Origin of the sequence: Roseateles asaccharophilus, from assembly GCF_004362405.1 — a bacterium.
GTDB lineage: Bacteria > Pseudomonadota > Gammaproteobacteria > Burkholderiales > Burkholderiaceae_C > Kinneretia > Kinneretia asaccharophila.
In genome coordinates this window covers 1-56,401 of the sequence record NZ_SNXE01000007.1, presented here as the reverse complement: position 1 = coordinate 56,401, position 56,401 = coordinate 1, and the positions used below count along the sequence as shown (strand labels likewise).

General features: G+C 66.2%; 52 protein-coding genes (1 of these 52 cut by a window edge). 29 read left to right on the top strand and 23 right to left on the bottom strand.

The window, feature by feature from the left end; translation table 11 throughout:
- The 3 genes from DFR39_RS14615 to hemP all read right to left on the bottom strand — a co-directional run.
- On the bottom strand, window positions 1-67 hold the beginning of the coding sequence (locus tag DFR39_RS14615) for a heme/hemin ABC transporter substrate-binding protein (protein ID WP_133604319.1). It extends 815 nt beyond the left edge of the window; the window shows 67 of its 882 coding nt (coding positions 1-67); it begins with the start codon at window positions 65-67; its stop codon lies beyond the left edge, outside the window.
- Window positions 61-1,179: a hemin-degrading factor gene (locus tag DFR39_RS14610; protein WP_133604318.1), complete on the bottom strand. Its 1,119-nt coding sequence runs from the start codon at window positions 1,177-1,179 to the stop codon at window positions 61-63. The genes DFR39_RS14615 and DFR39_RS14610 overlap by 7 nt, the downstream gene beginning before the upstream one ends.
- Before the next feature lie 181 nt (window positions 1,180-1,360).
- Window positions 1,361-1,579 carry a hemin uptake protein HemP gene (hemP, locus tag DFR39_RS14605; protein WP_133604317.1) on the bottom strand — a complete coding sequence of 73 codons (219 nt, stop codon included), beginning with the start codon at window positions 1,577-1,579 and terminating at the stop codon, window positions 1,361-1,363.
- A 187-nt stretch (window positions 1,580-1,766) separates the two neighbouring features.
- On the opposite strand from hemP, the gene bfr reads away from it, so the two are divergent.
- A complete protein-coding gene (gene bfr, locus DFR39_RS14600; protein ID WP_133604316.1) occupies window positions 1,767-2,246 on the top strand; it encodes a bacterioferritin in 480 nt (159 codons plus the stop codon).
- A gap of 225 nt (window positions 2,247-2,471) precedes the next feature.
- Window positions 2,472-2,717, top strand: coding sequence for a (2Fe-2S)-binding protein (locus DFR39_RS14595; protein WP_133604315.1), 246 nt, complete (start codon window positions 2,472-2,474; stop codon window positions 2,715-2,717).
- 40 nt (window positions 2,718-2,757) lie between these two features.
- On the opposite strand, the gene ureG is transcribed toward DFR39_RS14595, so the two are convergent.
- Complete coding sequence (ureG, locus tag DFR39_RS14590) at window positions 2,758-3,414, bottom strand: urease accessory protein UreG (RefSeq protein ID WP_133604314.1); 657 nt, start codon at window positions 3,412-3,414, stop codon at window positions 2,758-2,760.
- Window positions 3,415-3,461: 47 nt separating this feature from the next.
- On the opposite strand from ureG, the gene DFR39_RS14585 reads away from it, so the two are divergent.
- A complete protein-coding gene (locus tag DFR39_RS14585; protein ID WP_133604313.1) occupies window positions 3,462-3,944 on the top strand; it encodes a GNAT family N-acetyltransferase in 483 nt (160 codons plus the stop codon).
- Window positions 3,945-4,123: 179 nt separating this feature from the next.
- On the opposite strand, the gene DFR39_RS14580 is transcribed toward DFR39_RS14585, so the two are convergent.
- Window positions 4,124-4,441, bottom strand: coding sequence for a hypothetical protein (locus tag DFR39_RS14580; RefSeq protein ID WP_133604312.1), 318 nt, complete (start codon window positions 4,439-4,441; stop codon window positions 4,124-4,126).
- 88 nt (window positions 4,442-4,529) lie between these two features.
- Window positions 4,530-5,423: a LysR family transcriptional regulator gene (locus DFR39_RS14575; RefSeq protein WP_133604311.1), complete on the bottom strand. Its 894-nt coding sequence runs from the start codon at window positions 5,421-5,423 to the stop codon at window positions 4,530-4,532.
- Window positions 5,424-5,538: 115 nt separating this feature from the next.
- Here DFR39_RS14575 and DFR39_RS14570 point away from each other — a divergent pair, with 115 nt between their 5' ends.
- From DFR39_RS14570 to DFR39_RS14550, 5 genes are all read left to right on the top strand, one after another.
- On the top strand, window positions 5,539-7,167 hold the full coding sequence (locus tag DFR39_RS14570; RefSeq protein ID WP_133604310.1) for a gamma-glutamyltransferase family protein: 1,629 nt from the start codon (window positions 5,539-5,541) through the stop codon (window positions 7,165-7,167).
- Window positions 7,168-7,251: 84 nt separating this feature from the next.
- The gene (locus tag DFR39_RS14565) at window positions 7,252-8,127 is read left to right on the top strand and encodes a GNAT family N-acetyltransferase (protein WP_133604309.1); all 876 of its coding nucleotides are present in this window, start codon (window positions 7,252-7,254) and stop codon (window positions 8,125-8,127) included.
- A 274-nt stretch (window positions 8,128-8,401) separates the two neighbouring features.
- Window positions 8,402-9,751 (top strand): MFS transporter, encoded by a 1,350-nt coding sequence (locus DFR39_RS14560; protein WP_133604308.1) that lies wholly within the window; start codon window positions 8,402-8,404, stop codon window positions 9,749-9,751.
- Between the two features lie 31 nt (window positions 9,752-9,782).
- Window positions 9,783-10,367 (top strand): GNAT family N-acetyltransferase, encoded by a 585-nt coding sequence (locus DFR39_RS14555; RefSeq protein ID WP_133604307.1) that lies wholly within the window; start codon window positions 9,783-9,785, stop codon window positions 10,365-10,367.
- 179 nt (window positions 10,368-10,546) lie between these two features.
- Entirely contained in the window at window positions 10,547-11,707 is a 1,161-nt protein-coding gene (locus DFR39_RS14550) for a Fic family protein (RefSeq protein ID WP_133604306.1), read from the top strand.
- Window positions 11,708-11,828: 121 nt separating this feature from the next.
- On the opposite strand, the gene ugpQ is transcribed toward DFR39_RS14550, so the two are convergent.
- From ugpQ to ugpB, 5 genes are all read right to left on the bottom strand, one after another.
- The gene (gene ugpQ / locus DFR39_RS14545) at window positions 11,829-12,566 is read right to left on the bottom strand and encodes a glycerophosphodiester phosphodiesterase (RefSeq protein ID WP_133604305.1); all 738 of its coding nucleotides are present in this window, start codon (window positions 12,564-12,566) and stop codon (window positions 11,829-11,831) included.
- A 5-nt stretch (window positions 12,567-12,571) separates the two neighbouring features.
- On the bottom strand, window positions 12,572-13,639 hold the full coding sequence (locus DFR39_RS14540; protein WP_133604304.1) for a sn-glycerol-3-phosphate import ATP-binding protein UgpC: 1,068 nt from the start codon (window positions 13,637-13,639) through the stop codon (window positions 12,572-12,574).
- A 9-nt stretch (window positions 13,640-13,648) separates the two neighbouring features.
- Window positions 13,649-14,503 carry a sn-glycerol-3-phosphate ABC transporter permease UgpE gene (gene ugpE, locus DFR39_RS14535; RefSeq protein ID WP_133604303.1) on the bottom strand — a complete coding sequence of 285 codons (855 nt, stop codon included), beginning with the start codon at window positions 14,501-14,503 and terminating at the stop codon, window positions 13,649-13,651.
- A gap of 1 nt (window position 14,504) precedes the next feature.
- A complete protein-coding gene (gene ugpA / locus DFR39_RS14530) occupies window positions 14,505-15,392 on the bottom strand; it encodes a sn-glycerol-3-phosphate ABC transporter permease UgpA (protein WP_133604302.1) in 888 nt (295 codons plus the stop codon).
- 105 nt (window positions 15,393-15,497) lie between these two features.
- Window positions 15,498-16,811 (bottom strand): sn-glycerol-3-phosphate ABC transporter substrate-binding protein UgpB, encoded by a 1,314-nt coding sequence (gene ugpB, locus DFR39_RS14525; protein WP_133604301.1) that lies wholly within the window; start codon window positions 16,809-16,811, stop codon window positions 15,498-15,500.
- 420 nt (window positions 16,812-17,231) lie between these two features.
- Here ugpB and DFR39_RS14520 point away from each other — a divergent pair, with 420 nt between their 5' ends.
- A complete protein-coding gene (locus tag DFR39_RS14520; protein ID WP_246030846.1) occupies window positions 17,232-21,128 on the top strand; it encodes a DUF3683 domain-containing protein in 3,897 nt (1,298 codons plus the stop codon).
- Window positions 21,129-21,215: 87 nt separating this feature from the next.
- Here the strand turns inward: DFR39_RS14520 and DFR39_RS14515 are convergent, their stop codons facing one another.
- Window positions 21,216-21,662, bottom strand: coding sequence for a hypothetical protein (locus DFR39_RS14515; RefSeq protein WP_133604299.1), 447 nt, complete (start codon window positions 21,660-21,662; stop codon window positions 21,216-21,218).
- Window positions 21,663-21,945: 283 nt separating this feature from the next.
- On the opposite strand from DFR39_RS14515, the gene DFR39_RS14510 reads away from it, so the two are divergent.
- Together DFR39_RS14510 and DFR39_RS14505 are read left to right on the top strand one after the other, a co-directional pair.
- On the top strand, window positions 21,946-22,911 hold the full coding sequence (locus DFR39_RS14510) for a substrate-binding domain-containing protein (protein WP_162849538.1): 966 nt from the start codon (window positions 21,946-21,948) through the stop codon (window positions 22,909-22,911).
- Window positions 22,908-23,702 (top strand): type 2 periplasmic-binding domain-containing protein, encoded by a 795-nt coding sequence (locus DFR39_RS14505; protein WP_133604297.1) that lies wholly within the window; start codon window positions 22,908-22,910, stop codon window positions 23,700-23,702. The genes DFR39_RS14510 and DFR39_RS14505 overlap by 4 nt, the downstream gene beginning before the upstream one ends.
- Before the next feature lie 26 nt (window positions 23,703-23,728).
- Here the strand turns inward: DFR39_RS14505 and DFR39_RS14500 are convergent, their stop codons facing one another.
- On the bottom strand, window positions 23,729-24,742 hold the full coding sequence (locus DFR39_RS14500; protein ID WP_133604296.1) for a Bug family tripartite tricarboxylate transporter substrate binding protein: 1,014 nt from the start codon (window positions 24,740-24,742) through the stop codon (window positions 23,729-23,731).
- A gap of 76 nt (window positions 24,743-24,818) precedes the next feature.
- Here DFR39_RS14500 and DFR39_RS14495 point away from each other — a divergent pair, with 76 nt between their 5' ends.
- The 16 genes from DFR39_RS14495 to DFR39_RS14420 all read left to right on the top strand — a co-directional run bounded on the left by DFR39_RS14495 (window position 24,819) and on the right by DFR39_RS14420 (window position 43,192).
- Window positions 24,819-25,241 carry an HIT family protein gene (locus tag DFR39_RS14495; protein WP_133604295.1) on the top strand — a complete coding sequence of 141 codons (423 nt, stop codon included), beginning with the start codon at window positions 24,819-24,821 and terminating at the stop codon, window positions 25,239-25,241.
- A gap of 208 nt (window positions 25,242-25,449) precedes the next feature.
- Window positions 25,450-27,264: a S8 family peptidase gene (locus tag DFR39_RS14490; RefSeq protein ID WP_246030845.1), complete on the top strand. Its 1,815-nt coding sequence runs from the start codon at window positions 25,450-25,452 to the stop codon at window positions 27,262-27,264.
- Between the two features lie 119 nt (window positions 27,265-27,383).
- A complete protein-coding gene (locus DFR39_RS14485) occupies window positions 27,384-27,809 on the top strand; it encodes a gamma-butyrobetaine hydroxylase family protein (protein ID WP_133604294.1) in 426 nt (141 codons plus the stop codon).
- 21 nt (window positions 27,810-27,830) lie between these two features.
- Complete coding sequence (gene ubiE, locus DFR39_RS14480; protein WP_133604293.1) at window positions 27,831-28,562, top strand: bifunctional demethylmenaquinone methyltransferase/2-methoxy-6-polyprenyl-1,4-benzoquinol methylase UbiE; 732 nt, start codon at window positions 27,831-27,833, stop codon at window positions 28,560-28,562.
- 342 nt (window positions 28,563-28,904) lie between these two features.
- Window positions 28,905-29,915 carry an EpsD family peptidyl-prolyl cis-trans isomerase gene (locus DFR39_RS14475; protein ID WP_246030844.1) on the top strand — a complete coding sequence of 337 codons (1,011 nt, stop codon included), beginning with the start codon at window positions 28,905-28,907 and terminating at the stop codon, window positions 29,913-29,915.
- 41 nt (window positions 29,916-29,956) lie between these two features.
- Entirely contained in the window at window positions 29,957-30,850 is an 894-nt protein-coding gene (gene epsE / locus DFR39_RS14470; RefSeq protein WP_133604292.1) for a polysaccharide export protein EpsE, read from the top strand.
- Window positions 30,851-30,868: 18 nt separating this feature from the next.
- On the top strand, window positions 30,869-32,296 hold the full coding sequence (epsF, locus tag DFR39_RS14465; RefSeq protein WP_133604291.1) for a chain length determinant protein EpsF: 1,428 nt from the start codon (window positions 30,869-30,871) through the stop codon (window positions 32,294-32,296).
- Window positions 32,297-32,329: 33 nt separating this feature from the next.
- Window positions 32,330-33,214: a polysaccharide biosynthesis tyrosine autokinase gene (locus tag DFR39_RS14460; protein ID WP_133604290.1), complete on the top strand. Its 885-nt coding sequence runs from the start codon at window positions 32,330-32,332 to the stop codon at window positions 33,212-33,214.
- 13 nt (window positions 33,215-33,227) lie between these two features.
- Window positions 33,228-34,130 carry an exosortase B gene (gene xrtB / locus DFR39_RS14455; RefSeq protein ID WP_246030843.1) on the top strand — a complete coding sequence of 301 codons (903 nt, stop codon included), beginning with the start codon at window positions 33,228-33,230 and terminating at the stop codon, window positions 34,128-34,130.
- 23 nt (window positions 34,131-34,153) lie between these two features.
- Window positions 34,154-34,879: an exosortase-associated protein EpsI, B-type gene (epsI, locus tag DFR39_RS14450; RefSeq protein ID WP_246030842.1), complete on the top strand. Its 726-nt coding sequence runs from the start codon at window positions 34,154-34,156 to the stop codon at window positions 34,877-34,879.
- Window positions 34,880-34,925: 46 nt separating this feature from the next.
- A complete protein-coding gene (locus DFR39_RS14445; protein ID WP_162849537.1) occupies window positions 34,926-36,440 on the top strand; it encodes a lipopolysaccharide biosynthesis protein in 1,515 nt (504 codons plus the stop codon).
- A gap of 6 nt (window positions 36,441-36,446) precedes the next feature.
- Window positions 36,447-37,871: an O-antigen ligase family protein gene (locus DFR39_RS14440; RefSeq protein ID WP_133604288.1), complete on the top strand. Its 1,425-nt coding sequence runs from the start codon at window positions 36,447-36,449 to the stop codon at window positions 37,869-37,871.
- Window positions 37,868-38,818 (top strand): glycosyltransferase family 2 protein, encoded by a 951-nt coding sequence (locus tag DFR39_RS14435; RefSeq protein WP_162849536.1) that lies wholly within the window; start codon window positions 37,868-37,870, stop codon window positions 38,816-38,818. The genes DFR39_RS14440 and DFR39_RS14435 overlap by 4 nt, the downstream gene beginning before the upstream one ends.
- 187 nt (window positions 38,819-39,005) lie before the next feature.
- Window positions 39,006-40,019, top strand: coding sequence for a glycosyltransferase family 2 protein (locus tag DFR39_RS14430; protein WP_211343878.1), 1,014 nt, complete (start codon window positions 39,006-39,008; stop codon window positions 40,017-40,019).
- A 48-nt stretch (window positions 40,020-40,067) separates the two neighbouring features.
- Window positions 40,068-41,168, top strand: coding sequence for a glycosyltransferase family 4 protein (locus DFR39_RS14425; RefSeq protein ID WP_133604285.1), 1,101 nt, complete (start codon window positions 40,068-40,070; stop codon window positions 41,166-41,168).
- Window positions 41,165-43,192 (top strand): alginate lyase family protein, encoded by a 2,028-nt coding sequence (locus tag DFR39_RS14420; protein WP_133604284.1) that lies wholly within the window; start codon window positions 41,165-41,167, stop codon window positions 43,190-43,192. The genes DFR39_RS14425 and DFR39_RS14420 overlap by 4 nt, the downstream gene beginning before the upstream one ends.
- A gap of 24 nt (window positions 43,193-43,216) precedes the next feature.
- Here DFR39_RS14420 and DFR39_RS14415 read toward each other — a convergent pair whose 3' ends face one another.
- From DFR39_RS14415 to wecB, 5 genes are all read right to left on the bottom strand, one after another.
- The gene (locus DFR39_RS14415) at window positions 43,217-44,215 is read right to left on the bottom strand and encodes a polysaccharide deacetylase family protein (RefSeq protein WP_133604283.1); all 999 of its coding nucleotides are present in this window, start codon (window positions 44,213-44,215) and stop codon (window positions 43,217-43,219) included.
- Window positions 44,212-45,171, bottom strand: coding sequence for an AAC(3) family N-acetyltransferase (locus tag DFR39_RS14410; protein WP_162849535.1), 960 nt, complete (start codon window positions 45,169-45,171; stop codon window positions 44,212-44,214). Before DFR39_RS14410 ends, DFR39_RS14415 begins: the two co-directional genes overlap by 4 nt.
- Before the next feature lie 146 nt (window positions 45,172-45,317).
- Complete coding sequence (locus DFR39_RS14405; protein WP_133604281.1) at window positions 45,318-47,816, bottom strand: heparinase II/III domain-containing protein; 2,499 nt, start codon at window positions 47,814-47,816, stop codon at window positions 45,318-45,320.
- Between the two features lie 151 nt (window positions 47,817-47,967).
- The gene (locus tag DFR39_RS14400; protein ID WP_246030841.1) at window positions 47,968-48,738 is read right to left on the bottom strand and encodes a WecB/TagA/CpsF family glycosyltransferase; all 771 of its coding nucleotides are present in this window, start codon (window positions 48,736-48,738) and stop codon (window positions 47,968-47,970) included.
- A complete protein-coding gene (gene wecB, locus DFR39_RS14395; protein WP_133604280.1) occupies window positions 48,735-49,853 on the bottom strand; it encodes a non-hydrolyzing UDP-N-acetylglucosamine 2-epimerase in 1,119 nt (372 codons plus the stop codon). Before wecB ends, DFR39_RS14400 begins: the two co-directional genes overlap by 4 nt.
- A gap of 210 nt (window positions 49,854-50,063) precedes the next feature.
- Here wecB and DFR39_RS14390 point away from each other — a divergent pair, with 210 nt between their 5' ends.
- Window positions 50,064-51,071, top strand: a complete 1,008-nt coding sequence (locus tag DFR39_RS14390; RefSeq protein ID WP_133604279.1) for an NAD-dependent epimerase — start codon at window positions 50,064-50,066, stop codon at window positions 51,069-51,071.
- Window positions 51,072-51,121: 50 nt separating this feature from the next.
- Complete coding sequence (locus tag DFR39_RS14385; protein ID WP_133604278.1) at window positions 51,122-52,453, top strand: UDP-glucose dehydrogenase family protein; 1,332 nt, start codon at window positions 51,122-51,124, stop codon at window positions 52,451-52,453.
- 98 nt (window positions 52,454-52,551) lie between these two features.
- On the opposite strand, the gene rfbC is transcribed toward DFR39_RS14385, so the two are convergent.
- From rfbC to DFR39_RS14360, 5 genes are all read right to left on the bottom strand, one after another.
- A complete protein-coding gene (gene rfbC, locus DFR39_RS14380; protein WP_133604277.1) occupies window positions 52,552-53,106 on the bottom strand; it encodes a dTDP-4-dehydrorhamnose 3,5-epimerase in 555 nt (184 codons plus the stop codon).
- Between the two features lie 14 nt (window positions 53,107-53,120).
- Window positions 53,121-54,005: a glucose-1-phosphate thymidylyltransferase RfbA gene (gene rfbA / locus DFR39_RS14375; protein WP_133604276.1), complete on the bottom strand. Its 885-nt coding sequence runs from the start codon at window positions 54,003-54,005 to the stop codon at window positions 53,121-53,123.
- Between the two features lie 20 nt (window positions 54,006-54,025).
- Window positions 54,026-54,913, bottom strand: a complete 888-nt coding sequence (gene rfbD, locus DFR39_RS14370; RefSeq protein WP_133604275.1) for a dTDP-4-dehydrorhamnose reductase — start codon at window positions 54,911-54,913, stop codon at window positions 54,026-54,028.
- A gap of 12 nt (window positions 54,914-54,925) precedes the next feature.
- Window positions 54,926-56,011, bottom strand: a complete 1,086-nt coding sequence (rfbB, locus tag DFR39_RS14365) for a dTDP-glucose 4,6-dehydratase (RefSeq protein ID WP_133604274.1) — start codon at window positions 56,009-56,011, stop codon at window positions 54,926-54,928.
- Between the two features lie 78 nt (window positions 56,012-56,089).
- A partial coding sequence (locus DFR39_RS14360; protein WP_246030840.1) for a UDP binding domain-containing protein occupies window positions 56,090-56,401 on the bottom strand: 312 nt, incomplete at its 5' end.

Sequence of the window (56,401 nt, the reverse complement as noted above, 5' to 3'; positions counted from 1 at the left end):
CGCGCAGGGCGGGCGTGCCCAGCAGGGCCAGGGTACCGAGGCCCAGGAGCGGGCGCCGCCTCAGCATGCCGCCACTCCTTGCGGGCGGGCGTCCGGGGCGGGGCGGGCCTCGACCAGGCTGTCCAGCAGGGCGCGCCAGTCGCAGCGCTCGGCCTGGCCGGGCTTGCGCTCGCCAAAGAGCATGGCGATGTTGCGGCCCTGGGCGTCGAAGAGCTCCAGGGCGCTGACCAGGCCATCCACCGTGGGCTTGCGCACCAGCCAGGCGCTGGCGATATGGTCCTCGCGCAGATGCAGATTGAAGCTGGGATCCAGCACATTGATCCAGGGCCCCATCACCGCGACGCGCTGCACCGGGCCGCTGTGGATCTGGATCATGCCGGGATTGCCGGTGAAGACCATGATGGACACGCCCTGCTGCGCGGCGCGCTGCAGCAGCTCCAGCGCGCTGGACGTGGCCAGGGGCAGGGCATAGGCTGGGTCGGCCAGGCGCAGGGCCTGGGTGCGGGAGACGCCGTGCTGGCGCAGCAGACCGAAGAAGTCGTGCGTGTCGCGCAGCGAAGCCCAGTCGCGGCGCAGGGCGGCGGCGTCGATCTCGGCGTCGGGACGCTCGGCGGGTTCCTGCCAGGCCGGCGCGGTCTGCAGGCCGGGCTGCTGGTCCGGGGCCGCGAAGCGCTCGCACAGGGCCTCATAGGCCAGCAAGTCGCTCTCGGGGCGCAGAAAGACCTTGTGGATGGCCGCACCTGCGGCGTCGAAGAATTGCAGGCTGCGCTGCAGGGCGCCATCGGCCAGGCGTTCCTGCACCGCGAAACCGTGGCACCAGTGGCCGTAGAAGAGGCGCAGATCGATGGCGCCGCCCAGCACCAGACCCACGGGACCCTGGCGGCTGCTGTGGCGGTAGACCCCCACCTTCTCGTGGACGCAGCTGTCGTTGCGGGTGAGGGCCATCAGCTCGCCCAGGGGCTCCAGGGCGGCGATGAGTTCGGCCCACTCGGGGCGCAGGCGGCGGGCCTGCAGCGGGGATTCCTGGGGGTCGAAGCCGCCCAGATGGGCGGCCAGCAGCTCGGCCTCGCTGAGCTGCAGCTGGGCGGCCAGCTCGCGGTGGCGGACTTGACGTTCCTGGCGGGCCAGGCGGAAGGCGTGGCGGACGGCGCCGTGGTCGGGCGCGGGGCTGGCGTGCATGGGTGAACGCTCCTGTTCAGGGTCGGCATGAGCGTCCCCCGGAGCGTCCGAAGCCGGTGGTCCCGGCCCAGGGCGCCCCGGTGGGGCGGCGTGGCGGGCTGGCACAAGGCTGGCGTGTTGAAGGATGGGGCGACCGAGGTCGCGCTGCGGGGCGCTCAGCCCCGTCGGCGTGGCCGCAGCCTCACTTGGTGAGGATGAGCTTGCCCAGCGAGGTCAGGCGCAGGCGATAGAGCTGTCCGGCATGCTCGATCTCGATCTCGCGCTCCTGACCCATCAGGGACTGGCTGCTGAGCCGGCGACGGCCCGGCTGCGGCGGGGGCAGGCCCAGGGAGGACGCGGCCGGCATGCCGGGCTCATGCGCCAGGGTCTGGCGCGGCAGGGTGTGGACGGTGGTGCTCATGCTCGCATCTTAAATGCGAACTATTCGCAATAGCAAGCACAAAGCGCATCCCACCAAGGAGGGGCTGCGCGGCGGTCTGGCCCGCAGCTGCAAACGCTTCGCATGCAATGCGCCGGGGTCGGGTCTTGTCCGCCCTCAAGCGCAGGCGGGCGCACAATGCTCGCCAGTCCGCAAGAAGGAGATGAAGATGAAGGGCGATGCCAAGGTTCTGGAATACCTCAATGCACAGCTCAAGAACGAGCTGACCGCGATCAACCAGTACTTCCTGCACTACCGCATGCTGAAGAACTGGGGCTTCGAGCGCATGGCCAAGCACGAGTACCAGGAGTCCATCGAGGAGATGAAGCATGCGGACCGCCTGATGGACCGCATCCTGCAGATTGAGGGCCTGCCCAATCTGCAGGACCTGGGCAAGCTCTATATCGGCGAGAGCGCCGTGGAGATCCTGAGCTGCGATCTGCGTGTGGAGATGGGCTCGCACGGCCTGCTCAAGGAAGCCATCGCCTACTGCGAGAGCGTGCGCGACTATGTCTCGCGCGAGCTGTTGGAAGACATCCTCAGCGACACCGAGGAGCATATCGACCACCTGGAAACCCAGATCGAACTGGTCAAGCAGGTGGGCGAGCAGAACTACCTGCAGTCCCAGATGGGCGGTGGCGAGTCCTGAACCCGCTTGATGAACCGGCCCGCGATGGGCCGGCGACATCAGCAAGGCCGCGGCTCAGCCGCGGCCTTTGTCATTCGTAGGGTTTGTTGATGACTTTTCTGCGCAAATCCCGGCGGCGGCGCGGGTCTTTGCTGCGAATATGATTGAGAAAGGTTCGCATTTGCTTTAGAGTGCGTGACGCCCGGACACCTGATCCGCCGGGCGTTCCAGCCCGCTCACGCCACCATGATCGTCTGCCTCTGCCACCGAGTTTCCGACCGCGACATCCGCCATGCCGTGGACGCCGGCATCCGGAACTTCGAGCTCCTGCAGGACGAAACCCGGGTGGCCTCGGCCTGTGGTTGCTGCCACGACTGCGCCCGCGAGGTCTTTGATGTGGCGGTGGGCAGCAAGCAGGGCTGTCCGGGTCTGTGTCATGTGGACGTGGCCGGCGGCAGCGAACGCAAGGTCGTGCCGCTCAGCCTGGCCTGATGTGGCGTGCCGTCGCGGGCTGTCGTAGCCCGCGCGGCACTCAGGCGGCCTTCAGCAGGCCCTTGGTCTCAATGAAATCAATCACCTGATCCAGGCCGGTGCCGGTCTTGAGATTGCTCATCACAAAGGGCTTGGTGGGGCGCATGCGCCGGGTGTCCGCCTCCATGATCTCCAGATTGGCGCCCACATGCGGCGCCAGATCGGTCTTGTTGATCACGAAAAGATCGCTCTTGGTGATGCCGGGGCCGCCCTTGCGTGGGATCTTCTCGCCCGCGGCCACATCGATCACATAGATGGTCAGGTCCGAGAGCTCGGGGCTGAAGGTGGCGGCCAGGTTGTCGCCCCCGCTCTCCACAAAGACGATGTCGGCGTTCGGGAACTTTTCCAGCAGGCGGTCCACCGCTTCGAGATTGATGGAGCAGTCCTCGCGAATGGCGGTGTGCGGGCAGCCGCCCGTTTCCACACCCATGATGCGCTCGGGCTCCAGCGCGCCGGCCACGGTGAGCAGGCGCTGGTCTTCCTTGGTGTAGATGTCATTGGTGACCACCACCAGGTCGTAGCGCTCGCGCAGGTTCTTGCACAGCACCTCGACCAGGGTGGTCTTGCCGGAACCCACCGGACCGCCCACACCCACGCGCAGCGGGGGCAGCTTCTTGGTACGGCCGGGAATGTGGTGCAGGGGAGTGGTCGTGCTCATGGCTTGTGTCAGTATGGCGGTCCAGCGATGCAAGCAAACATAGTGCCATGAGCCATGAAATCCGGCCGGCCAGCGCCCGGGATGCCGAGCCGATCGCCAGCCTCTATCTGGCGGCCCGCCGCATTTACCTGGCCTATGCACCTTTGTCCCACACCGAGGCCGAGGTGCGGAGCTGGGTGGCCGACATCCTGCTGCCAGCGGGACGTACCTGGGTCGTGAGCGAAACGATCAAGGGGCCAGTGCTGGGCTTTCTCAGCGAGGCACCGGAGCTTGCCGAGGAGGAGGGTGCATGGATCGATCAGCTGTATCTGCATCCCGACCATATGGGACGCGGCCTGGGCACGCGTTTGCTGATGCATGCCTTGGCACGCCTGCCACGGCCGCTCAAGCTCCATACCTTCGAGGCGAACGCGGGAGCGCGGCGCTTCTACGAGCGTCATGGCTTCGTTGTGCAGGCGCGGGGTGATGGTTCGGGCAATGAGGAAGGCTGCCCAGACTTGCTGATGGTGTTGCGCGACAAGGGGCTCTGAAACGGAGCACACCACGGAGAAGAAGAACAACAAGGTCGACAGAGCGATCCTTGCCGCGCAGCGCGCATTCCGGATTCACCAGAACGCGCAGCGCCGCAAGGGGTGAACCTTGCGGCGGGGGGCGGAGCCGCAGCTCCGCGGGGGTCAGGTCTTGCCGTTGAGGCGCGGACCCGATGTGATCAGGGCTTGGCGGCCGGCTTGGTCTCGGTCTTGGCTTCAGGCTTGACGGCCGCCGCGGCTGCGGGCTTGGCCGTGGCTTCCTTGGCGGTCTCGGCCTTGGCGGCGGGCTTGGCGGCAGCCTGCGAGGCTGCGGCCTGAGCCGGTGCGGCCACCTTGGCTTCGACCTTGGGCTCGGCCTTCGCGGCAGCCTTCACCTCGGCCTTGGCCTCGGTCTTGGGAGCCGGCGTGGCCGCCGGAGCCGCAGGGGCTTGTGCCAGGGCAACACCGGCAGACAGGGCCAGCAGGGCGGTGCTCAGGGTGGTCTTCAGGGTGCTCATCGTGACTCTCCGTGGAGTGGTGAAAGGTAGTGACACAACGAGGGCGGAAGACCCGCAGTTGACCCCCTGGCGAGCTGCTTGCAATGTCTTACAAGTGGCTGCCGAACTGCTTCACGATGGCATCGGTCAGCGGCCCGCGCACGCTGCGCCGACACAGCAGGCCCAGGCTGCGCCGCAGCGGCAGGCCCGGTAGCGGCAGCACGCGCAGTGCCGGGTCTTGCTCCCAGCCGGCCTTGCGCAGCAGGGGGAGCAGGGCCACGCCCACGCGCTGACGCACCAGCTCGGCCAGGGCCTCGATGGAGTTGAGTTCCAGGAACTCCTGCCGCTTGGGATACCCCAGGCGGCGCAGGGCCTGTTCCACCAGCACGCCGGTGCGCTCGCTGCGGTCAAAGCGCAGAAAGGGGCTGCGGCTCAGCAGCCGGGCGGGACTCTGGCGCGCCGCATCGGCCGGCGCCAGCAGCACCAGGGCCTCCTCATACAGAGGAATCCAGGCGAGCCCCGGCGCAATGCGACCCGGGCCCCGCACCAGCACGGCGGCATCGAGCTGGCCGGCCTGCACCTGGGCCGCCAGCTCGCCCGACTTGGCCGAGACCAACTTGAGCTCCAGACCCGCGTGCGCCTGCTTGAGCGCCACCACCGCGTGGGCCAGTGGCGCGACGGCCGAGACCACGGCGCCCACCCGGTAGGCACCCTGCATGGGATCGGCGCGCTGGGCAGCGTCCCGCAGCTCTTCGTGCAGCTGCGCATCCAGGGCCAGCATGCGCTCCGCCCAGGGCAGCAGGGCCTGACCCGCGGCATTGAGCTGGGCCGAGCGCCCGCCCTGGCCGCCGCGGTCGAAGAGCGTGCGCTTGAGCTCGACCTCCAGATTGCGCATCTGCAGGCTCACCGCGGCCTGGGTCAGGGCCACCTCGGCCGCGCCGGCGGCGAAGGAGCCCTGGCGCGCCACGGCGACAAAGCAGCGAAGGGTACGCAGGCTGGGCATGGCAAGAAAGTCTTGTGATAGAGGCAAGAAATATTAGCTTTTCTTGCGATGGGCCAGCTCTCACAATCGGGACTCGTCACTTCCGCCCCCACTGCTTCCGGAGTTCTTCATCACCATGAGCCAGCACGCCTTTGACTGGAACAGCGGCTACCCCAGCCAGCGCAGCCCGCTGTTCGCCCGCACTATCGTGTCCACCTCGCACCCGCTGGCGGCGCAGGCGGGCCTGCGCATCCTGGCCCAGGGCGGCAATGCGGTGGACGCCGCCATCGCCACTGCGGCCTGCATGACCCTGGTGGAGCCCTGCAGCAACGGCCTGGGCTCGGACGCCTTTGCCATCCTCTGGGACGGCCAGCAGCTGCATGGCCTCAACGCCTCGGGCCGCGCGCCCCAGGCCTGGGATGTGGGCTATTTCCGCAAGAAGTACGGCGCTGAGGCCAAGAGCCTGCCCAAGCGCGGCTGGGATGCCGTCACCGTGCCCGGCGCGGTGGCCGGCTGGGTGGCTCTGAGCCAGCGCTTTGGCAAGCTGCCCTTTGCCGATCTGATGGCGCCGGCCATCGAGATTGCCGAGCGCGGCTATGCGGTGCCGGTGATCGTGCAGCAGAAGTGGACCCTGGCCTCCAAGGTCGAGGAGCTGGTGGCCCAGCCCGGCTTTGCCGAGGCCTTTCTGCCCAAGGGCCGCGCGCCCCATGTGGGTGAGCTTTTTCAGTTCAAGGCGGCGGCACGCACCCTGCGCCTGATCGCCGAGACCCAGGGCGAGGCCTTCTACCGCGGCGAGGTGGCTGCGGCCGTGGAGGCCTTTGCCAAGCAGACCGGTGGCGCGATGACCGCGGCCGACTTCGCGGCCTACCAGCCCGAGTGGGTCACCCCCATTAGCCAGGACTATGCCGGCCACACCCTGCACGAGATTCCGCCCAACGGCCAGGGCATCGCGGCCCTGATGGCCCTGGGCATCCTCAAGCATCTGGATGTGGCCCAGCATGCGGTGGACAGCACCGCCTCCCAGCATCTGCAGATCGAGGCCATGAAGCTGGCCTTTGCCGATGTCTACAAATACGTGGCCGAGCCCGCCGCGATGGCGATGACGCCGGCCCAGATGCTGGACCCGGCCTATCTGGCCGAGCGTGCCAAGCTGATCGACCCCAGGAAGGCCCAGGACTTCAAGGCCGGCAACCCGGTCAAGGGCGGCACCATCTACCTGACCACGGCCGACGAGAGCGGCATGATGGTCAGCTTCATCCAGAGCAATTACATGGGCTTCGGCTCGGGCCTGGTGGTGCCGGGCTATGGTGTCTCGCTGCAGAACCGCGGCCATGGCTTCACGCTGGAAGACGGCTTCGCCAACCAGGTGGCGCCGGGCAAGCGCCCCTTCCACACCATCATCCCGGCCTTCCTGACCCAGAACGGCCAGCCGGTGATGAGCTATGGCGTGATGGGCGGCAATATGCAGCCCCAGGGCCATATGCAGACCCTGGTGCGCATGCTCGACTACAAGCAGCATCCCCAGGCCGCCTGCGACGCGCCGCGCTGGCGCTTCAACGAGGGCCTGTCCATCAATGTGGAGCCCAGCATGAAGCCCGAGACCATCGAGGGTCTGCGCGCCCTGGGGCACGAGATCGGCGACATCCACGACAGCTACCAGGACTTCGGCGCCGGCCAGTTCATCTGGCGCCTGGGCGACCCGGCAGTGGAGGGCTATGTGGCGGCCAGCGACCCGCGCCGCGATGGCGCGGCCGTGGGCTATTGAGGCTGCCCGGGGGCTGCAGGGGCCGGCCCTGCTCCGGGCACTGGGCACTGGGCGGGCAGCCGTGCTCGCGCTAGGCTTGCGGGCATGTGTCCCAGTCTCGAATCCGATGCCGTGCCGCTTTCGCCCGCCAGCTTCTCCCTGGGCTGGCAGACCGAGCTGATCTTCATCCGCTTCGACGGCCTGGTGCAGGCGCGGCCCGACTGCCTGGTGCTGCGCACGCCGGACAACCCGCTCTTCTACTGGGGCAACTGTCTGGTGCTGCCGCAGCCGCCGCGCGATGCCGATCTGGCGCATTGGCTGGCACGCTTCGAGGACGAGGTGGGCCGCCATATGCCGCAGTCCGGCCATGTGGCCATAGGCTTCGATGCCCGCGCTCCCCATGAGCCCCTGCTGAGCTGGCAGGCGGCCGGCTTCGAGATCTTTGCCACGGCCCAGCTCAGCGCCGGGGCCGCTCAGCTGCGGCCCCCGAGTCGCCCGCTGGCGTCGGACTTCGAGTTCCAGATGCTGGATCTGGGGCGGCCAGGGCGGCAGGTCGAGGTCGTGGACCTGCAATGCGCCAGCCGTCCCCCGGGGTTCGAGGGCGACCGCTACCGTGAGTTCCGTCTGAGGCAGATGCGGCGCTATGCCGCCATGCAGGCAGCGGGGCGGGGCCATTGGTTTGGCATCCGCCACCGCGCCAGCGGCGCCCTGGTGGCCGACTGCGGCCTGTTCCACGCAGGCCGGCTGGGGCGCTTCCAGTTTGTGGGCACGCACCCGGACTGGCGCCGCCGCGGCCTGTGCAGCGCCTTGATTGCCGCGACCAGCCTGCACGGTGTGGAGCGCATGGGCTTGGAGCGCCTGGTGATCTGCGCCGACCCCGAGGACGTGGCCATAGGCCTCTACGAGCGCCTGGGCTATCGCCGCGAGGGCCGTTTCTGGGGCGCGCAGCGCCGTCCGCTGCGCGATCAGCGCCCGGGCTGAGGCGGCCCGAACTTGTCCGGCGTCAAGCGAGCCTGTACGATGCTTGCTCACTCCCAAGCCGGCCATGACCAAGCTGCTCGATCGCACCAGATGCCGCACCACGGGCCTTGCCGTGGCGCCGGTGGTCGCGCGCGGCTTGTTTGCCTGAGCGCTCCGCGCTGCCTTTTCGGGGACACCGCGCTTCCCCGCCGCTCCCCGTCTTGTTTATCTTGGCGCCAGCCTTTGAGAGCTCCCGGTCTGGAGCTCGCTTGTGGCGCCGATTCTGGAGATTCCCATGTCGACCCGGCCCACGCCCTGGTTTGACCGGCTCAAGCAAAGCCTGACCCTGCCTCCCGGGGATCTGCTGCGCGACCGTATCTACCGCCGCCTCTGGAGTTCCATCCTGATCAGCTCCCTGGGTGGGCAGATCACCATGCTGGCCCTGCCGCTGACGGCGGCACTGCTGCTGAACGCCAGCCCCACCCAGATGGGCCTGCTCACGGCCATGGAGATCGCGCCCTTTGTGCTCTTCTCCCTGCCCTCGGGCGTGTGGCTGGACCGGGTGCGCAAGCTGCCGGTCTATATCTGGGGCGAGACCTGCCTGGCCCTGGTCGTGGCCACCGTGCCCGTGGCCGCATGGATGGGCTGGTTGTCCATGACCTGGCTCTATGCGGTGGGCTTTGTGCTGGGCACGGTCTACACCACGGCCGGCAGCGCCGCCCAGATCGTGCTGACCCAGGTGGTGCCGCGCGAGCGCCTGGTGGAGGCCCATGCCAAGAATGCCTTGGCTTCGTCCGGTGCCGAGGTCGCCGGCCCCGGCTTGGCGGGCGCGCTTATCAAGCTCATGGGCGCACCCATGGCCCTGGCGGTGAATGCGGTGCTGGTGCTGATCTCGGCCCTGATCCTGCGCGGCATCAAGGTGCAGGAGCAGCTGCGCGTGCAGCCCGACGCGGACTTCTGGCGTGACCTCAAGGCCGGCCTGCGCTTTGTGCGCAACAAGCGCCTGCTGGTGAGCCTGGCCGCCGCCGTGGGCGGCTGGCAGCTCTTCCACAACGCGGCCCTGGTGGTGCAGATCCTCTTTGCCACGCGCACCCTGGGCCTCTCGGGCCAGACCGTGGGCCTGAGCTATGTGGCCCTGGGCGCGGGCACGGTGCTGGCCAGCGTCTTTGGTCACCGCATCAGCCGCCGTCTGGGCCCCGGGCCCAGCCTGATCGCGGGCTTTGGCGTCTGCGGCCTGGGCTGGCTGCTGCTCTCGGTGGCGCCAGCCAATGCCCTGGGCATCGCCGCCTTTGCCTTCATGCTCTTCACCTTTGGTATCGGGGCGGTGCTGATCTTCATCAACTTCCTGTCCCTGCGCCAGGCGGTCACGCCCGCGCCCCTGCTGGGCCGCATGACCAGCACCATGCGCTGGCTGATCCTGCTGCCGGCGGGGCCCGGTGCCCTGATCGGGGGCTGGCTGGGCGAGCATCTGGGCCTGCGCGCGGCCCTGGCCTTTGCCGGCGCCGGCGCCGTGCTGCTCACGGCCCTGGTCTGGCGTCATGGCGTGATTCGCGCCGTGCGCGAGCTGCCCAGCCCTGAGGACAGCGTGCCGGAGCCGCCGTCCGACCCGGCCAGTGCCGAACCCAGCCTGCAGCCCAGCAAGTGATGATGAAGTCGCCCCAAGAGGAGCCCCGGCCATGAGCCTGCCCGACCCCGTGCTGATCCAGGTGCCGGAGCGCCTGGAGACCGAGAGACTGGTGATTGCCATGCCCCATATCGGCCTGGGCCAGGCCCTGAATGCGGCCATCTGCGAGTCCCTGGCCGAGCTCAGGCCCTGGATGATCTGGGCCCAGACGGCGCCCAGTGTCGAGGACAGCGAGGCCGTGGTGCGCCACCAGGTGGCGCGCTTCATCGAACGCAGCGATCTGGTCTACCAGTTCTATCTCAAGGGGCCGCAGGGCCAGGCCGGGCGCCTCTTGGGCGGCACCGGCCTGCACCGCCTCGATTGGGCCGTGCGGCGCTTTGAGATCGGCTACTGGGTGCGCAGCAGCGCCCAGGGCCAGGGCTATGTGAGCGAGGCCGTGCGCGCCCTGGCCGACATGGCGTTCACCCAGCTGCGCGCGCGCCGGGTGGAGATCCGTGCGGACGCGCTGAACACCCGCAGCCGCGCGGTGGCCGAGCGCTGCGGCTTCGAGCTGGAGGGTGTGCTGCGCCGCGACGCGCTGAACACGGCCGGCGAGCCGCGCGACACCTGTGTGTATGCGCGGATTGCGGCTCTTTGATGTCGTTGTTGTTGGCGTGATTTGCAGATGACTGACAAGAAGTTTTGCTAATCCTGATGTCAAGTGGATGCCGTAAGCTATTGTTTTTGCTTGATAAAAAGCTGAAAATTGCAGATGTAAACTTAACAGCTTGTAGATAATGTGCCAGACTTCCCGAGTTCTTTTGGAGAGCTCCGGACATGCCAGCCTTTCATCATCATGACCTTTGCCTGCTGAACCCCGCGTTCGACTCTCCGCTGGTCGATGTGGTGACCGAGTTGCAGCATCTGCGTCGCCTGCAACTGGGCGGCAGTACCCCGGCGCCGGTCTTCTTTCAGCTCAAGCACATCTTCCACATGCTGGAGAGCCTGGGTTCGGCCCGCATCGAGGGCAACCACACCACGCTGGCCGATTACGTGGAGAGCCGGTTGGAGGCCCAGCCCGCCGAGCTGAGCGACCAACTGCGCGAGATGGCCAATATCGAAGAGGCCATGAGCTTCATCGAAGAGCATTTCGCGCCGGGGCAGGAAGTCACCGAGCACTTCATCCGTGAACTGCATGCGATGACGGTGCAGGGGCTGGAACGCGAGGGCGACGATAACCCCGGTGCCTACCGACAAGGGCCGGTCAAGATTTCGCAATCCGAGCACGTGCCCCCCGAGGCAGTGGCCGTGCCGCAGTACATGGGGGAGCTGGTTCAGTTCATCAATCACCCGGACCCTGCCAAGTACGACCTCATCAAAGTGGCCTTGGCCCACCACCGCTTCGCATGGGTGCACCCCTTTGGCAACGGCAATGGCCGCTGCGTGCGCCTGCTGACCTACACCCTGCTGATCAAGTACGGATTCAACGTAAAGGCAGGTGGTCGGGTGCTCAATCCGACAGCCATCTTCTGCAATGACCGTGACCAGTACTACGCCATGCTGGCCAAGGCCGACATCGGCACGATGGAGGGGCGCGAGGCGTGGTGCGTGTACGTGCTCAGCGGCATGTTGGATGAGCTGCGCAAGGTGGACCGCCTGACGGATGCGAACTACCTCATCGAGCGCATCTTGACGCCCGCGCTGCACTACGCCCGCGAGCGTGAGCTGGTCACCCAGATGGAAGAGCGGATCTTGCTGGCGACAGCGAGGCTTGGCGTGGCCAAGACTAGTGACCTGAAAGATGCCATGCCTGAGCTGAACGAACGTAGTCGAACTTACCAGGTCGGCAAACTGGTCGAGCGCGGCATGCTCGCCCCCATCCGCGAGGGGGCTCGGCAGTACACGGTCGGCTTCGCCAACAACTTCTTGATTCGTGGCGTGATCCGAGCGCTCTCCAATGAGGGCTTCATCCCAGACACGCTGAACCGACCGCGATAAACAGCGCACGCAGGAGGAGTAAGCCCACGAGCAACTTGGCGTTTCTGCGGGCTGAGTGGGGCCTCCTCTCAGAGTTCGCCGGCGCGTGCCAGAAGCTGCGGATGCCCCCCGTCCGCGTCACTCACCCCGCAGGCGAGAAGCGATCCACCGCATCGCTGATGATGCCGTCCACGCCATTGCCGATCAGCCACTGCGCGGTGGCCGGGTCGTTGACCGTGTAGACCACGGCCTTCATGCCGGCGGCGTGCAACTGCTGCACCAGGGCGCGGTCCATCAAGGCGTAGTTGGTGATCACGGCGGCGCAGCCCAGGGCCTGGGCGGTGGCGAACCAGCCGTCCCAGAGCTTGTCGACCAGCAGGCCACGCGGCACCTCGGGCGCGCTGGCACGAGCGCCCTCCAATGCCTCGGGCTTGAAGCTGCTGAACAGGGGCAGGGTGCCCGAGCCGGCCCACAGGCGCAGCACCTCGCGGCCCAGCACCTCGCCGGTGTGGCGCTCGGTGCCGGGCGTGGGCTTGATCTCGATGTTCAGCGCGAAGCGGTTGGCCAAGCAGTAGCGGGCCAGTGCGTCCAGGCTGGGGATGGGTTCCCCGGCATAGGCGCGGCTGTGCCAGGCGCCGGCATCGATGCGTGCGAGCTCGGCCCAGTCGCGTTCGCCGGCCACACCGCGCTCGGGCGTGGTGCGGTCCAGCGTGGCGTCATGCAGCAAAAAGGGCTGGCCGTCGCGGCTGAGCTTGGCATCGCACTCGAAGGCGCGCCAGCCATGGCGCGCGCCCTCGCGGAAGGCCGCGAGGGTGTTCTCCGGCGCCAGCTTGCCGGCGCCGCGGTGCGCGATCCAGAAGGGCATGGGCCAGGCGCTCATCGTGATCACTCCACGCGTTTCTGCGTTGCGGGGTCGAACCAATGCAGCTGCTTGGCGCTGACTTCCAGCATCAGGGTGTCACCCATCTTGGGCGGGGTCAGGGTGCCGTCGATGCGCAGCGTGAACTGCTCGGTGCCCAGGCGGCCATAGATCAGGCGCTCGGCCCCCAGCATCTCGATCATCTCGACCTTGAAGGCCCAGCCATTCGCGGCGTTCCAATGATCCAGATGCTCGGGGCGCAGGCCCAGGATCAGTTCGCCGTCACGCGGTGCCGGTGCCGGCAGGGCCAGGGTGACGCCGCCCACCGTGAAGCTGCTGCCCTGGGCCTGGCCCTTGAGCAGGTTCATGGGCGGAGAGCCGATGAAGCCGGCCACAAAGGTGGTGGCGGGGCGGCTGTACACCTCCTCGGGCGTGCCGATCTGCTCCATATGGCCGCCGTTCATCACGATCATGCGCTGGGCCAGGGTCATGGCCTCCACCTGGTCGTGGGTCACGAAGAGCGAGGTCACGCCCAGCTCGCCATGCAGCTTCTGGATCTCCAGACGGGTCTGGGCGCGCAGCTTGGCGTCGAGGTTGGACAGCGGCTCATCGAACAGGAAGACCTGTGGGTTGCGCACGATGGCGCGGCCCATGGCCACGCGCTGGCGCTGACCGCCGGAGAGCTGGCGCGGCTTGCGGTCGAGCAGGTGCGAGAGCTCCAGGATCTTGGCCGCCTTGTCCACGCGGGCCTTGATCTCGTCCAGCGGCACCTTCTTGATCTTCAGGCCATAGGCCATGTTCTCGAACACGCTCATATGCGGATACAGGGCGTAGTTCTGGAACACCATGGCGATGTCGCGGTCCGCCGGTTCAACATTGTTGACCACGCGGGTGCCGATGGCGATCTCGCCGTCGGACACCTCTTCCAGACCGGCCACCATGCGCAGCAAGGTGCTCTTGCCGCAGCCCGAGGGACCCACGATCACGATGAACTCGCCGTCCTTGATCTCGGCATTGACGCCATGGATCACCTGGTTGGCCTTGGGGCCGTGGCCATAACGCTTGACCACATTGCGCAGGGAAATGCTTGCCATATCTATCTCTTACTTTTCAGTGTCAACCAGGCCCTTGACGAACCACTTCTGCATCAGCATCACGACCAGGGCGGGCGGGATCATCGCGAGCAGGGCGGTGGCCATGACCACATTCCATTCGGTGTAGGACTCGCCCGCGACCAAGCGCTTGATGCCCATCACCACGGGGTACATGCTTTCCTCGGTGGTCACCAGCAGGGGCCAGAGGTATTGGTTCCAGCCATAGATGAACTGGATCACGAACAGGGCCGCGATGCTGGTGCTGGACAGGGGCAGCAGCACATCCTTGAAGAAGCGCATCGGGCCGGCACCGTCCATGCGGGCGGCTTCCACCAGCTCGTCCGGCACCGTCATGAAGAACTGGCGGAACAGGAAGGTGGCGGTGGCCGAGGCGATCAGGGGCACGGTCAGGCCCGCATAGCTGTTGAGCAGGCCCAGATCGGCCACCACCTCATAGGTCGGGCCGATGCGCACTTCCACCGGCAGCATCAGCGTGACGAAGATGGCCCAGAAGAAGAACTGCTTGAAGGGGAAGCGGAAGTAGACGATCGCAAAGGCCGAGAGCAGGGAGATCGCGATCTTGCCGATCGAGATCACCAGGGCGCTGATCAGGCTGATCTTCAGCATGGGCAGGGCCGCCGGGATCTTGCTGCCGGCGCTGGTCTCGCCGCCGAAGAGGGCCAGCTTCCAGGTTTCCAGCATATGGTCGCCGGGCAGCAGGGACAGCGGGCGGCTTTGCGCGATCTGCTCGGCCGTCTGGGTGGAGGCCACAAAGGTCAGATAGACCGGGAAGGCCACGATCAGCACGCCGAGGATCAGCGTCAGATGGGCCAGCAGGGTGAGGGCTGGACGACGTTCAACCATATCAATACTGCACTTTCTTTTCGACGAAGCGGAACTGCAGCACCGTCAGGGCGATCACCACCACCATCAGCACCACCGATTGAGCGGCCGAGCCGCCCAGGTCCAGGGCCTTGAAGCCGTCGTAGTACACCTTGTAGACCAGGATGGCCGTGTCCTTGCCGGGGCCGCCATGCGTGGTGGCATCGACGATGGCGAAGGTGTCGAAGAAGGCGTAGACCACATTGATCACCAGCAGGAAGAAGGTGGTCGGCGAGAGCAGGGGGAAGACGATGGTCCAGAAGCGGCGTGCCGGGCTGGCGCCATCGATGGCCGCGGCCTCGATCAGGGACTTGGGGATGGACTGCAGGCCCGCCAGGAAGAACAGGAAGTTGTAGGAGATCTGCTTCCAGACGGCCGCCACCACGATCAGGGTCAGGGCGTGATTGCTGTTGAGCAGGTGGTTCCAGTCCAGACCCATGGCTTGCAGGGTGTAGGACACCACGCCGATGGAGGGGGCGAACATGAAGAGCCACAAGACGCCGGCCACGGCCGGGGCCACGGCATAGGGCCAGATGAGCAGGGTCTTGTAGGCCATGGCGCCCTTGATGACGCGGTCCGCCATCACCGCCAGGATCAAGGCCACCGACAGGCCGCACACCGCCACCAGGGCGGAGAACAGGGCCGTGATCTTGAAGGAGGCCAGGTAGCTCTCGTCATTGAAGAGGTTGCGGAAGTTCTCCAGCCCCACCCACTCGACGGAGGTGCCGAAGGCATCCTGCTGCTGCAGCGACTGCAGCAGGGCCTGGCCAGCGGGCCAGAAGAAGAAGATGGTGATCACGGCCACCTGCGGCGCCAGCAGCAGCCAGGGCAGCCAGCGCGATCGGAACAGGACTCTTTTTTCTACAGACATCACGGGTCCTTCAGAAAAGATCAAACCCGCCGCCCGGTGAACCGGGGGGGCGGGTCAAGGGACCGCGGCAGGCAGAGCTGCCACGGCCGACGACGGTTTCAGGATTTACTTATTGGCCTTCTGGAAGCGTTCCAGCTGCTCGTTGCCGCGCTTGACGGCAGCGTCCAGACCTTCCTTGGCGCTCTTCTTGCCGGCCCAGACCTGCTCCATCTCCTCATCGATGATGGTGCGGATCTGAACGAAGTTGCCCAGGCGGATGCCGCGCGACTTGTCGGTGGTCTTGCGGATCATCTGCTCGACCGAGACATCGGTGCCGGGGTTGGCCTTGTAGAAGCCGCTCTTCTCGGTCATCTCGTAAGAGGCAGTCGTCAGCGGCAGGTAGCCGGTGCGCTGGTGGCTCTTGGCCGCCTCTTCCGGGCGCGACAGGAAGGCGAAGAACTGGGCCACGCCCTTGTACTCCTCGGCCTTCTTGCCGGACATCACCCACAGGCTGGCGCCGCCGATCACGGTGTTCTGCGGTGCGCCGGCCACATCGTGGTAGTAGGGCAGGGTGGAGATGCCGAAGGCGAACTTGGCATTGCGCTTGGTGTTGCCATACAGCGCCGAAGAGCCGGTGGTCATAGCGCACTCACCCGACACATAGGTGGCGTCAGCCGAGTTGCCGCGGCCCTTGTAGACGAACAGGCCTTGCTTGGCCATGTTCGACAGGTTCTCGATGTGGCGCACATGCAGGGGCGAGTTGAAGGCCAGGCGCGTGTCGGTGCCGCCGAAGCCATTGCCCTTGGTGGCGAATTCCACGTTGTGCCAGGCGGAGAAGCTCTCCAGCTGGGTCCAGCTCTGCCAGCTGGTGGTGAAGGGGCACTTGTGGCCGCTGGCCTTGAGCTTGGCGGCCACCAGGGCCACCTCGGACCAGGTCTTGGGCGGCTGGTCAGGGTTGACGCCGGCGGCCTTCAGTGCGTCCTTGTTGTAGTGCAGGACGGTGGTCGAGCTGTTGAAGGGGAAGCTCAGCATCTGGCCGTTGGGGGCGGTGTAGTAACCGGCCACGGCGGGCACATAGGCCTTGGGATCAAAAGTCACGCCGGCCTTCTTCATCACCTCGCCCACGGGCACGATGGCGCCCTTGCTGGCCATCATGGTGGCGGTGCCCACCTCGAAGACCTGCAGCACATGCGGCGCATTGCCGGCACGGAAGGCGGCGATGGCGGCGGTCATGGACTCGTCGTAGCTGCCCTTGAAGGTCGGCACGATCTTGTAGTCCTTCTGGCTGGCATTGAAGTCCTTGGCGAGGTCATTGACCCATTCACCCAGGGCGCCGCCCATGGAGTGCCACCACTGGATTTCGGTCTGGGCCTGGACGTTGCTCGCGAGACCGGCGGCCAGCAAAGTGGCTGCCAGTTGCAGGGACTTGGTCTTGATCATTGTCGGGGGTGCTCCGTAATTCGAAGTAACTTGGTTGCCAGCAATCGGACTTTTGCGGCTGCGCGCAGCCTATTTGACAATTGTGACAGCCATGTTGTGACATGGACGCGACAGGGGGGCAATAGGGCCGGGCCCTGGCCTGGTGCTGCAATCGGATGTAATTCGTGCGCGAATGCGTCATCTTGGTGCAGTTTGGCGGCAGGAACAAAGGCCTATGCCGCGGCGGGCATGCTGCGCTGCGGTAGGATTTGCGGCCTGACGCCTGGGAGTGATGCGTGCTCCCCTGCCAGGGGCCACAAGCTCCGCGGCGTCGGCCCCACCCGCCTGCCAAATTCCAGCTCGCCGGAAGTCCCTGAGGGATTGCCAGCCAACCGAGGGTGCGCACAGCGCCCGGTCGCCATGAATGCACCGCATCAGCCGATGCCTGTTCCCGCCGCCCTTGCCAGCTCGCTGGCGCCAGAGCATGTCAGCGACGCGCCGCGTCTGCGCGAGATTCCCTACAACTACACCTCTTTCTCCGACCGGGAGATCGTGATCCGCCTGCTCGGGTCTCGTGCTTGGGAGCTGCTGAACCAGCTGCGCCAGGAGCGCCGCACCGGCCGCTCCGCCCGCATGCTCTACGAGGTGCTGGGCGATATCTGGGTGGTGCAGCGCAACCCGTATCTGCAGGACGATCTGCTGGACAACCCCAAGCGCCGCGCCCTGCTGGTGGAGGCCCTGGAGCACCGGCTGGGCGAGGTGCAAAAGCGCCGCGACCCGAGCACCGACGCCCAGCGCGATGCCCTGGTCGGCGAGCTGCTGAGCGCGGCGCGTAGCGCGGTGCAGGAATTCGCCAGCCTGTTCGAGCGCACCGCCGAGCTGCGCCGCCGCAGCGTCAAGCTGCTGGGGCGCCACACGGCCAAGGACAATATCAAGTTCGACGGCATGGCCCGCGTGGCCCATGTCACCGACGCCACCGACTGGCGCGTCGAGTACCCCTTTGTGGTGCTGACCCCCGACACCGAGGCCGAGATGGCCCAGCTGGTCAAGGGCTGTATCGAGCTGGGCCTGACCATCATCCCGCGCGGCGGCGGCACCGGCTACACCGGCGGCGCCGTGCCCCTGGTGTGGAACAGCGCCGTCATCAACACCGAGAAGCTCGAGGCCCTGCGCGGCGTGGAGATGCTGCAGCTGCCGGGCCTGGATCGCCCCGTGGCCACCATCTTCAGCGAGGCCGGCGTGGTCACGCAGCGCGTGGCCGATCTGGCCGAGCAGCACGGCTTTGTGTTCGCGGTGGACCCCACCTCGGCCGAGGCCAGCTGCATCGGCGGCAATATCGCCATGAATGCCGGCGGCAAGAAGGCCGTGCTCTGGGGCACGGCCCTGGACAACCTCGCCAGCTGGAAGATGGTCACGCCCGAGGCCAAGTGGCTGGAGGTGCATCGCCTGAACCACAACCTGGGCAAGATCCATGATGTGGAAGTGGCCAGCTTCGAGTTGCGCTACTTCGATGCCTCGGGCAAGAAGCTGGAGCGTACCGAGCGCCTGGACATCCCCGGCCGTGTCTTTCGCAAGGAAGGTTTGGGCAAGGACGTCACCGACAAGTTCCTGGCCGGCCTGCCCGGCATCCAGAAGGAAGGCTGCGACGGCCTGATCACCAGCGCGCGCTGGGTGGTGCACAAGATGCCCGCCCACACCCGCACGGTCTGCCTGGAGTTCTTTGGCAACCCCAAGGACTGCGTGCCCTCCATCGTGGACATCAAGGACTTCATGTTCGCGGAGGCCAAGAAGCCCGGCGGCGCCATCCTGGCCGGCCTGGAGCATCTAGACGATCGCTATCTGAAGGCCGTGGGCTACGCGACCAAGAGCAAGCGCGGTGGCCTGCCCAAGATGGTGCTGATCGGCGACATCGTGGGCGACGATGCCGACGCCGTGGCCCGTGCCACCTCCGAGGTGGTGCGCCTGGCCAATGGCCGCTCGGGCGAGGGCTTTGTGGCCATCAGCGCCGATGCGCGCAAGAAGTTCTGGCTGGACCGCAAGCGCACGGCCGCCATCTCCAAGCACACCAATGCCTTCAAGATCAATGAAGACGTGGTGATCCCGCTGGAGCGCATGGGCGAGTACACCCTGGGCATCGAGCGCATCAATGTGGAGCTGAGCCTGCGCAACAAGCTGGCCCTGGTGGATGCGCTGGCGGCCTGGTTCGAGCGCGGCAATCTGCCCCTGGGCAAGAGCGACGACGCCGGCGAGATCCCCAGCGCCGAGCTGCTGGAAGACCGCCTGCAGCAGGCCCTGGCCCTGCTGGCCGAGGTGCGCGCCCTGTGGCAGGGCTGGATGGATGGGCTGGACCTGCCCCGTGGCGAGGAGCGCTCCTTCTTCGACCAGCTGCAGGACCACAGCCTGCGCGCCTCGTGGAAAACGCAGATTCTCAAGCCCCTGCAAAGCATCTTTGCGGGCGGCGCTTTCGCGCCCATCGTGGACGAGGCCAAGCGCATCCACAAGGAGGTGCTGCGCGGCCGCGTCTGGGTGGCCCTGCACATGCACGCCGGCGACGGCAATGTGCACACCAATATCCCGGTCAACTCCGACAACTACGAGATGCTGCAGACGGCCCATGAGGCCGTGGCCCGCATCATGAAGCTGGCGCGCTCGCTCAATGGTGTGATCTCGGGCGAGCATGGCATCGGCATCACCAAGCTGGAGTTCCTCTCCGAGGCCGAGCTGGCGCCGTTCGCCGACTACAAGGCGCGCATCGACCCCGAGGGCCGCTTCAACAAGGGCAAGCTGCTGCGGCCCGAAGCCTCCACCCACGGCACCTTTGCCGATCTGACCAATGCCTACACCCCAAGCTTCGGGCTGATGGGGCATGAGTCTCTGATCATGCAGCAGAGCGATATCGGCGCCATTGCCGACAGCGTCAAGGACTGCCTGCGCTGCGGCAAGTGCAAGCCGGTCTGCGCGACGCATGTGCCGCGCGCCAATCTGCTCTACAGCCCGCGCAACAAGATCCTGGCCACCTCGCTGCTGGTGGAGGCCTTCCTCTACGAGGAGCAGACGCGCCGCGGCGTCTCCATCAAGCACTGGCAGGAGTTCGAGGACGTGGCCGACCACTGCACGGTCTGCCACAAATGCGCCAGCCCCTGCCCGGTCAAGATCGACTTCGGCGATGTGACCATGAATATGCGCAATCTCTTGCGCAAGATGGGCCAGAAGAGCTTCCGCCCCGGCAATGCCGCGGCCATGCTGATGCTCAACGCCACCAACCCCGAGACCATCAAGCTGGCGCGCAGCGCCATGGTGGGCGTGGGCTTCAAGGCGCAGCGCTTGGCGCACGACCTGCTCAAGGGCCTGGCCAAGAAGCAGACGGCGGCACCGCGCGCCACGGTGGGCACCGCGCCCATCAAGGAGCAGGTGATCCACTTCATCAACAAGAAGCTCCCGGGCGGCCTGCCCAAGAAGACCGCCCGCGCCCTGCTGGACATCGAGGACAAGGACTACGTCCCCATCATCCGCAACCCGCAGGCCACCACGGCCGAGACCGAGGCGGTGTTCTACTTCCCCGGCTGCGGCTCCGAGCGCCTGTTCAGCCAGGTGGGCCTGGCCACCCAGGCCATGCTCTGGCATGCCGGCGTGCAGACCGTGCTGCCCCCGGGCTATCTGTGCTGCGGCTACCCGCAGCGCGGCTCCGGCCAGTTCGACAAGGCCGAGAAGATCATCACCGACAACCGGGTGCTCTTCCACCGCGTGGCCAACACCCTGAACTACCTGGACATCAAGACCGTGGTCGTGTCCTGCGGCACCTGCTACGACCAGCTGCAGGGCTATGAGTTCGAGAAGATCTTCCCCGGCTGCCGCATCGTGGACATCCACGAATACCTGCTGGAAAAGGGCATCACCCTCGAATCCAAGCAGGCCTACCTTTATCACGACCCCTGCCACAGCCCCATGAAGCAGCAGGAGCCGATGAAGACGGTCAAGGCCCTGGTCGGCCCCGAGGTGGTGAAGAGCGAGCGCTGCTGCGGCGAGAGCGGCACGCTGGGCGTGACCCGGCCCGACATCTCCACCCAGATCCGCTTCCGCAAGGAAGAGGAGCTGCGCAAGACCGAGACCCAGCTGCGCGAGAGCGGCAAGGTCGGCGCCCAGGACAACCTCAAGATCCTGACCAGCTGCCCCAGCTGCCTGCAGGGCCTGAACCGCTACGGCAACGATCTGCAGAACGGCCTGCTGGAGGCCGACTACATCGTGGTCGAGATGGCGCGCCAGATCCTGGGCGAAAACTGGATGCCCGAGTACGTGGCCCGCGCCAACCAGGGCGGCATCGAGCGCGTGCTGGTCTGAGCCTCGCCCGTTGCGGCGAGGCTCTCGCCCACCTTTTGGTGGGCGTGAAGCTGGCGAAGCCATCGGCCGGCGAGCGCCGGCCTGTTCTCAATGCCGCGGTAGCAGCACGGCCACGCGCGGACCGTCTTGCTCCGCCGCATCTTCCTGTGTGAAGGCGATCTGGAAGCGGTATGAGGCCGTGGCCTGAGTGCTGCCCTGGCAGTCCAGGCTTCGCACGGCCCGTCGGATGGCGGCATGGTATTCAAACGGCCCGCCCTGTGAGCTCACCTGCGTCACGGCTTGCTCACGCAGACTGAAGTCCACGTTCACAGTGCCGGTGCGCCGCTCCAGATGCACCACGCGGGCGAGCGAACGCTGCAGCGTCTCGCCGATGTCGGGGCAAGCCTTCGCGACATCGGTGCGGGGTGTGGGCTGGCCACTCACCTCAACACGCTGCAGATCCGTGCTGCGCTGTGCCTGCGCGGGCGCGGTCAGAAGGGCGCTCAGGCACAGGGCGAGCAGGGCGGCCGCAGTGGCGGGTTTCTTCGTGAACATCGTTGACTCCTTGAACTGAAGGGCCAGCGGCAGATTCGGTAAGAGCCTGCTGGCTGGCGCTCAGCCTAAGAGTCGAGCCGTGTCACGGCCTAGTTGCTTGCGATGAAACGTGCCTTGTGTGCGATGAGCTGGTTCTTTGCGTGATGAAGCGAATTCGTCGCACGCGTGTTGTCCGCGGCCTGGCCGGCCTCTCCATCGCGTTCTTCTGTGACGGATGCCGCAGCGACTGTCAGAGGGCGCTGGTAATCTGCGGGGGTCGCAGTACAGAACAAGCAGGTTCAGCATGACAGCCCATTCCGCCAAGGTCGGTCTCGACCCGCGCCGCGGTTTGCTGCTCGCCGCCCTCGGGGCCCTTGCCGCTCCGCATCTTGCCCTGGCGAGTTCGGAGCGCTTCAAGGTGGCCCTGATCCTCAAGGCCACGCGCAATGAGTTCTTTGTGCTCATGGGCGAGGGGGCCCGGGCCCATCAGGCCAAGCGTCAGGCCGACTACGAGCTCACGGTCGAAGGCATTGAAGGCGAGACCGATGTGGCAACCCAGGAGCGCCTGGTGCTCAAGGCCATTGAGCGGCGTGCGCAGGCGCTGGTCATCGTGCCGGCGGATTCCAATGCCCTGCTGCCCGTTCTGCTCAAGGCGCTCAAGGCCGGCCTGCTGGTGCTCAATCTGGACAACAAGCTGGATGATCGTGCCCTGGCCACGGCCGGTGTCAGCATTCCCTTCGTCGGCCCCAGCAACTTTCTGGGCAGCCGGACCGTGGGCGAGCATGTGGCCAAGCAACTGCCACGCGGCAGTCAGGTGGGCATCATCGAGGGCCCGCCGGGCTCCATCAACGCCAAGTCCCGCAGCGACGGTTTCCGTGCCGCCATTTCCGCGGCGGGGCTGCAACTGGCGGCCGTCCGGTCCGGCTTCTGGACCCGAGAACTGGGCCACACGGCCGCGCTGGACCTGATGCGGCTTGCCCCCGATATCAAGGCCCTGATGTGCGGCAATGACAATATGGCCCTGGGCGCGGTGCAGGCCCTGAAGGAACTCAAGCGCAGTGCCGACGTGCTGGTTTCGGGCTACGACAACATTCCCTCCATCAGGCCGCTGATCGCGCAAGGTGCTGTCCTCGCCACCGTGGATCAGTTTCCAGCCAAGCAGGCCGAATACGCGCTGGACGTCGTGCTCAAGGCCTTGCAGATGCGGACCCGTCAGTCCGAGCTGCCAAATATCATCCAGTCGCCGGTGAAGCTGGTCACCCGCGCATGAAACTGAGGTGCAGCCTGATCGGCGCGGTCGTGCTCCTTGGCGGACTGCTGTCGCCCGCCGCGGCCAGGCAGACGCTGCAGGTGTTCGCGGAACCCGACCCCCCCTTTATCGAGTTGCGCGATGGCCGGCCGGGCGGCCCTTACATCGAGGCATTGCAGGCGCTGCTGGCGCCCCATCGCGTGAGCCTCACCGTGACCCTGATGCCCAGGCGCCGCATCTCGGCCACCCTGCCCAACAGCCCGGGCAGCTGTGGTCTGGCCCTCAACTTCTCGCCCGGCGAGGCCGAGACCATCAGCTATGTGGCGCGTGTGGCGCCCTTGAAGCTGGCGGTCTATGCCCTCAAGGGCGCCCCGGCGGTGTCCAATATCGAGGACCTGCGCCCCTATCGTGTGGGCGCGGTGGACATCGCGGATCTGGCTGATCTGCTGGGCTCGGCCGACATCCGCTACGAGCCGGTCTCCCCGGTGGCCCAGCGTGCGGGCATGTTGCAGCGCAAGCGCTTTGACTATCTGCTCAGCGATGAGCGGCCGGGCATTCTGGAGAGTCCCGGCGAGCCCCGGGTCGAGCGGGTCTTCGTCCTGGCTCAGGTCGACCGTTGGCTGGCCTGCCATCCAGGCCTCTCGCCCGCGCTGCTGGGCCCCTTGCGTCAGGCCCTGCATGAAGGGCTGTTCGCCGAATCCGTCAGGCCGATCTGGGTGCGTGCCGGCCTGGGACCCTTCTACGAGCGGGTGCGCCGGGAATGGGAGCTGATTCCCAAAGCGCCCGGCGTCGTTCCCCGCAGACCGCGTTGACCAGGGCCTGCGCGGCCCGACCTCGCTCAGTCCGCCGACAGCTTGCGCTCCCGGATCAGGGCATGCCAGCTGCGCTGCTCCTGCTCGATGAAGCGCGCCAGGCTGGCGGCATCGCCGGGTGCCACCTCCAGCCCGAAGTCCTCCAGCTTGGCCCGGACCTCGGGCGTGTTGATGGCCTTGTGCATCTCGGCCGTCAGGCGCTGGACGATGGGCTCGGGCGTGCCTCTCGGCACGAACAAGCCCTGCCAGGCCGCCACATCCACGCCCTGTAGCCCCAGCTCCTGCATGGTGGGCACCTCGGGCAGAGTGGCAATGCGGCGCGGGCTCAGCACCGCCAGGGCCTTGAGCTTGCCCGAGCGGATATGCGGCAGACCGGCGGCCGTATCCAGAATGCCCATGGGCACCACGCCCGCAATCAGATCCTGGGTGGAAAAGGCCGTGCCGCGGTAGGGCACATGCACGATGAAGCTGCGGCTGCGCTCCTTCACCAGCTCCATGGCCAGATGGTGCGGGCTGCCCACGCCGGGCGAGGCATAGCTGTACTTGCCCGGGTTCTTCCTGACCTCGGCCAGCCACTGCGCGCCCGAGCTGAAGCCGGCCGCCGGATTGACCACCAGGATCAGTGGGAATCGCGCCATAAAGCCTACCGGCGCCAGATCGCTGGGCGCATAGGGCAGCTTCTTGTACATGGCGCTGTTGAAGACCATGGCCCCGTTGTCGCCGGTGGCGATGGTGTAGCCGTCCGCGGCGGACTTGGCGGCCGCATCGGTGCCGATGATGCCGGCCGCGCCGGGGCGGTTCTCGATCACCAGGGTCTGGCCCAGCTGCCGGCCCAGCTGCGGTGCGAGCTGGCGGGCCAGGAAGTCCGAGCCGCCGCCCGCCGGGTAGGCCACGATCCAGCGTATGGGCTTGTTGGGCCAGGCGGTCTGGGCCTGGCTGGCCGCGGGTAGCAGGCCGCTTAGCAGGGCGGCGCCCAGGGCCAGCAAGCTGCCGCGACGGGCCGCGGACGGGGAGGGGGCGATGCGTTTTGCGGCACTCATGCGGTTCCAGTCCTCATGCAGTCATCATGCGAATAGCGAATACAGTGAGTCCATCTTAGATCTGCATCCCAGCCCCATGACATCCGTACCGACCCCTTGCCCCCTGTGCCAGGACAGCGGCGGCCTGCTCATCGCACAGACCCCGTCCTGGCGTGTGGTGCGGGTCACCGACACCCCCGCCTTCCCCGCCTTCTACCGCCTGATCTGGAACCGCCATGTGGCCGAATTCAGCGATCTCGGCCCCGCCGAGCGCCAGGACTGCATGGAGGCCGTCGCCCGCATCGAGCAGCTGCTGCGCCAGCGGCTCCAGCCCAGCAAGATCAATCTGGCCAGCCTGGGCAATGTGGTGCCGCATCTGCACTGGCATGTGATCGCCCGCTTCGAGGACGACAGCCACTTCCCCAACCCCATCTGGGGCCAGGCCTTGCGTGCGCCGCGCGTGGCCCCTGCGCTGGACCTGGACGCGCTGGATCGGGCTCTGCGTGAGGCCCTGGGGTAAGTCCCCCTGTCAGGTCTTGCAGGGTGGGCGATTGGCGCACGAACAGCCTTCCTACACTGCGCCGACATCGCGACGACCCCATCCGGTCGGGGCGATGCCGGCCCCTTGAGCACCCTGCCGGGGGCTGGACGGCCGGCGGTCCACGCGACCGCCGTTTTCATCCCGGTGGGCACGGAATCCTGCCGGGCGCTCATCTGGAGACCTCAGCATGTTGCGTTTGAAATCCACCAGCGCCCTCCTGGCGCTGGGCATGGCTGCCCTCAGCCCCGCCCTGGCCGGCATCTCGGCCCAGGACATCGACAAAGCCGCCGAGCCCGCGCACACCGAGCGCAGCGACCGCCTCATCATCAAGTACCGCGACGGCAGCACCCTGGTGCAGCAGTCCGGCGGCGGCATGGCCCTGCAGGCCCGCAGCGTGGCCGCCGATCGCCTTGAAAGCCGTGCCGCCCGCGCCCAGAGCCTGGCCGCGCCCCTGGGGGCCCAGCTCCGCGTGCTGCGGCAGATGGGCACCGGCGCCCATGTCTTCAAGCTCGACCGCGCCCTCAGCCTGGAGCAGCTGCGCCAGCTCTCGGCCCAGCTCAAGGCGGCCGATGCCGACATCGAGTACGCCGAGCCCGACCGCATGATGTATCCGCTGCTCACCCCCAATGACAGCAGCTATGCCTCGCAGTGGGATCTGTTCGAGGCCACCGGCGGCATCCGCGCTCCCGCCGCCTGGGACCGTGCCACCGGCACGGGCGTGGTGGTGGCCGTCATCGACACCGGCATCCGGCCCCATGCCGACCTGGCCGGCCAGACCGTGGCCGGCTACGACATGATCACCCAGACCTCCATCGCCAACGATGGCAACGGCCGCGATGCCGATGCCAGCGACCCCGGCGACTGGACCGCCGCGGGCGAATGCGGCGTGGGCCGCCCGGCCACCAACTCCAGCTGGCACGGCACCCATGTGGCCGGCACCATCGCCGCCAAGACCAATAACGCCCTGGGCATCGCCGGCATTGCCTTCAATGCCAAGGTGCAGCCCATCCGCGTGCTGGGCAAGTGCGGCGGCTACACCTCGGACATTGCCGACGGCATCACCTGGGCCTCGGGCGGCAGCGTGGCCGGCGTCCCGGCCAACGCCACGCCCTCCAAGGTGCTCAATCTCTCCCTGGGCGGCGGCGGTGCCTGCGACACCACCACCCAGAACGCCGTCAATGGCGCCCGCGCCCGCGGTGCCAGCGTCATCGTGGCGGCCGGCAACTCCAATGCCAACGCCGCCAACTTCAGCCCCGCCAGCTGCGCCGGCGTGGTGACCGTGGCCGCCACCGACCGCTATGGCGCGCGTGCCTACTACTCCAACTTCGGCAGTGTGGTCACCCTGGCGGCGCCGGGCGGCGATGTGCGCTCCAGCGCCAGCAACGGCATCCTCTCCACCCTGAACGCTGGCACCAGCACCCCCGGCGCCGACAACTACGCCTTCTACCAAGGCACCTCCATGGCCGCACCCCATGTGGCCGGCGTGGCCGCGCTGCTCTACAGCGTCAGGCCCGGCGCCACGCCCGACCAGATCACCGCTGCCCTGCGCAGCAGCGCCCGGCCCTTCCCGGGCAGCTGCAGCCAGTGCGGCGTGGGTCTGCTGGATGCCAATGCGGCCATCACCGCCGTTCTTGGCGGCGGCGGAGGCGGGAGCACGGTCAATGAAGCCGAGCCCAACAACGGCCTCAGCGCCGCCCAGCGCATCAGCGCCCCGGCCACCGTGAGCGGTGGCATCTCGGCCAGCACCGATACCGACTACTACCGCATCGACCTGCCCGCCGGCCGCACCCTGAGGGCTACCCTCAGCCAGGGCGCCACGCTGGACTACGATCTCTTCCTCTACAACGCCAGCGGCAGCCAGCTGCGCGCCAGCGAGAACCCGGCCGGCCAGAGCGACAGCCTGAGCTTCGCCAACGGCGGCAGCGCCACCGTCACCCTGTATGTGCGCGTGCTGCACTACAGCGGCGGCGCCGGCAGCTACAGCCTGAGCCTGGGCTGGTAAGCCACAACCCGGTCCGGCCCTCCCGGGCCGGGTTTTCAGGGCCTTGCGGGTTTCTCCCGGGGTAGGGCGGCTACACTGCCGACCCTGCAGCCCCGCAAAGCAACCGCAACGCCCGCTTCATGGCCGGACTCACGCCCAGCACCCCCACGCCCACCGAGATCACCGTGCACCAGCAGTCGCGGGTGCTGGAGATCGCCTTCAATGACGGTGCGCGCTTTCGCATTCCCTTCGAGCTGATGCGCGTGTTCTCGCCCTCGGCCGAGGTCATGGGCCACGGCCCCGGCCAGGAAACTCTGCAGACCGGCAAGCGCGAGGTGGGCATCAGCGAGCTGGAGCCCGTGGGCCATTACGGCATCCGCCCCAGCTTCAGCGACGGCCATGCCAGCGGCATCTTCAGTTGGGACTACCTCTACCAGCTGGGCAGCCGCGAGGCCGAGTTCTGGGCCGACTACCAGGCCAAGCTCGCCGCGGCCGGCCTGGACCGCGACGCCCCCATGGCCCCCAAGGCCTCGGGCGGCAGCTGCGGCAGCCACACCCACCACTGATTCCCCACGGAGCTGAAAACCATGAGCAGCACCCACTTCGGCTTCCAGACCGTTGACGAGCGCGAAAAGGCCAGCCGCGTGCGCGGCGTCTTCGATTCCGTGGCTTCCAAGTACGACATCATGAACGACATGATGTCCATGGGCCTGCACCGGGCCTGGAAGGCCTACACCGTGGCCGTGGCCAATCTCAAGCCCGGCGAGCGCGTGCTGGACATTGCCGGCGGCACCGGCGACCTCTCCCGCGCCTTTGCCCGCAAGGTGGGCGAGAGCGGCATGGTGGTGCACACCGACATCAACGAGGCCATGCTGCGCCAGGGCCGTGAGCGCCTGCTCAACGAGGGGCTGGTGCTGCCCACCAACCTGTGCGACGCCGAGAAGCTGCCCTACAAGAACGAAAGCTTCGACCTGGTCAGCGTGGCCTTCGGCCTGCGCAATATGACCCACAAGGACGTGGCCCTGGCCGAGATGTGCCGCGTGCTTAAGCCCGGCGGCCGTCTGCTGGTGCTGGAGTTCTCCCAGGTGGCCGCACCCCTGCGCAAGCCCTACGACTGGTACAGCTTCAAGATCCTGCCCAAGCTGGGCCAGATGATCGCGGGCGACGCCGAGAGCTACCGCTACCTGGCCGAGTCCATCCGCATGCACCCGCCCCAGGCCGAGCTCAAGGCCATGATGAAGACGGCCGGCTTCGGCCATGTGGATGTGCACAACCTCAGCGCCGGCATCGTGGCCCTGCACGCCGGCATCAAATGCTGAGCGCCCCGCCAGCTCACTGAAACCCGGCAGAAACTCCAGGCGCCCGATCCACCTCACCCCTTGTTTGCGGGGGTGGGTGCCGCGGTGCAGACATATTTCCGCAAATGAATGGCCGCCACGCCCGCGCGTGAGCGGCCTTTTTCATGGGGGTTTTCCCCTTGAGCTGCCCGCAGCCCCGACCCGGTTTGCAGCGGCCAGCGCCCATATTGGGGAGAGTCAATTGTCATTTTGCAAAGCTACACTCGGCCACCGTGTCTGGCGTGCCTTGTGCGCTGCAGCATGGATGGCGTATCGATGGCCCGGGCGCAGCCCAGACGACAAGCGAAGGATGACAAGAACACCATGAAGCTGATGACGATGATGACAACGCGCATTCACAAGTCCGGCCGTGTGCAGGCCCCTCGTTGCGCCGGCCTGGTCCTGGCTGCCGCCGCCGTGCTGGCCCTGAGCGCCTGTGGCGGTGGCGACAAGGGCGAGAAAGCCTCGCAGACCGCCGCCAAGGTCAACAAGGAAGAGATCACCGTCCATCAGATCAACTTCGTGCTGCAGCGCCAGCCCGGCCTCAGGCCCGAGCAGGCCGAGGCCGCCGGCAAGCAGGTGCTGGAGCGCCTGATCGAGCAAGAGCTGGCCTTGCAGAAGGCCCAGGACCTCAAGCTCGATCGCGATCCCCGCGTGGTGCAGCAGATCGAGGCCGCCAAGCGCGAGATCGTGGCGCGTGCCTACTTCGATCGCGTGGGCGAAAGCGTGGCCAAGCCCACCAACGAAGAAATTGCCAAGTACTACAACGACAAACCCGCTCTGTTCAAGGAACGGCGTATTTACAGCCTGCAGGAAGTGGCCATCGAAGCCAAGCCCGAACAGTTTGACGAGATTCGCGCCAAACTCGAGGGCGCCAAGAATATGGGCGAGTTTGTCGAATATCTGAAATCTCGCGATATCCGCTTTGCCGCCAACCAGGCCGTGCGCGCCGCCGAGCAGCTGCCCCTGGCCAGCGTGGACGCCATCGCCCGCCTCAAGGACGGCGACTCCGCGCTCACTCAGACCCCCAACGGCCTCACCGTGCTCTTCCTGGCCGGCTCGCGCAGCCAGCCCGTGGACGAGGCCCGCGCCCGCCCCGCCATCGAGCAGTTCCTGCTCAACCAGCGCAAGGCCGAGCAGCTGCAAAAGGACGTCAAGGCCCTGCGCGAGGCCGCCAAGATCGAGTACGTGGGCAAGTTTGCCGAAGGCGCGCCCGGCAGTGCTGCTGCTGGCGCCAGCGCCCCGGCTGCAGCCACCACCCCGGCCGCCCCTGCTGCCCCTGCCGCCAGCGGCCTGGACGCCAACACCATCTCCAAGGGCATGGGCCTGAAGTAAAGATGATGATGACGAAGACGCTGACGACCCTGGAGCGCACGATGAGCACCTCCCTTCGCCGCCTTCCGCATATCGCGGCCCGTGCGCTGCAGCAGGCCTCGGCCGGTGTGCTTCTGGGCCTGGCCCTGTTGGCCACCGGCACGGCCGCCCAGGCCCAGGCGCCCCAGGCCGGCCAGCCTGCCGCCGTGGGCAGTGTCAGCGGCGCCGCCGCCGAGTACCGCCTGGGTGCCGGCGACGTGATCCGCATCAGCGTCTATCAGAACCCCGATCTCAGCCTGGAAACCCGGGTGGGCGAGAACGGCTTCATCTCCTTCCCCCTGCTGGGCACGGTGCGCGTGGGCGGGGCCAGCATCAGCCAGGCCGAGCGCATGATTGCCGAGGGCCTGCGCAGCGGCAACTTCGTCAAGCAGCCCCAGGTCACCCTGGTGGTCATGCAGGTCAAGGGCAACCAGGCCAGCGTGCTGGGCTATGTCAACCGCCCCGGCCGCTACCCGCTTGAAGTGGCCGACACCCGCCTGACCGATCTGCTGGCCAATGCCGGCGGCGTGGCCGCCAACGGCGCCGAGATCTTGGTGCTCAGCGGCATCCGGGGCGGCCAGCCCTACCGGGTGGAGATCGACCTGCCCGGCGTCTTCGCTCCCGGCGGACGCGGCCAGGACATCGTGGTGCTCAACGGCGATGTGCTCTGGGTGGACCGCGCGCCCACCGTCTACATCTACGGCGAGGTGCAGCGCCCCGGCGCCATGCGCCTGGAGCGCGGCATGACCCTGATGCAAAGCCTGGCCAGCGGCGGCGGCCTGACCCAGCGCGGCACCGAGAAGGGCATACGCGTGCACCGCAAGGACGCCAGCGGCAAGGTGCAGATCCTGCAGCCCGCCATGGACGAGGCGCTCAAGGACGGCGACGTGGTCTATGTGCGCGAGAGCCTGTTCTAACCAGGCAAAGGTGAGTCAATGACCTTCACACAGTTTCTCTCCATCCTGCGCGCTCGCTGGCGCCTGATCGCCTATGTGTTCGGCGGCGTGCTGGCCCTGGCCATTGTGCTGAGTCTGGTGCTGCCCAAGCAGTACACCGCCGTGGCCAGCGTCGTGGTGGACAGCAAGCCCGATCCTTTCACGGCCATGGGCTACCCTTCCCTGGTGACGCCAGCCTTTATGGCCACCCAGGTGGACATCATCCAGAGCGAGCGCGTGGCCCAGAAGGTGGTGCGCATGCTCAGGCTCACCGAGCTGCCCGCGATCCGCGAGCAGTGGCAGGAAGCCACCAAGGGGCAGGGCAATATCGAGGCTTGGCTGGCCGGAAACATCCAGAAGAACATGGATGTCAAGCCGTCCAAGGAATCGAACGTGATCTCGGTGGCCTACAAGGCCCAGGATCCACAGTTCGCGGCCGCCATGGCCAATGCCTTCGTCAAAGCCTATCTGGCCACATCGGTCGAGCTCAAGGTCGACCCCGCGCGCCAGTACAGCAGCTTCTTCGACACCCGCGCCAAGGAAGCCCGCGAAGCGCTTGAAGCCGCCCAGGCCAAACTCAGTGCTTTCCAGAACGAGAAGGGCATCGTCAATTCCGATGAGCGCCTGGACGTCGAGACGGCTCGCCTGAATGAGCTGTCCTCGCAGCTGGTGGCCATGCAGGCCCTGTCGGCCGAGTCCAACAGCCGCAACGCCCAAGCCACCGGCACCGCCGGTGATCGCCTGCCCGAGGTCCTGAACAGCCCCATCGTGGGCGGCCTGCGCTCCGACCTGTCGCGCCAGGAGGCCCGCCTGCAGGAGCTCAATGCCCGCTTGGGCGATCGCCACCCCCAGGTCATCGAGTTGCGCGCCAATATCGAGGAGCTGCGCACCAAGATCGCCGAGGAAAGTCGCCGCGTGGCCGGCGGCGTGGGCGTGACCAGCACCATCAACACGCAGCGCGAGGCCAAGCTGCGTGCCGAGCTCGATGCCCAGCGCCAGAAGGTGCTGCACCTGAAGCAGGTTCGCGACGATGTGGCCGTGCTCCAGCGCGATGTGGAGCACAACCAGCGCGCCTACGACCTGATCCTGCAGCGCCTGAACCAGAGCAGCCTGGAGAGCCAGGCCACCCAGAGCAATGTCAACGAGCTCAGCACGGCCGTGCCCCCGCTCACACCCTCATCCCCCATCCTGCTGCTCAACCTGGTGCTGGGCGTGGTGGGTGGCTTGCTGCTGGGCGTGCTGCTCGCCTTTGCCCGCGAGCTGGCCGACCGTCGCGCCCGCTGCGTGGATGATCTGCAGGAAGGCCTCGGCATTCCAGTGCTCGGCGTGCTGCCGGGCCACGCCAGCGGCAAGTCCGGTCGCTTGGCCGTGGCAGCTGCCCAGAAGCGCTTGCTGGGCGGCGGTGCGGCCCAGCAGCCCGCCAAGTGAGCATTGCGATAGTGCTGAGACTGGAGAACAAGAATGTCTGACGCGACCCCTGCAGCCGCCGCTGTCGAGCAGCCGGCTGTCCACGATCGCTCCATCGGGGCCATCATTGCCGAGACCCGCAATCTCTCCGCGGACCAGGTGGCCCGCGTGCTGGCCTACCAGCAGGAGAAGAATGTCCGCTTCGGCGAGGCCGCCATCGCCCTGGGCTTTGCCAGTGCCGACGATGTGATGTTTGCCCTGGCCCAGCAGTTCCACTATCCGGCCGCTCTTGGCAAGGAGTCTGCGCACGCCGACCTCGTCACCCTGAACCAGCCCTATGGCCCGCAGGCCGAGTTTTTCCGTGCGCTGCGCAGCCAAGTCATCATGCGCGTCTTCCCCGAGGGGCAGTCGACTCGACAGGCCCTCGCGGTGGTCAGTGCCAACCGTGGCGACGGCAAAAGCTTTGTGGCGGCCAATCTGGCTGTTTGCTTGGCACAGCTGGGCGGACGCACCCTGCTGGTGGATGCCGATATGCGCAGCCCGCGCCTGCATGAGCTCTTCACGGTGAGCAACGATGTCGGCCTGTCCGGCATCCTGGCGGGACGCGCTACGGGCCGCCTGGTTCAGACCGTTACCGCCGTGCCCGGTCTCTTCGTGCTGCCGGTGGGCGCCGTGCCGCCCAACCCGCTGGAGCTGATTGAGCGCCCGGCCTTCGGCCTGCTCATGCGAGAGCTCATCGGCAAGTTCGATTACGTCATCGTGGACACCCCCGCCGCCGACCAAGGGGCCGATGCCCTGGTCGTCGCCAACCGCTGCGGTGCCGCGCTGCCCCTGGCCCGGCGTGATGCCTCCACCCTCGATGGCGTGCGCCACCTGGTGCGGTCCATGCAGGATGCCGGTGTCAACGTCACCGGCGCCGTCTTCAACGACCACAGCTGAACGAATGTAGACCATGATGGCAGCCCAGCCTGATCGTGTGGACGCCACGGCGCCGCCGCAAGCCTTCGCGCCCAGCCGTGCCGACATCGGCTGCCTGCTCGTGCTGGCCCTGGCCTACTTGGCCGTGTTCTTGCCCAGCTACCTCGACCTCTCGCGCACCGTCTGGGTGTCGGACGAGCAGGGCCACGGCCCCATCATCCTGGCGGTGAGCTGCTGGCTGCTGTATCAGCAGCGCGGCGCCCTGTGGAGCGCGCCGGTGCGCCCCAGCTACGGTCTGGGCCTTCCCCTGCTGCTGCTGGGCTGCGCCAGTTTCGCCTTCGGGCGCTCCCAGGGCATTCTGATGCTGGAGATCCTGGCCCAGATTTTTCTGCTGGCCGCCATGGTGCTCCTGCTGCTGGGCACGCGTGCCCTGAAGGCAGTGTGGTTCCCGCTCTTCTTCATGCTCTTCATGGTGCCGCTGCCCGAGGTGCTGGTGACGGCCCTGACCACGCCGCTCAAGTCCGCCGTGTCCGCCGTGGCCTCCAACATCCTCTATGTGACCGGCTATCCCGTGGGCCGGGCCGGTGTCATCCTCACTGTAGGCCCCTACCAGCTGCTGGTGGCCGACGCCTGTGCCGGCCTCAACTCCATGTTCACGCTCGAAGCCCTGGGCATGTTGTACATGAAGCTCATGAACTACACCTCGGTGGGGCGCAACATCACGCTGGCCGTGCTGCTCATTCCCATCTCCTTTGTCGCCAATGTGGTGCGGGTCATGATCCTGGTGCTGGTGACCTACCACTTCGGTGACGAGGCCGGTCAGGGCTTCATCCACGGCTTCGCCGGCATGGTGCTCTTCATCGTGGCCCTGCTGCTCATGTTTGTGGTGGACAAGCTGCTCAATCTCATCTGGCCCCGGGAGCGCGTGGCGAAATGACAGCGCAGGCAAGCAAGACAACCGTGGCAAGCAGCAGCGCAGCCGCGCCCAGCCGGCTCAAGCCGGCGGTCGTGGCCCTCATCGCCGCCTGCATGCTGGTCGGCGCTGCGGGTGCCGTGTGGATGAAGCCCACCGTGCATGTGGCCGACCGGGTGGGCAAGCCCGATCTGGAGCAGCTCTTCCCCAAGCAGTTCGGCAAATGGGAGATCGACCCCCATATGCCCGTGGTGCTGCCGGCGCCCGATGTTCAGGCACGCCTGGACAAAATCTACAACCAGGTCCTCAGCCGCACCTATGTTGACCGCAGCACGGGCCAGCGCATCATGCTCTCCGTGGCCTATGGCGGTGACCAGTCCGACGGCACCCGCCTGCACCGCCCCGAAGTCTGCTACCCCGCGCAGGGTTTCCAGATTCGCAGCAACCGTCCCACCCAGCTCCCGCTGGGCGCCGGGGCCGAGCTGCCCGTGCGTCAGCTGGAGTCGGCCCTGGGTGATCGCCATGAGCCCATCACCTACTGGGTGGTGGTGGGCGACCAGATCGTCACCTCCGCCAGCCAGCAGAAGCTGGCCCAGCTGCGCTATGGCGTGCGCGGCCTGATCCCCGACGGCATGCTCATCCGCGTCTCCTCCATCGACCGTGACACCGGCAGGGCCCTGCAGCTGCAGCAGCGCTATGTCCAGGAGCTGGCCCAGGCCCTGGCCCCCGACGCTGCCGCGCGCGTGTTCGGCCGCTTGGCACCGCGGAGCTGAAGCCCATGAGACCCTGCCCGCGGCGAGCGGCGGCCCCGGCGCGCGCATGAGCGAGCTGGCGCGCCAGAGTGTCTCGGCCGCCAAGTGGGGGCTGATCAGCAGCGTGGGCAAGTTTGCGCTGCAGCTGCTGGTCAACATCGCCATCGCCCGCCTGCTCGGCCCCGAGGCCTACGGCCTGTTTGCCCTGGCCACCATCGGCCTGCTGGTCGCCACCTTCATGTCCGAGGTGGGCCTGGGCTGGAGCCTGATGCAAAAGCCCCAGATCGACGAGCGCGTCATCCGCTTCGTCTTCACCTGGCAATGCCTCAGCGGCCTGGCGGGCCTGCTGCTCATGATCCTGGGCGCCGGCCTCATGGGCGAATGGCTGCGCGACCCCCGTGTGGCCGAGGTCATGCGCTGGCTGGGCCTGTGCTGCCTGCTCAACGGCATGGCGGCTACCGCCACCAATCTGCTGCGGCGTGAACTCCGGTTCAAGGCCCTGGCCAAGATCCAGCTGCTCAGCTACGCCCTGGCCTATGGCCTGGTGGGCCTGCCTCTGGCCGCCTGGGGGCAGGGCGTCTGGGCCCTGGTGGCCGCCTGGGTGCTGCAGGCCGCCCTGGGTCTGCTGCTGTCCTACCGCGCCCGGCCCCATGCCCTGCGGCCCCTGCTGCGCATCGAACGCCCGCGCGAGTACCTCGACGTGGGCGCCACCGTGCTGCTCACCAATCTGTGCAACTGGGCTCTTACCAACCTCGACCGCCTGCTGCTGGGCCGCCTGGCCGGCGCCCAGAGCACCGGGCTATACGCCGTGGGCTACAACCTGGCCACCGTGCCCAACGGCCTGCTGATCTCCGCCCTGCAGCCCGCCTTTCTGGCCACCGGCGCCCGGCTGCAGGACGACCGGCCGCGCATGGCCCGCGGCTACCTGGAAGTGCAGAGCTTCATCTGGATCGTGCTGGCCCCCCTCTTTGCCCTGCTGGCCCTGAGCGGCCCGCAGATCATTGCCGTGCTCTACGGCCAGCGCTGGGCCGAAAGCGGCCCCGTCTTCAGCGCCCTGGCCCTGGGCATGCCGGCCTACCTGGCCTGGGCCCTGAGCACGCCCGTGCTCTGGAACACCGGGCGCAAATGGCTGGAAGTGGGCCTGCAGCTGCCCCTGCTGGCCCTGGCCGTGCCCGCCCTTCTATGGGCTTGCGGGCGCGGTGTGGCCTGGGTGGCCCTGGTGGCCGCGGCGGTGTTCTGGCTGCGCTATGCGCTCATGCTGCTGCCCGCGGCGCACGCACTGGGCCTGGGGGCTGCTGCCTTGGGCCAGCTGGCCTGGCGCACCCTGGCCATGCTGCTGGCCGTGCTGCTGCCGGCCGTGGCTGTGCAACAGGCCCTGGCGCCCTGGCTGCAGACCTGGCCCTGGCTGTGGGGCGGTGCCCAGGTGGCCACCGGCCTGCTGGCCTGGGCCCTGCTCCTGCTGGTGTGGCCGCGCCTGCTGGGTGCGCCGGCGCTGAGTCTGTTGCAACGTTTCATGCCCAAGGCCTCGGCCTTCGGCCAGGCCTGGGCGGCGCGTGCCGGCCTGGGCGCGAAGGAGGTTTGACCGATCATGGAAGTCGTTGTCTTCTATGCCATCTACATCGGAGCGGCGTTGCTGTTCGCGGTGGCGGCGGTGTTTGCGGTGGGGGGGGCGCTGCATGCGGGGACCCGCAAGCCGCAAGGGTTTGTGGTCTATTTCGCCGTCGTGATGGTGATCGTGATGATTGCGAACACCACAAGCTCTGGCCGAAATCTGATGTTGCCGGATGCTCAGGTCTTGATGCCTAGTGGTGCGAGCGAGGGTACCGGCTGGGCAAAGTGGTTGCAGCGCGGCCTGATTCTTTTTCTGTTGGCGGCATCGTTCGAGCGCCTTGCTCGCTTCGCGTTTCAGCCGCGGGTGCCTGGGCGTCCTATCGGGTTGATGCTGACCTTCGGATGCTGCTGGCTGGCCACGGTGGCCTTGCCAGCGGCTTTCGGGACTAGACCCAGCATCGAACACGAATACCTTTACTCACTGATCATTGGCATGGCAGCAATGACTACGGACGAAAAGGGCGGTTGGACCGCCATTCGTGTCTGTCGTAATGCCCTGCTCGTCTTTGTCTGCCTCAGCTTGCTGATGCTCTTTGTGCGGCGCGAGATGGTCCTGGCGCCCTATGTGGGCGGTTTGATCCCTGCCTTTCCATGGCGCTACTCGGGGATGGCTGCGAGCCCAAATGCAATGGGGCCGCTCTGTGTCCTTTTGCTGCTTGCTCTGCGCACCCTGCCATTCGAGCGACGCGTTTTGCAGCGTTGTGCCGTCCTGCTGGTGCTGATCAGTCTGTTTTTGACACAGTCAAAGAGCAGTTGGCTGGCTGGACTGTTTTGCTGGGGGGGGCTGTTGGCGCTTGAACGGCGCGGGCAGTTACGCCAAGCCTTGGCAGACCCGCGTCGGCGCCACGGGATTCAACTGCTCTTGATCGGAGTTGGCTTCTTTGTCGCAGCCTTAGGGCTGGTATTGGCTGCGGGGCTATTGCAGAGTCAGGTGGATCGTTTCCTGACTACCCGCGCGGGCGGGGATATGCTGACCCTGACTGGCCGCAATGAAATTTGGGCCATCGCGCTCGACACCTTCAGTCGCAACGTCTGGTTTGGCTACGGCCCCACGATCTGGGATCCCTACTTCCGCATGCTTATTGGAGTACCTGCGGCGTTCCATGCCCACAATCAATACATCAATGTATTGGCGGCTTCCGGACTCGTGGGTGCACTTGGATTTGCAGCCTACTTCATAGCGCTGGTTCGGCGGCTCTGGACGCGCTTGGCCGCATACAACGGTTTCGCTCTTGGCCTATTTCTGCTGATCCTGATACGCAGTATCAGTGAGGTGCCTTTCAGCTTGGAACGACTAAGTAACGAATCATTGATGCACTTGGTCTTCCTCATGCTTTTGGCGGGGGCACCGGAGGGGGGGCGAAGTGTGGCCAAACCATCGATTGCCGGGAGCGCGACTTGAAAGGATCTACCACTGAGAAGCCACGGCCACAGTGGTCCATCATCGTTCCGCTATATAACAAGCAAGACTTTATTGTGGCCACGCTTCAATCTGTCTTGGGGCAGGTCGGCGCGGGCGACTTTGAAATCGTAGTTGTCGATGATGGTTCGCGGGATCAGGGGCCGGCACGTGTTATTGCGTTAGGAGATCCGCGTATCCGTCTGATCCGCCAAGCCAACGCAGGTGTTTCGGCCGCGCGGAACAACGGAGTTCGGGCATCTGTTGGCACTTGGATTCTCTTCTTGGATGCTGATGATCTTTTGCATCCTCAAGCACTTGCCGCACTTGGTGATATTGCTGCTAGGTTTCCTGAGGCAAAGGTGCTTGCTGGTTCCTATGTCAGGGTTTCTGATCGCCAAGTCTCAGGCTATAGATTTGCTCCGCACCCGATATCAGTAGAGTTTCGGGAGATTAGGGATCTGCCTGGGGAAATTTTGCGGGCGGGGATGGTGTTTTATACTAGCTCTATTGCGATTAGTCGCGAGTACTTCGGATCTTTCGAAACTTGGTTTCCTGAGGGCGAGTCTCTCGGCGAAGACCTTGACTTTTGGCTTAGGTTGGCCGAGACGTCCCCTATTCAATTTGGCTCTTATTGCATCGCACTTTATCGAGTTGACTTGCCCTCTAGCTTGTCTTCATCGCGTGTCTTTGATCGCTTGTTTCCTTATCTGGAGCGCCTTGAGGAGCGAGCGCGAACGGGCAAAGTACCCACCCGCTTGGTCTGGTCCTCTCTGAAACTGGTTGCAGACGCCCGGGTTTCCATGGCTCGCGAGTCGATCCGGCGCGGGCGCCGCTGGGCGGCTCCAGGCTTGTTGTTCCTAGCGTGGCGCCGAGTCGCGAGTATTCGGTGGTGGTTCACCTGGGCGGCCGTTCTTTCACCAGGGCTGCTTCGCTGGAGAGAGCGATGAGGCGATCTACTTGGCGGAGGCCGTGCGAGAGCGTGTGCCTCGCGGGTGCCGTAGAGAGGCTCTCTTGGGCGGCGTTGTCGGCGGGCGCTTTGCCTGCATCGCTGTGTTGTCCCGGAACTTCCCAAATTCGGGAGGCGTTCACGTGAGCGGAGCGCAGACGGCTGCTCGCCGACCTTTGATAAGCATCTTGATCAAGGCTCTGAACGAAGAGCAGCGTATCGCCGCGTGCCTGGATTCGGTGATGGCAGCGACACGTGGACTTGACGCTGAGGTGGTCTTGGTGGACTCGCTTTCCAACGACCGGACTGTCGAGATCGCGAGCCAGTACCCAATCCGTATCGTTCAATTCGAGCGTCTTGCGGATCGAGGGTGCGGCGCAGCAGTGCAACTCGGGTACCAAGTGGCCAACGGTGAGTTCATCTATGTGTTGGACGCTGACATGCAGCTAAACGCCGGCTTCCTCGCCATCGCCATGAAAGCGTTGGAGGAAGACAAGGGGCTCGCTGGCGTGGCTGGGCGTCTTATTGATCAAGCAGTGCGCACGCAGTCCGACGCGCGACGGGCGCGGCTGGCAGCAGAGCAGCAGAGCGATATTGAGGTGCATGAACTCGGTGGCGGCGGGCTCTACAGACGTTTGGCGATTGAGCAAGTTGGATACCTCGCGAACCGTTGGTTGAAAGCGTACGAAGAGGCCGACTTGGGCGCCAGGCTGCGTGCCGCTGGCTGGCGTCTTAAACGGCTTCATGCCGTTGCGGTTCAACATCAGGGACACGCCGAGACGAATGCGGCAATGTTGATTCGGCTCTGGCGCAATGGGCGTGCCAAAGCGGGTGGCGCCTTTCTACGAGCCGCCTGGGGTAGACCATGGTGGGATTTGGCCGTCCGAAAGCAGTGGTATGTGTTTGTGAATTTGGCAGCTTGGATCGTGTCGGTGGTGGGGGCGATGGCCGGAGCAATCGTCGGCATCAGTCCTTCGCTTGTATTGGCCTGTGTGGTGGCAAGTCCTCTGCTACTTGTCGCCTTGCTTGCTCTGAAAAAGCGCTCGCCCGCTCAGGGGGCTTGGGCATGGGTTTCGTGGCAAGTGGTGACTGTCGCTGCGGTACTTGGCTGCACGAGCGCCCCGCTTGACCCGTTCTTGCCCATCCCATTTAAGGAAGTCGCGGTGCCTAGTGGGGCAGTTAATGAGGGTTGGATGGCATAGGGCTCGGTCTGTGAGAACGTGCGTTGGCTGGTGGTTTGATTTGCTTCGATGTTCACGAAAGCTGTGATGTCAGTTCAGAGTGTTTTGATGATCGGCACAGACCCCGATGGGCAGGGCGGCGTTGCGTCTGTGGTCGCCGTCTATCGACGAGCCGGTTTTTTTCCCCGCCAAGGTGTTGTTTACGTATGCACGCATCGCGGCGGTAGCTTGTTTACCAAGCTTGGCCGTGCTGTGCTTGGGGGCGGGCGAATCGCTTTGCTCTTGCTGACCGGGAGGGTGAGTCTCGTGCATGCGCACGTGTCCTCCCACGGCAGCTTCAAGCGTAAGGCGCTCTATTTGGCCCTGGCGCGCCGCTGCGGCGTGCCGACCGTCTTCCACCTTCACAGTGGTGGATTCAGGCGCTTTGTCGAGGAAGAAGCCTCGCCACGCTTGCGTGAGCGCGTGCTAAACACTTTGCGCACAAGCTCTCACCTAATCGCACTTTCGCAGTCATGGGCCGACTATCTGCGTACGCTGGCGCCCACAGCCTGCATCTCGGTACTGCCAAATCCGGTTGACATGCCTGCGCAGCATCAGTTGGTACCCGGTGAGCCGGGGCGGATCCTCTTTCTGGGACGAGCCTCGGAAACCAAAGGCGTCTATGACTTGCTGACCGCGTTTGCAGATGTGGTGAAGACGCATGCTCATGCCCGGCTTGCCATCGGCGGCGATGGCGATCTTGGCAGGCTCAGAGCGCGGATCAGTGAGTTGAGCCTGGACCAGCATGTCGAAGTCTTGGGCTGGGTTGCCGGCGAGCAGAAGTTTTCGCAGTTTGCGCGCAGCCAGATCTATGTGCTGCCGTCCTATCACGAAGGCCTTCCCATGGGCATGTTGGAAGCCATGGCTTTTGCGAAGGCGGTTGTTGTGTCGCCAGTTGGCGGCGTGCCAGAGGCCATCGAGCATGGCGTGCATGGCTTACTGGTTCAGCCGGGGGATGTGAACGGTTTGGCGAGGGCCTTAAGCACATTGTTAGCTGACGAGCAGTATTGCCAGGAGCTTGGGACTGCAGCGCGAGCAAGGGTGGATGCTTGCTATTCGACGCCGCTCGTGCTGGAACGCTTGTCTTTCATTTACGAGCAAGTGCTCGAACCCAAAAGGTCAACTAAGTGAGCAGCGTTGAAGCCCAAGGCCGGCTGGCCTGGTTCTGGAACCGCCTGCGCTGCATGACGCCAGCCGAGGTGGTGCATCGCGCCCAGGAGGCGGGTCGCAAACGCGCGCTGCGCCTGCTGGGCCAGCGTCAGCGCCGGCTCGAGGTGGCGGATGCGCCGCCGGCCGCGGCCCGCTGGCTGAAGGTGCCGCAGGCGCTGGCAGCGGCGCAGGACGAAGCCAGCCGCGAGGCCGTGGCCCTGGTGCGGGCCGAGGCTGCACGCATTGCCGAGGGCGAGGTGCGGCTGTTTGCCACCAGCTTCCACGCTGTGGGCCGGGTGCCGCAGTGGAATCGCTGCCCGCTCACCGGCGTGCAGGCGCCCGCCGTGCCCAGCCACGCGATCTCGCTCACAAACCGGGCCCAGGTGGGCGATATCAAGTTCGTGTGGGAGCTGAACCGCCACCTGCACTGGGTGGCCCTGGCCCAGGCGCATGCGCTGGGTGGTGGCGGACCAGAACCGCTGCAGCTGCTGGGCGAGCAGCTGCGCGCCTGGCTGCAGCAGTGCCCGCCGGACACGGGGCCCAACTGGACCAGCTCGCTGGAGTACGCGCTGCGCCTGATCAACTGGTCGGTGGTCTGGCAGCTGATCGATGGCGAGCGCTCCAGCCTCTTTGCCGGGGCCGAGGGTCAGGCCTTGCTGCGCGACTGGCTGGCCAGCATCCAGCACCATGTGCTGGGCATTGCCGAGCACTACTCGCGCCATTCCTCGGCCAACAACCACCTGATCGGCGAGCTGGCTGGGGTGTTTGTGGGCGCGCAGACCTGGCCCTGCTGGCCGCGGGTGCGGGCCCTGGGCGAGCGGGCTCGCCGCGAGCTGGAGCAGCAGATCGTGCTGCAGACCACCGAGGACGGCGTCAACCGCGAGCAGGCTTTTGAGTACGCGGCCTTTGTGTATGACTTCTTCGCGGTGGCTGAGCGCTGCGCCGCGGTGGCGGGGCAACCGCTCTCGGCCAGCTATCTGGACCGCATGGCGGCCATGTGCTGCTTCATCCGCTCGGTGATGGATGCCGGCGGCCATGTGCCCCAGGTGGGCGATGCCGATGGCGCCCAGGTGCTGCGCCTGCACCCGGACGGCGCGCATGCCGGCTTTGCCGCCATGTTGCACAAGGGGGCCTTGCTCTTCGGCCGCCCGGACTGGGTGCAGGGCCTGCACGCCCAGGGCCGCCAGGAGGCGCAGTGGTTCTATGCCGGCCTGGCGCGGCCCGCGGCCCAGACTCAGCGCCAGCCCGGTCTGGCCTTCCCCGAGGGGGGCTACCAGCTGTTCGAATCGGCGCCGGGCACGGCGCGCGAGATCAAAGGCTTGGTGGATGTGGGGCCGCTGGGCTATCTGGGCATTGCCGCCCACGGCCATGCCGATGCCCTGCAGCTCTGCCTGAGCGTGGGCGGGAGGCCGCTACTGGTGGACCCGGGCACATATTCGTACCGCGCTGAGCGCGAGTGGCGTGACTACTTCCGGAGCACTCGTGCGCACAACACGGTGTGTGTGGATGATCTTGACCAGGCGGTGAGTGGTGGCAGGTTCATGTGGGTGCGGCACGTCCGTGCGGTGGTCCATGCGCTGGAGCGAGGTCCTGCGGGTCAGCTGGTGCTTGAGGCCACACATGATGGCTATCAGCGCCTGCCCAAGCCGGTCAGACACTCCCGTCGCGTTTGCTTTGAGCCGGGCGCTGCGCGTATCGAGCTGCTTGACCGGATCGAAAGCCAGGGCCTGCATCGGCTGGACTGGCATTGGCATATCGCGCCTGGCTGGTCGGTGCAAGTGCGCGAGCATGGCTTTGCCCTGCGGTCCGAAGGCACTGAGGTGTTGCTCAATGTCGAGGGGACACAGGCAGGTGAGGGCTCCGTGCATGAGGGCGAGGGCCTACCCTTGCCGCTGGGTTGGTACTCGGAGGTGTATGCCAGCAAGCAGCCCTGCACAGTGCTGCGCTGGCGGGTTCAGGCGAGCCGCTGCGAGCTGAGGACCAGTTTGCAGATCAGCTTCGCTTGATCCCGCCTTGTGCTTGCCGGGCAGTCAGAGCAGTTCCGCCAAATAGGGGCGATAGCCCACCGTGTTGCGGCATCGCTGCTCTGTGAGGAAGCGCTGGAGCTTGACCATGCTGTAGGGCGAGAGCGCCTTGGGGTGGCCGATCACGACCAACTCACTGGCGCCTGCACGCTCGTACTGCCGGTGTGCAGTCTCAAGCATTGAGCTCTTGAAGCCATCCATGGAGACCACACTGTGACTTGCCCGCGAGAGCTTCCTGATCATGTCCGACTTGCCCGGGCCGATGGCGCGCCCGTCACCGAACTGTCGGGCCGTCGCGCCACCAAGCTTTTTGTGCCAAGCCAGGCGCCAGAAGAATGATGGAGGTACGGCGGTGCTGGAGATGGGCACTTCCAGGAACTGCCCGGACGGGTCCGGCTGCGTGGGGTCGTTGGAGAAACGCCAATGCCCATGGGAAGGGGCAGCCCGGAAGTCGAAGCGATGCTCGTTGGCATCGGCTGTACCGCCAGGGAATACGCTGCTGTCGATCCGTACATTGACAGCCGCGAGGGCGGCAGAGATTTTCTCGAAGGGCTGGACCACCCAACCGCCTGCCCGGTAGGCAAAGACATGGTCAGGCCCCGCAATGTTCCGGAGCTCATCGCTGTAGACCTTGCACAGGCGAACGATTTCGTCTTCCGGGAAATCGTGAAGCCGGTAGCGGCGGGTATCCATCTGCCAGCTGCCACTCGACCATTCGCAGTCTTCCCAGTGGGAGTGGATGTGCAGCTGTATTTCGTGGCCGGCATGGCCCAGTGCTTGGATTTGTTTGCAGACAGCGTCGTAGTCGCGGGCGAGCTGTGGGCTCTTGCGCATCTCGCGCTTCAAGGCCAGCAGATAGGCGACGTCTACGAAGAACACCAGGGGAATACCAAGCGCCTGCGCCATTTGCATCAGCTGCTCGGTGGGCCTGATGATGCTGTGTTCGGTGCTGCCGGTCTGGGTGCCGAAGAACAGTTCGTAATCGAGGGTGAGCAGGATCTTCATGCTTTGGATGGGTCCAACTCGCGCAGGCGCCTGTCAATTGCAGCGATCTGTTCCGGCTTGAGCCTCACCTTGCCATAGATGGACTCACCCTGTTTCAGACGTTCCAGCAGGGTTCTGGTGAAGAGCCACGCGTCAATGAGGCTGAGCTCTGCCTCGCCCAGCGGCACGGATCGTATGGCCCCTGCCTGTTCAAGCCAGGGGCGGGCTCGCTCGCAGTCGCGCACCGCGGAAACCTGCGGATTGTGGGCGACCGTGTTGATGCTGAGACTTTGCCCTTGTGCATCGATGCAAGGCACGGTGTAGCTGTTCGGCAGGTAGACCTGAACGGGACAGTCTGCACCCAGCAGGTCTTCGTACACATGGAAGCAGGTCACCGAGTTCAAGCCCACGCCGACCAGCAGGATCTTGCCGCGCCTTGCGGTCAGCTTGGCATAGGGGCTGTGCGGGCCAAAGGGTGTGGAATCGCGTTGATGATCCTGGGTGTAAGCCAGCGCCTGCGGGCCCAGTGCCACGACAGAATGGGTGGGGTGCAGACTGCGCATGGCGCCGGGCATGGCCATGACCAGATTCGAGATGGCACCCATCGCATTCTTGGCGCTGCGAAGATCAAAGTTGGCCAGGCCGTCCAGATACTCCTTCATGGTCGTGTTGTAGGGCAGGGCGGGCACGAGCAAGGTGTGATGCCGGGTGTCCACGAGGTGCAGCAACGCTTCCACCAGAGCTGGCACGGGCTTGTCCATCTTGCCGATGTTGGAGATGGAGCCATGCACGATGACATCGCTACCGAACTCAAAGCCTTCAAGCTGTGCAATCACGTCGGCCAGCAAGACCTGTGTTCTTTGCTTGCGCGCAGCGTGTTGAGCCAGCCTTTGCTGCTCGGCACGCTTTCGAATGCTCTGTTGAGCCCAGCGCGGTAAGTGCGGAAGAAGACGTTTTACGAAGGCCTTTAGATGCATGGCGGGATTATCTGGTTCGCCTGTGACAAAGCGAGAGTGGCTGCTCGGGCGCCTCTCACCTCGCGGGATTGAAGCACTTCCCGTCAATCGCCTTGATGATGCTTGCTCAACCTGCGGCAGCCACATGGCCCGCCATCATGTGGCAATCAAGGCACGCTGACCGAGCGCTTGTCGAACACCACGGTTTGCGCGCCCAGGGTGACCTGGATGCGCGTGCCTTGCTGCTGCACCTGCAGCGGCTGGATGCGGCAGCCCTCGCGCAGCACGGTCAGGTGGGCCAGCTCGGTAGTGGGGTTGAGCAGGGTGAAGCGGCCATGGGCCTGGGCCGGCTGGCTGACTTCGGGCGCCACATCCCAGGCCATGGTCTGGGCAAAGCTGCTGGCCGGGCCGTGACGGTCCAGACAGACCGAGGCGCTGCCATTGCTGGCGCGCACGGTGGCGGCGTCGGCGCTGAAGGCATTGGGTGAGTGGTAGTTGAGCTCCCAGCGGCGGGGCGTGGTGCTGGTGGCCCAGTCGTACACAAAAACCAGGCCGTTGGCGCGGTCCACGACCACGCTGCGCACGGCATTGTTCAGCAGCGGCACCCAGGTGCCGGTGGCGGGATTGACGGCGCGGTAGGCCAGGGTGGCGTCGCCCGTGAGCAGCGTGAGCTGGCCGCGCTCTTCGGCGCGCAGCAACTCGCCGCTGGCGTCCATGCTGTGCAGGGGATCGCTGGGCCGCGTGGCGCCCAGGCGGCTCTCGCTCTGGCCGAAGCCGCCGTCAAAAGTGAGGGCGTTCTTGTAGCGCGTGGCGCGGGTCACGCTCTTGTGGTGGGGGGAGTTGTAGTAGGGGTAGTAGCCGGCGTTGATGAGCAGGGGCTGGCCCTGCGAAACATAGACCAGGGAGTTCTGGTCGGCATGCGAGTGGTTGAAGGCGCCAAAGCGGCTGGCCCGGAAGAACAGGCTGCTGCGGGCCGACTGGGCGCTGTTGCTGTGCACGGCCGCCAGGCCGGCGTCGGGGAAGAACCAGCTGTTGCGGGTGGGCGCCTGGGGGCGGGGCAGGGGGCTGCTGTCCACGCCCAGCATGAGCAGCTGCCAGATCTGCGGCTCATTGGTGCGGCTGAGGTTGGCCGGGTTGACCTGCCAGTACCAGGCGTCCACCGGGTCGCGCGTCATTTGCGCGTGCAGCCGGTAGTAGTTGGAGGCGTAGTTGACGTAATGATCGGCGACTTCGGCGCCATCGCCAAAAGCACTGGGCTGACGGTGATGCGGCGCCGTGAAGGCGATGAGCTGCTCACCAGCGCGGCGCAGGACGGGCAGCTGGTACAGATCGACACCCGTGATGCTGCGCACGGCGGCTACATAGGGCACCGTGTTGATAAAGGCGTACCAGCCATAGGCAATGCCGTTGCCGAAGCTGCCGTCCTTGTCGCCCCAGGCTCCCAGGGTGAAGCGGCTGAGGTCCCAGTTGCGGGCCAGCAGGCCCTGGGCCTCTGGGAATCCCGGCATGCCCGCGGCCAGCAGCAGGGCTTGATTGATGCCGCGAACATTGGTCAGGCGATGCGACTCGTAGGGCTCCCGATCCAGATACGCCAGCGCCTCACTAGCCTGCATCGTGCGGGTGCGCAAGGATGCTGTGATCTGCGCGCGCTCGGTGGCTGTCAGGGAGTCCCAAATCAGGTCGATTCCAGTGGCCAGGGCAAGATAGATTTCGCGATTGGCGTGGTCGTTGATCTTTTCGCCGCTCACGCCGTCTGGCGCCCAGCTCGCGAGTGCCATCAGTCGCTGCTTTGCTGAAGCCAGCATCGCGGCGTTATTGTCGATTCTTCCGATGACGGAAAGCGTCTCAATGTAAGCGCGTTGACTCCGGGACGTTTGATGAACGCTCCGTTCCAGTTGTGAAACTTGTAGTGCGGTTGGGTTCACGACTGCGAGCGGCGCCGCCGGCAGCGGCTGCGACAGCGCGAATCTCGCACTGGCCCTGAGCGAGTCCAACACCGCAACATTCTCTGGAGTGCGTGAAGCCGCCGCGATGCCCGCAAAGCTGCTGCCCGCGGGCAGCAGGCGTGGCCTGGCCTTGCCGGTGATGGTGTGGCTGAGGGTGGCGCCGTCCGGAATGGCTTGTTGTGGCGCGGCCTGCGCGCTGCGGGCGCTCAGGGCCTTGCTATTGCTGCTGCCGTCCGTGGCCAGCATGGCGGCCGCCATCACGGGCGCTTCCACGCGAAAGCGCCGCCATTGACTGCTGCTGCTCACGCCGCGCTGATTGGTGTAGCTGACCGCCCATTCGTAGTCACCGGCGGGGAGGCCCTGTTCGAGGATGAACCGGGGGGCGCTGAGGTCGCTGCGGCTCATCACCTGGGCGCCGCCGCGGCTGCGCACGGTGAAGCCGAAGGGGATGCTGCCGTTGCGATCACCGGGCGAGCCCCAGGAGAAGAGCAGGGCGCCGGGGCTGGCGCTGCTGCAATCGGCGGGCAGGATGCGGCGCTGCTGCGCGGGCATGCTGCTCAGCCAGTCGGCGGGGCTCGCCGTGCAGTCGGTGCCAGCGGCAGCTGGCGATTCGCTGAGAACCGTGTCGGGCTCAACCGGCCTGGTCTGCTGGCAGGCGCTGAGCAGCAAGACCAAGCCGATGGCGATACCGGAAAGCTGGAATGGGCGTGCGAGCGTCATGGTGTACTGCTCCTGGGTGTGGGCGGCTCAGCCTGCTCGTTCAGTAGCATGGCCGGCCCAGGGCCAGATTCTTGCTCACTCCCGCTGCAGTGCGGCGCTCTTGCCCCGGAACAAGGGGGCAGATTTCACCGCTTCACCCAAATAGCCGGGCTCAGCGTCGCCGCAGTTCCTTGGCCAACATGCCCACAAAGGCCATGTCCTCGATGAAATAGCGTCGGAACATGCGGCGCGGCTCTTGGAGGAAACGGTAGAACCACTCCAGGCCGCTCTTCTGCATCCACACCGGTGCGCGCTTGACCTTGCCGGCAAAGACGTCAAAGGTGCCGCCCACGCCCATGGCGAAGGGGATCTTCATCTGCGCCTGGTAGGCCCCGAGGAACTGCTCCTTCTTGGGCGAGCTGATGGCCACGAAGAGCAGGTCGGCGCGGGCGGCGGTGATCTCGTCCACCACCTGCTGCTCCTGCTCGGGCTTCCAGTAGCCGTTGCGGTGGCCGGCAAACACCAGCTGCGGGTAGCGCTGGGCGTAGATCTCGCGCACCTTGGAGACGATCTCTTCCTTGGCGCCGAGCAGGTAGACGCGCCAGCCCTTCTCCGCAGCCCGGCCCATCAGGGCGTCGAACAGGTCCACGCCGGCCACGCGCTCCTTGAGCGGCTTGCCCAGCAGGCGCGAGGCCCAGACCACGGGCATGCCGTCGGCGTTGATGAGCGCGCATTCATTGATGATGCGGCGCAGCTCGGGGTCTTTCTGGGCCTTGACCAGCTTGTCCACATTGACCACCACATGCTGGTGGGGCTGGCCGCTGGCGATGAAGCCCTCGATGGTCTGAAGCGTGTCTTCCATCGACAGGTTGTCGACGTAGCAGCCCATCATCTCGATGCGCTGGGCCTGCCGCGGGCCGGTGGGCGTGACCATGATGCTCATGCGCCCAGCTTTTGCGCCAGCACATCCACGATGCGCTCGGCCGCCCGGCCGTCCCACAGGGCGGGGCGGCGACCGCGCTTGGCCACGCGGCCCTGGATCACGTCCAGCGCGGCGCGGATCACGGCCTCGGGCTGGGTGCCGGCCAGGGTGTTGCTGCCTTCGTCCACGGTGATGGGGCGCTCGGTGTTCTCGCGCATGGTGACGCAGGGCACGCCCAGGGCGGTGGTTTCCTCTTGCAGGCCGCCGCTGTCGGTGAGCACCAGGGCGGCGTCCTTCCAGAGGTGCAGAAAGGACATATAGGCCTGGGGGCCCAGCAGGGTGATGTTGGCACCCAGCTCAATGCCGTGCTTCTCGATATTGGCGCGGGTGCGCGGATGCACCGGGAAGACGATGGGGATTTCGGCGGCCACGGCGCGCAGCACCTGGGCCACGCGCTGCAGGGACTCGGGGCTGTCCACATTGCTGGGGCGGTGCAGGGTGACCACGCAGTAGCGCGGGTGCGCGCGCTTGAAGGCGTCTGTTTCGAAGCCGCTGGTATCAAAGCCGGGGCTGGCGAGCTTGTGGGCCTGGTAGAGCACGTTGTCGGCCATCACATGGCCCACATCGAACACCGCCTCGTCGGGCTTGCCCTCGTGCTTGAGGTGGGCCAGGGCGCTGGGCTCGGTGACGAAGAACCAGTCGGTGATGGCGTCCGTCACCAGGCGGTTGATCTCCTCGGGCATGCTCATATCGCCGCTGCGCAGGCCGGCTTCCACATGGGCCACGGGGATGCCCGCCTTCTTGGCCACGATGGAGCAGGCCAGGGTGGAGTTGACGTCGCCCACCACCAGGCAGGCATCGGGCTTCTCGCTGGCGCAGAGCTGCTCGTAGGCCTGCATGATCTTGCCGGTCTGCTCGGCATGGCTGCCGCCGCCGCAGCCCAGGCGCACATCGGGCGTGGGGATGCCCAGTTCCTCGAAGAACACCTCGTTCATATCGCGGTCGTAGTGCTGGCCGGTGTGCACGATCTTCCAGGCCAGGCGGCCGTCGGTCTGCAGGGCCCGCACGATGGGCGCGATCTTCATGAAGTTGGGGCGGGCGCCGGCAACGAGGTGGATCAGGGGCTTGGTCGACATGGGCCAGAAGATCGGTTGGAAAACGTTGGGGGGATTCTAGGGTTGGCTTTGTGGCGAAACGGTGATGCGCATCCCCCTAGTCCGGCGAGTGTGGTGGCGGGCCCCTGATTCGGGGGCGCCGCGTCAGCGATCTGGGCCTGGGCTTCGGTGAGAATACGCGCCACCCTGCCGGCCCTGCGCCCGGCTGCCCAGATTGCCTGAGGAGATTGCGTGAAAGTCCTGGTTACCGGCGCGGCCGGCTTTATCGGCATGCATGTCAGCCAGATCCTGCTCGCCCGCGGCGACCAGGTGGTGGGCCTGGACAATCTGAACGACTACTACGACCCCCAGCTCAAGCATGACCGCCTGGCGCGGCTCACGGGCAAGCCCGGCTTTGAGTTCGTGAAGCTGGACGTGGCGGACCGCGCGGGCATGGAGGCGCTGTTCAAGCAGCACCGGTTCGACCGCGTGGTGCATCTGGCCGCCCAGGCCGGGGTGCGCTATTCGCTGGTGAATCCGCATGCCTATATCGAGAGCAATGTCTCGGGCTTCACCAACATCCTGGAGGGCTGCCGCCACAACGGTGTGCAGCATCTAGTCTATGCCTCCAGCTCCAGCGTCTATGGCGGCAACACCCGCATGCCCTTCAGCGAGCATCACGGGGTGGACCATCCGGTGAGCCTGTATGCGGCCACCAAGAAGGCCAATGAGCTGATGGCCCATACCTACAGCCATCTCTTCGGCCTGCCCACCACGGGCCTGCGCTTCTTCACGGTCTACGGGCCCTGGGGCCGGCCGGATATGGCGCTGTTCTTGTTCACCAAGGCCATCATCGAGGGGCGTCCCATCGATGTGTTCAACCACGGCAAGATGGTGCGCGACTTCACCTATATCGACGATATCGCCGAGGGCGTGGTGCGCACCCTGGACCGGGTGGCCACGCCGGACGCGGGCTACGACCCGGTGGCGGCCGACCCGGCACGCTCCAACGCGCCGTACCGCGTCTTCAATATCGGCAACCACAATCCGACGCCGCTGATGGACTTCATCGAGGCCATCGAGCAGGCGGTGGGCAAGACGGCGGAAAAGAACTTCATGCCCCTGCAGGACGGCGATGTGCCGGCCACCCATGCCGATGTGGAGGAACTGGCCGCCTGGACCGATTTCCGCCCCGCCATGCCGGTGCAGGAGGGCGTGCGCCGCTTTGTGGCCTGGTATCGCGAATATTTCAAACTCTGAGCCCAGAATCTGGCCCGGCCTCCAACTGACACGAGAGTGAGTCTGCACGCATGAAAGTCACCGCCATTGGCACCGGTTATGTGGGTCTGGTCACGGGCGCCTGCCTGGCCGAGATGGGCAACCATGTGATGTGCCTGGATGTGAATCCGGACAAGATCGCGGTGCTGAATGCGGGCGAGATCCCCATCCACGAGCCGGGTCTGCTGGAGGTGGTGCGCCGCAATGTGGCGGCGGGCCGTCTGCAATTCACCACCGATGTGGACCAGGCGGTGCAGCACGGCACCATTCTCTTCATTGGCGTGGGCACGCCGCCGGATGAGGATGGCTCGGCCGATCTGCAATATGTGCTGGCGGCGGCGCGCTCCATCGGCCAGCGCATGACGGACTACAAGGTCATCGTGGACAAGAGCACGGTGCCCGTGGGCACGGCCGACAAGGTGCGTGCCGCGATTGCCGAGGAGCTGGCCCGGCGCGGCGCCGATGTGGCCTATGCCGTGGTGTCCAACCCCGAGTTCCTGAAAGAGGGCGCGGCGGTGGAGGACTTCATGCGGCCGGACCGCATCATCGTGGGCTCGGACGACGAGCAGGCCACGCTGATGATGCGCGCGCTCTACGCGCCCTTCAACCGCAACAACGACCGCCTGATGGTGATGGACGTGCGCAGCGCGGAGTTCACCAAGTACGCGGCCAATGCCATGCTGGCCACGCGCATCAGCTTCATGAACGAGCTGGCCCTGCTGGCCGAGAAGCTGGGCGCCGATATCGAGCTGGTGCGCCGTGGCATTGGCAGCGATCCGCGCATCGGCTACCAGTTCCTCTATGCGGGTGCGGGCTATGGCGGCTCCTGCTTCCCCAAGGACGTGAAGGCCCTGGTGCGTACCGGCCATGAGAACGGTCAGGACCTGCTGGTGCTGGCGGCCGTGGAAGCGGCCAATGAGCGCCAGAAGCGTGTGCTGTCGGACAAGGTCACGGCGCGCTTTGGTCAGGATCTGGCGGGCCGGCATTTCGCGCTCTGGGGCCTGGCCTTCAAGCCCAATACCGATGACATGCGCGAGGCGCCGTCCCTGGTGATCATCGACGAGCTGCTGCGCCGCGGCGCCACACTCAGCGCCTATGACCCGGTGGCCAGCCAGGAGGCGCAGCGCCTGCTGGCCGGGCGCCAGGGCATTGTCTTTGTGGACCGCGCCGAGGCGGCCCTGCCCGGCGCCGACGCCCTGCTGATCGTGACCGAGTGGAAGGAGTTCCGCACCCCGGACTTCGACACCATCAAGGCCCAGCTGAAGAACCCGCTGATCTTTGACGGCCGCAATCTGTATGAGCCGGCCCTGATGAAGGGCCTGGGCATCGAGTACCACGGGATTGGCCGGGCCGCGGCGGTCTGAGCTTGGTGAAAGCGGGGCCACGGCGCCCCGCCAAAGCAAAACAAAAAAGCGGCCTCGGCCGCGTTTGTTGTTGCTGGCCCGCGCGGGCTGCAGGCGCCTCAGTCGAAGTGGCGGGCGTCGGCCAGCAGCGGGGCCTTGGCGTCTTTCTCGGCCAGGGTGGGGGCGCCACCGAAGTCGGGCCACTGGATGCCGATGGCGGGGTCGTCCCAGCGCACGCAGCCCTCGGCCTGGGGGGCGTAGTAGTCGGTGGTCTTGTAGAGAAAGTCCGCCGTCTCGCTGAGCACCACAAAACCGTGGGCAAAGCCCGGCGGGATCCACATCTGGCGCTGGTTGTCGGCCGTGAGTTCAGCACCCACCCATTTGCCGAAATTGGGGCTACTCTTGCGCAGGTCCACCGCCACATCGAAGACGGCGCCGGCCACGCAGCGCACCAGCTTGCCCTGGGCATGGGGCGGCAGCTGGTAGTGCAGGCCGCGCAGCACACCGCGCACCGAGCGGGAGTGGTTGTCCTGCACAAAGCGCAGGGTGTTGCCGGTGGCCTCGTTGAAGCGCTGCTCGTTCCAGCTTTCGGTGAAGAAGCCGCGGGCGTCGCCAAAGACGCGCGGCTCCACGATCAGGACCTCGGGCAGGGCGGTGGGGGTGATCTTGAGCATGGGGGCAGGAAAACTCAGAAGGCGCGCTCTTTGACCAATTTCATCAGGTACTGGCCGTAGCCGTTCTTGAGCAGGGGCTGGGCCAGGCGCTCCAGCTGCTCGGCCGTGATCCAGCCGCTGCGGAAGGCGATTTCCTCGGGGCAGGCCACCTTCAGCCCTTGGCGCTTTTCCAGGGTGGCGATGAACTGGCCGGCCTCCAGCAGGCTGTCGTGGGTGCCGGTGTCCAGCCAGGCATAGCCGCGGCCCATGATTTCCACATTCAGCTCGCCCTGGCGCAGGTACTGGGCATTGACGTCGGTGATCTCCAGCTCGCCGCGCGGGCTGGGCTTGATGCTGGCAGCGATGTCGCAGACCTGCGCGTCGTAGAAGTACAGGCCCGTGACCGCGTAATTGCTCTTGGGGGCCTTGGGCTTTTCTTCGATGGAGAGGGCGCGGCGCGAGGCATCGAACTCCACCACGCCGTAGCGCTCGGGGTCTTGCACATGGTAGGCAAAGACGCTGGCACCTTGCGTGCGTTCGGAGGCTTCGTCGAGCAGGCTCTGGAAGTCGGCGCCGTAGTAGATATTGTCACCCAGCACCAAGGCGCTGGGCTGGCCGCCCACGAAGTTGCGACCCAGGATGAAGGCCTGGGCCAGGCCGTCGGGGCTGGGCTGCACGCAGTAGCTGAGATTCAGGCCCCAGCGCGCGCCGTCGCCCAGCAGGGCCTCGAAGCGGGGCAGGTCTTGCGGGGTGCTGATGATCAGGATGTCCCGCATGCCGGCCAGCATCAGCGTGGACAGCGGGTAATAGATCATGGGCTTGTCGTAGACCGGCAGCAGCTGCTTGCTCAGGGCCAGGGTGGCCGGATGCAGACGGGTGCCGGAGCCACCGGCCAGGATGATGCCTTTGCGGTTTGTCATGGCGGTCTCCTCGGAGAATTTCAAAGAATCTCGTTCAGCATGCGTTCCACCCCCTGCTGCCAGGGCGGCAGGCGCAGGCCGAAGGCCTGTTGCAGCTTGGTCGTGGACAGGCGCGAATTCAAGGGGCGCTGCGCCGGTGTGGGGTAGTCGGTGGTGGGAATGGCCAGCACCTGCTCGGGCGGCACCTTGAGGGACACACCGCGCGCGCGTGCAAACTCGATCACATGGCAGGCATAGGCATGCCAGCTGGTTTCGCCCGCGGCCACGGCGTGGTACAGACCGCCCAGCTCGGGCCGCTGAAGGGTGGTGCGCAGCATATGGGCGCTGAGGTCGGCCAGCAGATCGGCGCCGGTGGGCGCGCCGATCTGGTCGGCGATCACCTTGAGCTGCTCGCGCTCGGCGGCCAGGCGCAGCATGGTCTTGGCAAAGTTGCCGCCGCGCGCCGCATAGACCCAGCTGGTGCGCAGGATCAGGTGGCGGCAGCCGCTGGCCGCGATGGCTTGCTCGCCTTCCAGCTTGCTGCGGCCGTAGACGCTCAAGGGCCCGGTCGCGGCGGCCTCGTCGCGCGGGGCGCTGCCGCTGCCGTCGAACACATAGTCGCTGCTGTAGTGCAGCAGCAGGGCGTTCTGGGCCGCGGCGTACTCGGCCAGCAGGCCTGGGGCGCGGGCATTGATCTGCAGAGCCAGCTCGGGCTCGCTCTCGGCCTTGTCCACGGCGGTGTAGGCCGCGGCATTGACGATCACATCGGGGCGATGGTGCTTGAGCGTGGCCCGGAGCGTGTCGGGCTGGGCCAGGTCGCCGCCCTCGTGGCGGTCCAGGGCGATCAGCTCGCCCAGGGGCGCCAGGGCGCGCTGCAGCTCCCAGCCCAGCTGGCCGTTCTTGCCCAGCAGCAGGATCTTGTGGCTCATGGCGGCGCTTGCTCAGGCCTTGGAGGCTTGCTCGCCGCCGTACTGCTGGGAGACCCAGTCACGGTAGGCGCCGCTTTGCACGCGCTCGGCCCAGCCCGGGTTGGCCAGGTACCACTCGACGGTCTTGCGGATGCCGGTGGCAAAGGTCTCGGCCGGGCGCCAGCCCAGCTCGCGCTCGATCTTGCGGGCGTCGATGGCGTAGCGGCGGTCGTGGCCGGGGCGGTCCTTCACATAGGTGATCAGGCGGCTGTAAGGGCCCTGCTCCGAGGGCTTGAGCTCGTCCAGCAGGGCGCAGACGATCTTGACGATGTCGATATTCGCCTGCTCGTTCCAGCCGCCGATGTTGTAGGTCTCGCCCAGGCGGCCGCGCGCCAGCACGGCGCGGATGCCGCTGCAGTGGTCCTTGACATAGAGCCAGTCGCGGATCTGCTGGCCATCGCCATAGACCGGTAGCGGTTTGCCGGCCAGGGCATTGACGATCATCAGCGGGATCAGCTTCTCGGGGAAGTGATAGGGGCCGTAGTTGTTGGAGCAGTTGGTGGTGAGCACCGGCAGGCCATAGGTGTGGTGCCAGGCGCGCACCAGGTGGTCGCTGGCGGCCTTGCTGGCGCTGTAGGGGCTGTTGGGCTCGTAGGGGTTGGTCTCGGCAAAGGGCGGATCCTCGGCCTTGAGCGAGCCATAGACCTCGTCGGTGGACACATGGTGGAAGCGGAAGGCCGCCTTGGCCTCGCCCTCCAGCGCGCCCCAGTAGGCGCGGGCGGCCTCCAGCAGGGTGAAGGTGCCTTCCACATTGGTGCGCATGAAGGCGCCGGGGCCGTGGATGGAGCGGTCCACATGGCTTTCGGCCGCGAAATGCACGATGGCGCGCGGCCGGTGTTCGGCCAACAGGCGGTCGATCAGGGCGCGGTCGCAGATATCGCCCTTGACGAAGATGTGGCGCGGGTTGCCTTCGAGCGCCGCCAAGTTCTCCAGATTGCCCGCATAGGTCAGGGCGTCCAGATTCACCACGGTCTCATCGCGGTGCTCGGCCGAGTCCAGCCAGTCCAGCACGAAATTGCTGCCGATGAAGCCGGCGCCGCCGGTGATGAGGATGGTCATGCTTCTACTTTCTCAAATGAAACAAGCGCGGCACCCAGCGGCTGCCGCGCTTGTCGGGCCGGAGCTCCAGCCGCTACTTTACAGGCGCCAGACCTTGTAGCCCGCCTCGGCGAGCGCGCGCTGGTCAAACGCCGCCTTCACGTCCACGAAGGCACCGTTCTTCACCAGCTTCTTGCCCAGGTCTTCCAGGCTTAGGGCAGCGAACTCGCGGTGCGCCACCGCAGCCACGATGGCGTCCGCCCGTGGCAGATCGTCCCAGGCCACCAGCTTGACGCCGTACTCGTGCTCGGCTTCCTCGCTCTCGGCCTGAGGGTCGGTCACGAAGACCTCCACCCCGTAGCTCTGGAGCTCGCGGATGATGTCGATGACCTTGGAGTTGCGCAGATCGCC

Coding starts and splice junctions, on each gene's coding strand:
- DFR39_RS14495 (WP_133604295.1), top strand. CDS start 24,819: ATGACATCCGTACCGACCCCTTGCCCCCTGTGCCAGGACAGCGGCGGC.
- DFR39_RS14415 (WP_133604283.1), bottom strand. CDS start 44,215: ATGAAGATCCTGCTCACCCTCGATTACGAACTGTTCTTCGGCACCCAG.
- rfbB (WP_133604274.1), bottom strand. CDS start 56,011: ATGACCATCCTCATCACCGGCGGCGCCGGCTTCATCGGCAGCAATTTC.
- DFR39_RS14460 (WP_133604290.1), top strand. CDS start 32,330: ATGTCTGACGCGACCCCTGCAGCCGCCGCTGTCGAGCAGCCGGCTGTC.
- DFR39_RS14515 (WP_133604299.1), bottom strand. CDS start 21,662: ATGTTCACGAAGAAACCCGCCACTGCGGCCGCCCTGCTCGCCCTGTGC.
- DFR39_RS14510 (WP_162849538.1), top strand. CDS start 21,946: ATGACAGCCCATTCCGCCAAGGTCGGTCTCGACCCGCGCCGCGGTTTG.
- hemP (WP_133604317.1), bottom strand. CDS start 1,579: ATGAGCACCACCGTCCACACCCTGCCGCGCCAGACCCTGGCGCATGAG.
- ugpE (WP_133604303.1), bottom strand. CDS start 14,503: ATGGTTGAACGTCGTCCAGCCCTCACCCTGCTGGCCCATCTGACGCTG.
- DFR39_RS14560 (WP_133604308.1), top strand. CDS start 8,402: ATGTCGACCCGGCCCACGCCCTGGTTTGACCGGCTCAAGCAAAGCCTG.
- DFR39_RS14405 (WP_133604281.1), bottom strand. CDS start 47,816: ATGACGCTCGCACGCCCATTCCAGCTTTCCGGTATCGCCATCGGCTTG.
- DFR39_RS14475 (WP_246030844.1), top strand. CDS start 28,905: ATGAAGCTGATGACGATGATGACAACGCGCATTCACAAGTCCGGCCGT.
- DFR39_RS14610 (WP_133604318.1), bottom strand. CDS start 1,179: ATGCACGCCAGCCCCGCGCCCGACCACGGCGCCGTCCGCCACGCCTTC.
- ugpB (WP_133604301.1), bottom strand. CDS start 16,811: ATGATCAAGACCAAGTCCCTGCAACTGGCAGCCACTTTGCTGGCCGCC.
- DFR39_RS14440 (WP_133604288.1), top strand. CDS start 36,447: ATGGAAGTCGTTGTCTTCTATGCCATCTACATCGGAGCGGCGTTGCTG.
- ugpA (WP_133604302.1), bottom strand. CDS start 15,392: ATGTCTGTAGAAAAAAGAGTCCTGTTCCGATCGCGCTGGCTGCCCTGG.
- DFR39_RS14500 (WP_133604296.1), bottom strand. CDS start 24,742: ATGAGTGCCGCAAAACGCATCGCCCCCTCCCCGTCCGCGGCCCGTCGC.
- DFR39_RS14595 (WP_133604315.1), top strand. CDS start 2,472: ATGATCGTCTGCCTCTGCCACCGAGTTTCCGACCGCGACATCCGCCAT.
- ubiE (WP_133604293.1), top strand. CDS start 27,831: ATGAGCAGCACCCACTTCGGCTTCCAGACCGTTGACGAGCGCGAAAAG.
- DFR39_RS14550 (WP_133604306.1), top strand. CDS start 10,547: ATGCCAGCCTTTCATCATCATGACCTTTGCCTGCTGAACCCCGCGTTC.
- xrtB (WP_246030843.1), top strand. CDS start 33,228: ATGATGGCAGCCCAGCCTGATCGTGTGGACGCCACGGCGCCGCCGCAA.
- DFR39_RS14575 (WP_133604311.1), bottom strand. CDS start 5,423: ATGCCCAGCCTGCGTACCCTTCGCTGCTTTGTCGCCGTGGCGCGCCAG.
- epsF (WP_133604291.1), top strand. CDS start 30,869: ATGACCTTCACACAGTTTCTCTCCATCCTGCGCGCTCGCTGGCGCCTG.
- DFR39_RS14570 (WP_133604310.1), top strand. CDS start 5,539: ATGAGCCAGCACGCCTTTGACTGGAACAGCGGCTACCCCAGCCAGCGC.
- DFR39_RS14445 (WP_162849537.1), top strand. CDS start 34,926: ATGAGCGAGCTGGCGCGCCAGAGTGTCTCGGCCGCCAAGTGGGGGCTG.
- ureG (WP_133604314.1), bottom strand. CDS start 3,414: ATGAGCACGACCACTCCCCTGCACCACATTCCCGGCCGTACCAAGAAG.
- DFR39_RS14385 (WP_133604278.1), top strand. CDS start 51,122: ATGAAAGTCACCGCCATTGGCACCGGTTATGTGGGTCTGGTCACGGGC.
- rfbC (WP_133604277.1), bottom strand. CDS start 53,106: ATGCTCAAGATCACCCCCACCGCCCTGCCCGAGGTCCTGATCGTGGAG.
- bfr (WP_133604316.1), top strand. CDS start 1,767: ATGAAGGGCGATGCCAAGGTTCTGGAATACCTCAATGCACAGCTCAAG.
- DFR39_RS14485 (WP_133604294.1), top strand. CDS start 27,384: ATGGCCGGACTCACGCCCAGCACCCCCACGCCCACCGAGATCACCGTG.
- DFR39_RS14580 (WP_133604312.1), bottom strand. CDS start 4,441: ATGAGCACCCTGAAGACCACCCTGAGCACCGCCCTGCTGGCCCTGTCT.
- epsE (WP_133604292.1), top strand. CDS start 29,957: ATGAGCACCTCCCTTCGCCGCCTTCCGCATATCGCGGCCCGTGCGCTG.
- rfbD (WP_133604275.1), bottom strand. CDS start 54,913: ATGAGCCACAAGATCCTGCTGCTGGGCAAGAACGGCCAGCTGGGCTGG.
- DFR39_RS14555 (WP_133604307.1), top strand. CDS start 9,783: ATGAGCCTGCCCGACCCCGTGCTGATCCAGGTGCCGGAGCGCCTGGAG.
- wecB (WP_133604280.1), bottom strand. CDS start 49,853: ATGTCGACCAAGCCCCTGATCCACCTCGTTGCCGGCGCCCGCCCCAAC.
- rfbA (WP_133604276.1), bottom strand. CDS start 54,005: ATGACAAACCGCAAAGGCATCATCCTGGCCGGTGGCTCCGGCACCCGT.
- DFR39_RS14410 (WP_162849535.1), bottom strand. CDS start 45,171: ATGCATCTAAAGGCCTTCGTAAAACGTCTTCTTCCGCACTTACCGCGC.
- DFR39_RS14425 (WP_133604285.1), top strand. CDS start 40,068: ATGTTCACGAAAGCTGTGATGTCAGTTCAGAGTGTTTTGATGATCGGC.
- DFR39_RS14565 (WP_133604309.1), top strand. CDS start 7,252: ATGTGTCCCAGTCTCGAATCCGATGCCGTGCCGCTTTCGCCCGCCAGC.
- DFR39_RS14490 (WP_246030845.1), top strand. CDS start 25,450: ATGTTGCGTTTGAAATCCACCAGCGCCCTCCTGGCGCTGGGCATGGCT.
- DFR39_RS14540 (WP_133604304.1), bottom strand. CDS start 13,639: ATGGCAAGCATTTCCCTGCGCAATGTGGTCAAGCGTTATGGCCACGGC.
- DFR39_RS14400 (WP_246030841.1), bottom strand. CDS start 48,738: ATGAGCATCATGGTCACGCCCACCGGCCCGCGGCAGGCCCAGCGCATC.
- DFR39_RS14520 (WP_246030846.1), top strand. CDS start 17,232: ATGCCTGTTCCCGCCGCCCTTGCCAGCTCGCTGGCGCCAGAGCATGTC.
- DFR39_RS14585 (WP_133604313.1), top strand. CDS start 3,462: ATGAGCCATGAAATCCGGCCGGCCAGCGCCCGGGATGCCGAGCCGATC.
- ugpQ (WP_133604305.1), bottom strand. CDS start 12,566: ATGAGCGCCTGGCCCATGCCCTTCTGGATCGCGCACCGCGGCGCCGGC.
- DFR39_RS14505 (WP_133604297.1), top strand. CDS start 22,908: ATGAAACTGAGGTGCAGCCTGATCGGCGCGGTCGTGCTCCTTGGCGGA.